Origin of the sequence: Deinococcus ficus (assembly GCF_003444775.1) — a bacterium.
Taxonomy (GTDB): domain Bacteria; phylum Deinococcota; class Deinococci; order Deinococcales; family Deinococcaceae; genus Deinococcus; species Deinococcus ficus.
On sequence record NZ_CP021081.1, the window covers coordinates 1,863,324 to 1,919,283 of the forward strand.

The window sequence follows — 55,960 nt, forward strand, 5'->3', positions numbered from 1 at the left end:
AATGGCCGCCCAGATCACGCCCCCCGGGAAGCCCCGGCGGGCCAGGAACGCGTACGCGCTGGCACGGGGGTCCCGCTTGCGTGCGAACGCCGCCCAGCGCCGCGACAACAGGGCCGTGGCGGCCTCCTGCTCCGCGTCCGGGTCGCGGGCGTCCAGGGTGTCCGTGATCAACTCGGGCGCGATGCCGCGGGTCTTCAGGGTCTGCCGGACGCGGTGCACGCCCACCGTGCGGCGCTGGCCCTCGGCCCGGGCAACCTGCGCGTCGTTCTGATACCCCAGCTCCTGCACGCGGCGGATCACCAGTTCGGCCAGTTCCGCGTCCGGGGTGCGGCGCGCCAGCCGGGTGCGCAGTTCCGTTTCGGTGAGGGCCTTGCCGGCCAGCGCCCGGAAGGCGTAGGCGAGCAGCGCGTCGCGTTCCTCGTCCGGCGTGCGGGGCCGGCGGGGCGCGCGCTCCGCGGCGCCGTCCGGGCCCTCCCCCTCCGCGTTCCTGGTCTTCTTCCGGCGTCGCCCTTCCATGCCCCCAGTATTCCGCACCGCGCGGGCTTGCGCCGGCCGGGCCGGGCGGGTAGAGTTGGCAGGTTGCCCATCGGACCTGGTGGACAGCCCCGGAGCCCGAGTGGACCCGGGTGCGCCGCGCGGGCCGCCGCGCCGGACGCTCGCGTTCCCCGCCCAGGCGCGGGAACCGCCCCGGAGCCCGGGACACGGGAGCGGGAGAAAAGGAGTACGAACATGGCCCTTCGCCACAAATCCGCCCAGAAACGTCACCGTCAGAGCCTCAAGCGCCGCGCCCTGAACCGCAGCAAGAAGAGCACCATCAAGACCTTCACCAAGAAGGCCGTGGCCGCCGTGAGCGCCGGCGCTGACGTCGCCGCCGCCCAGAGCCTCGCCGAGAGCCTGATCGACAAGGCCGCCAAGGGCAGCACCCTGCACAAGAACGCCGCGGCCCGCAAGAAGAGCCGCCTGGCCAAGGCCATCAACAAGGCCCAGGCCGCGCAGCAGGGCTAAACCCCAGAAACGCGGAGGCGGGGCACCCTGAATCAGGGTGCCCCGCCTTCCTGTGGCCCGCAAGGTCACTTCTCGGCGTACGCCTGGTTCACCTCGATGTTTCCGGTGAACTTGCTGAAGTCGATTTTCAGGTGATACGCGCCGGCCTTCCCGCCGCCGGTCATGTTCAGGCTCCAGTTGCCCTTGCGGCAGGCCTGACCGCTGATCAGGCTGCCGTCCGGGGCGTACAGGCCGAGGGTGGCGCTGCCGCTTTTCACGTTGCATTTGCCGGTGAAGGTGACCTGCTGCCTGTCCTCCAGGGTGCGGTAGGCGTATTCGTTCAGGCCGGTGGCGTTCCACATGTAGGTGGGCATCAGGGTGACGTAGCCGACGCGCACGCCGACAGTGAAGTACATGATGGTCAGGGCGATGACCAGTGCTCCGAGGATGTAACGCATTGACGGCAGTGTAATGCTTCCCCCAATGCCCGGACCGTGCCGAACCCGGCATGGGGGTCGGGTCAGCGGCGGCCTTTCACCGCCCACTGCTCCTCCGCCATGCTGGCCGCGTGGTTGGCGGCGCGGGCCATGGCGAACAGCAGGTCCGACACGCGGTTCAGGTACACCTGCACGTGCGTGTTCGCCTCCTCTTCCTGCAGCAGGCGGATCACGTCCCGCTCGGCGCGGCGGGCGACGGTGCGGGCCACGTGCAGCGCGGCGGCGGCCGGGGTGCCGCCCGGGTGAACGAAGTTCCGCAGGGGGGGCGCGGCCTCGGCGTGCCGGTCGATCAGCGCCTCGATGAACTGCACGTCCTGCGCGTCGATGCGGCTGACGTTCTTCTCGTACGGCGAGCCGCTGCGCGTGGCGAGGTCGGCGCCGACGTCGAACAGGGCGTTCTGGAGGTATTCCAGGTCGGCGTCCAGGGGGCCGGCGCCGTGTGCGCGGGCGAGGCCGATGGCGCTGTTGAGTTCGTCCACGGTGCCGTAGGCGTCCACGCGGGCGCTGGCCTTGCTGACGCGGTCGGCGCCGTACAGGCCGGTCTGGCCGCCGTCCCCGGTTCGGGTGTAGAGCTTCATGCCCCCAGCCTAGTTCACGGCCGGGGGCATGGCGAGGGCGTGGGGCTCAGAGCGGCGCGAGGCGGCCGGTGCGCTCGGTCAGGGCCCGCAGGCCGGCGGCGAGGTCCGGGCGCAGGTCGGCGGCCGGCATGCGCCACGTCCAGTTGTGGTCGCCGGTGCTGCCGGGCAGGTTCATGCGCGCCCCCGTGCCCAGGTTCAGGACGTCCTGCAGGGGGGCCACGGCGAGGTTCGCGCGGCTTTCCCAGGCGAGGCGCAGCAGGTCCTGGGCGAAGGTGTCCTCCTGCGGGTCGCTGCTGGTGAAGGTGCGGTAGTTGTGGCGCTCGTCCTCGCTGGCGGCCGCCCACCAGCCGCGGGAGGTGTCGTTGTCGTGCGTGCCGGTGTACACCACCTGGTTGACCTTCAGGTTGGTGGGCAGGAAGGCGTTCACGCTGAAGTCGCCGCCGCCGAACGCGAACTGGAGCACGGCCATGCCGGGCAGGGCGAAGTCGTCGCGCAGCTGTTCGACGTCCGGGGTGATGACGCCCAGGTCCTCGGCGATGATGGGCAGGTCGCCCAGCGCGGCGCGGACCGCGCGGAACAGGGCGTCCCCGGGGGCCGGCACCCAGCGGCCGTGCATGGCGGTCTCCGCCGGGAAGGGAATCTCCCAGTACGCCGCGAAGCCCCGGAAGTGGTCGATGCGGATCACGTCGAAGAGTTTCAGGCTGCCGCGGAAGCGTTCGATCCACCAGCAGAAGCCGTCGTGTTCCATGACGTCCCAGCGGTACAGGGGGTTGCCCCACAGCTGCCCGGTCTCGCTGAAGTAGTCCGGGGGCACGCCGGCCACCACGGTCGGCTGGCCGCGGTCGTCGAAGTGGAACTGCTCGCGGTTCGCCCAGGCGTCGCTGGAGTCCAGCGCCACGAAGATGGGAATGTCGCCGATCACCTCGATGCCGCGTTCGCGGGCGTAGGCGCGCAGCTCGGCCCACTGGCCGAAGAACAGGAACTGGATGAACTTTACGCGTTCCACGGCCGGCGCGAGCCGGGCAGCGTACTCGGCGAGCACGGCCGGGTCGCGGTCGCGGGCGCCGGGCTGCCAGGCGTTCCAGGGCAGGCCGCCGTGGGCGTCCTTGAGGGCCATGAACAGGGCGTAGTCGTCCAGCCAGCCGGCCTCCTCGGTCTTGAAGGCGGCGAAGGCCGGGGCGAGGTGCGCGGCGTGCCCGCCGATGAAGGCGGCGTAGGCGCGTTCCAGCATCTGGGTGCGCCACACGTACTGCACGCCGAAGTCCACGCGGGCCGCGTCGAAGGCCGGCATGGCCGCGAAGTCCGCGTCGGTGAGGAGCCCGCCTTCTTTCAGGGTGGTCAGGTCGATCAGGTAGGGGTTGCCGGCGAAGGCGGAGAAGGCCTGGTAGGGGCTGTCGCCGTACCCGGTGGGGCCGAGCGGCATGACCTGCCAGTAGCGCTGGCCGGCCTGCGCCATCCAGTCCAGGAAGGTGCGGGCCTGCGCGCCGAGTTCACCGATGCCGTAGGGGCCGGGCAGGCTGGTCGGGTGGAGGAGGATGCCGCTGGAACGGGGAATACTCACGTCGTGAACCTCCGGGGAGGGGAGCTGGCGGCGGGGTGCAGGGGCGGGCCGGGGGTCATCCGGCAGCATGGAAGTGATTCCATTGGGGGTGATGATAGGTCAGGCCGGGCAGAGGAGCGCCCCACCGGACCTACTTGGTGTTCAGGAAATCCAGAATGGCGCGCGCCAGCCCCTGCGCCAGCTTCTCCCGGTACTCCGGGGTCGCCAGACGGGGCCCCTCCACCGGGTGACTGCCGAAGCCCACCTCCACCAGGATGGCCGGCGTGGTCGGGTTGCGGATCACGTAGAAGGCGTCGGTCTGCACGCCGCGGTTCACGGCGCCGGTCGCGCTGATCAGCCGGGATTGCACCTTCTGCGCCAGCTGCCGGCTGAACGCCAGCTTCGCCTGCGCGAGAATGTCCCCCAGCAGCCCCTGGGCGCTGTTCAGAGCCCTGCGGGTCAGGGCCTCCCCCACGCTGCTGCCGCCGTTTTCCTGCACCGCCAGGCTGCGGGAGCGGCCCGCCAGCGGCTGCCCGAAGTAGTACGTCTCGATGCCCTGCGCGGCCGGCGACGCGGAATTCACGTGAATGCTGATGTACGCGCTCACCCGGTCGTTCGTGGCGAGCCGCGCCCGGGCGTCCAGGTCGGCGGTCTTGTCGGCGCTGAGGTGCCGGTCGGTCTCGCGGACCATCACGACGTCCACGCCGTGCTTGACCAGCTCCGCGCGGGTGCGCAGCGCGATGTCCAGGGTCACGACCTCCTCCACCACCCAGCGGCTCACCATGCCCGGATCGATGCCGCCGTGCCCGGCGTCCAGCACGATCACCGGCCGCACGGCCGAGCGGGTGCTGGCCGGCCGGGCGACCACCGGAGCCGGAGCTGCCGGTTTCGCCGCGGCGGGTTGGGCGGGCACCGTCGCTGCCTTCGCGGGGGCGGCGGCGGGTACGCCCGCGGCGCCTTTCGGCACGTCGATGACCAGCCGGGCGGGCGTGCCGGCCGCGGCGGGCAGCAGGCTGACCTTCGGCGTGCCCGTGCCAGCCGCGAGGCCCAGCGTGACCTGCCCCCCCTTCACGGCGTAGCCGGTCACGCCGGGCACGTTCAGCGGGCCCTGCTCGGCTTTCAGGGTGGCCTGCAGGGTCACCGTGAACTTGCGGCCCACGAAGCCCACCTGCGGCGCGGCCGGTGTGGCGCTGCCCAGGTCGAACACCAGCCGCGTGAACCCGTCGTGCTGCCCCACCCGCGGGGCGGCCTCGGCGGCCGGCAGCAGCAGCAGGGCCAGCAGGGCCCAGCCGGCCGGGCGGCGACGAAGAAGCGGGCCGGTGGGGGTGGGCCGCCGTGGAGACAATGAGGGTGCGCGGTTCACTTCCGCGAGTGTACTGTCCCCGCCCTGAGGCGACCATGAAAACGCCGGCCCAGGCTGAACCGGACCTGACCGCCGTCCTCACGCGGCGCCCAGCCCGGCCCGCTAGGCTCCAGAGTCATGAAGTCCTCCACCTTTTTCCGCGCCCTGCTGCTCGGCGGCCTGCTGACCGCGGGCGCCGTGGCCGTGCCGTTCGGCGCGCTGAACGTCACGCCGCGCGGCCCGCAGAACCTGAACCTGGAAACCGGCGTGACCGAACTCCCGCAGGGCGGCACCGCCACCGACAGCAAGGCCGGCCTGACCCTGAGTGCCGCGCGCATGCAGCTCAAGGCCGGCGAGCAGCTCAGCGCGCAGAACGCCACCCTGAAATTCCGGGGCGGCGGCACCCTGAGCGCCGCGCAGGTCACCTACAACGTCAAGGCGCAGACCGTCACCGCGACCGGAAGTGTCCGCTACAGCGACGCCCGCTTCCGGAACCTCACGGCCGGGACGGTGCGCATGTCGCTCGGCAGCGGCTTCATCACCGCGACCGGCGGCGTGAAGGCCGAGAACCCGGCTCTGAGTGCGCCCACTGTGGTCTTCGACCCGCACACCGTGCAGGCGCTCGTCATGGGCCCCGCGCAACTGAGCCAGGGCACCCTGAAAACGGGCATGACGCCCGGCGGGAAACTGCTGGTGCTGTTCAGCGGACCGCGCATCTCGCGCGTGACGTCCAAGGTGGACGCCGGCACCCTCGCCCGCTTCACCCCCTACCTGCCCTGATGAGGAACCGAAACGGCCGCCCCTTGACCTCCAGGGGCGGCCGTTTCCCGTTCCGGTTACGCGTTCGGTTTCAGCAGGTGGCCCAGGCAGTGCCCGTAACTCACGCCCTGCTGCGCGTCCACCACGAGGTCCTGCACGCTGAACTCCTGCAGCACGCCCAGCATCGCGTCACGCATGCGGGTGTAGATGGTGTTCCGGGCGTGGCAGCGCGCCTCCTCCACGCACGGCTCGTGCCAGTTCAGGCTGATGCACGACAGCGGCGCCACCGGCCCGTCGATGGCACGGACCACCTCGCACAGGCTGATCAGGCGCGGCACGCGCGACAGGGCGTACCCGCCGCCGATGCCCTTCTTGCTCTTCACGATGCCCTTGGCGCTCAGGGCCGCCAGGATGCGCACCAGGTACGGGCGGTGCACGCCGGTCGCCTCGCTGATCTCCTCGCTCGCCACCCACCGCCCCGGGTCCTGCGTGCCCAGGTACCCCAGGGCCTGGAAGGCGTACACGTCGGTGGCTGAAAGCCGCATGGCGCGAGTCTAGTGCAGGCACGCGAAATCCGTCACGTGTGCCCCAGCTGCGCCTCAGGTTCCGAACTGGCGGCGCAGGTAGGCCAGCGCCACCGGGTCCACCTGTCCGCCCGGCACCCAGCGTTCCTCCAGGTTCTCCGTGCCGTACAGCGCCCAGGCGGCCGCCTCGGTCGCCGGCTCCCACGGGCCGTCCGGCAGGGCGGGCGCATAGCCCTGCTTCACCAGCGTCCGCCGCAGCCACCCCAGTTCCTCCACGGTGAACTCCCGGGTCGTCTCCGGCCGGCCGAACAGCAGATCGAACACGCCCAGCAGCCGCTCCAGTTCCCCGCACGGGTCGGCGTGGTCATCCGCGCGCAGGTTTACCCAGTCGTCCGTGAGCCCGCCGTACCCCCGCCCGGGACCCGCGCACAGTAGCGCCGCCGACTGCCGGCCCCGCCGGTCCCCGCCCGCCGCGTCGCCGGCCTGCAGGGCCCGCAGCAGCCGCCACGGCAGCGCTGCCCCCACCTCCGCCTCCCAGGCGGCCAGCATGGCGTCCACGACCTCCGGGCCGGTCAGGATGTTGCCCTGGATCGCCACGTTCTCCGCCGCCACCCCGCCCGCCCAGGCGTGACAGCCGGGCCCGGTGAAGGTCGCGCTGCGGCCCGAGGCGTCCACCAGTCCGAACTGCCGCTGCACGATTCCGGCGTCCTCCGCCTCGAACTGCGCCCGCACCTGCGCCGGCGCGTGCCCCTGCGCCAGCCGGTCCAGGCCCACCGGCCCGAACGTGGGGTTCACGAAACTCTGCGTGGCGACCGCCCCCACCCCGCCCCGCACGAACGGCACCAGCGCCCCCACCGCCAGGAACTTGCTCGCCACGGCCACGCCCACGTCCCCGGTCCGGGGATCGCGGCCCACGATGGAAAAGGTCATGCCGGCAGGCTAACGCGCGCCCGGTGCTACGCTGAACGCCCGATGACATTCGCTGCCGCTGTCACGGACCGCACCCTGAGCCTTCACACCCGCCTGTGCGTGGGCCTGGACCCCCGCCTGGACGCCTACCGGGACGCGGACCACCTGCGGCAGCACACCCTGGACGTGCTGGAGGCCACCGCCCCGCACGCCGCGTGCGTCAAACCCCAGCTGGCGTTCTACGAGGCGCTCGGCCTGGACGGCCTGCGCATCCTGGAAGAGGTCTGCGCCGCCGCCCGCACCCTGGGCCTGCCGGTGCTGCTGGACGGCAAACGCGGCGACATCGGCAGCACCGCCGCCGCCTACGCCCAGGGCTGGCTCACCGGCCCTCACGCCGGCAGCGCCCTGACCGTGAACCCCTTCCTGGGCTTCGAGACCCTCACGCCCTTCCTGGACGCCGCCCGGCGCGAGGGCGGCGCGATCTTCGTGCTCGTGAAGACCAGCAACCCCGGCCAGGCCGACCTGCAGGGCGGCGGCGTGAGCGAACGCGTCGCCGCCGAGGTCACCCGCCTGAACGACCAGGAGGACAGCCGGTACGGCAGCGTCGGCGCGGTCGTGGGCGCCACGCACCCGCAGGACCTCGCCCTGTACCGCCGCCTGATGCCCCGCGCGCTGCTGCTCCTGCCCGGCCTGGGCGCCCAGGGCGCCACCGCCGGCGAACTCGCCGCCGCCTTCCACCCCGACGGCACGGGGGCCCTCGCCAGCGCCAGCCGCGGCGTGCAGTACGCGCAGGGCCTGGACGTGCACGCCAGCATCGGGGCCGCGAGAGCGTTCCAGGCCGAACTGAACGGCGCCTTCGCCTGATCCGAGGAAAGGATGACGCGCGGGCTGGACATCGAATTCATCATCGGCAAGCTCGTCTGGTACAACCGCGATTACTCCGGTGCGCTGCCGGTCAACTTTGAGGCCGAGCCGCTCACGATCCGGGTTGGTGGCGCAAACTGGTTTTCAGATTTTGTCGCCGTCGGAGAGCTTATGGTCACGTTGGAACACTGGCTCGACAGTGAGATCGCAATCCAGCAACAGGGGTTCGCCTTTCACTCAATCGATACGGAGGACAATCCCGTTCTGCTGCTGGCCCCGACGGGCCGGGGTACGGAATGGACCCTTCGCCAGTTTGACCCCGATGCTCCGGTCATGCATCTCCCTGCCGGCGACGTGGAACAGCTCCTGCGCAACTGGCATGACACGATTGCGGCGAAGATCCGGCGGCAGTTCGGGGAGGTTCACGTCACCTGGTAAAGCTCAGAGCCCCCGGGCGGCCATTTCCACGGCGCGTTTCAGGGCGGCGGCCTTGTTGCGGGTTTCCTGTTCCTCGCTGTGGGGGTCGCTGTCGGCGACGATGCCCGCGCCGGCCTGGATGTGCAGCTGCCCGCCGGTGATGACCATGGTGCGCAGGGTGAGGGCCATGTCCATGCTGCCGTCCAGGGCGACGTACCCGAAGCAGCCGCCGTAGGGGCCGCGGCGGGTGGGTTCGAGTTCGTTGATGATTTCCATGGCGCGGATCTTGGGCGCGCCGCTGACGGTGCCCATGGGCAGGACGCTGGCGAGGGCGTGCAGAGGCGTGCGGTCGCCCTTCAGTTCGCCGGTGACGGTGCTGACGAGGTGCATGACGTGGCTGTAGCGTTCGATCTGGAAAGCGCTCTGCACGCGGACGGTGCCGTAGCGGCTGACGCGGCCCAGGTCGTTGCGGCCCAGGTCCACCAGCATGAGGTGCTCGGCGCGTTCCTTGTCGTCCTGGAGGAGGTCCTGGGCGTTCGCGTCGTCTTCCTGGGGGGTGCGGCCGCGGATGCGGGTGCCGGCGATGGGGCGGGTGGTGACGGTGCGGCCGTCGCTGGCGAGCAGGCTTTCGGGGCTGCTGGCGACCAGGGTGACGTCCCCGAGGTGCAGGTAGCCGAGGTACGGGCTGGGGTTCACGCGGCGCAGCGCGCGGTACACCGCGAAGGGGTGAAGGTCGCCCAGGGGGGCGCTGAAGCGCTGGCTGGGCACGACCTGGAACACGTCCCCGGCGCGGATGTACGCCAGGGCCTTTTCCACGGCGGCGTGGAAGGCCTCGGGCGTGAAGTTGCTGGTGAAGGTGGGGGGCGTGGTGGGCGTGCGGCCGGGCACGTCCGGAAGGGGACCGCGCAGGGCGGTGACGAGCCGGGCGGTGACGGCGTCCGCCTGCGCCTGGGTGGGGGCGGTGGCGACCGCGATCAGGCGGTGTTTAAGGTGGTCGAAGATCACCATGCCTTCGGGCATGACGTACAGCGCGTCCGGGATGTTCAGCTCGTCGGGGGTGGTGTCGGGGAGCGTCTCGTAGGCGCGGATGATGTCGTAGCTGGCGTACCCGACCGCTCCGCCGATCAATGCGGGCAGGCCGTCCGGGACGGGGGCGGGGCGGGTGGTGGTGCGGTACAGCCGCGCCAGGGGGTCGGCGTCCGGGCCGTCATAGTCGCCGAAGGCGCCGCTGGACTGCACCCGGCCGTGGCGGTAGGTGAATCTTCCCTGTTCGCCCACGCCGATGAAGGAGTAGCGGCCCAGTTTCTCGCCGGCCTCCACGCTTTCGAGCAGGAAGGACACGGCGTGGCCCTGCGCGACTTTCAGGTACGCGGTGACGGGGGTGTCCAGGTCGGCGTTGAGTTCCTGCACGGCCAAGCAGGGCTGCGGGAGGGTGGGGGGGGCGTCGGTCATGGGGCTCCTCGGGGGGTGGGCAGGCACGAAAAAGCGCCCGGTGGGGGTTCCACCTGGGCGCGGTCTGGACGGCACGCGGTTACTCCCAGGCGCTGCTGGGCCACCACCACATGCCGGTCACGGTCATGCCGGGACGATACCCGCCTGCCGGGCGGGGCCGGGGCTCCTGTCTAGCGCAGCTCAGGGGCGGGCGGGGCCGTCATCGTCCGCGAGGGGCGCGAACAGGCGGTCGAGGTCCTGCGCGGAGAGCTGCGTGGCGTCGCTGAGCCCGCCGTCCAGGATGCCGCGGGCCAGCGCGGCCTTGCGGGCCTGGAGGTCCAGGATGCGTTCCTCGACGCTGCCGGCCGCGATGAGCTTGTACACGAACACCGGCTTGTCCTGCCCGATGCGGTAGGCGCGGTCGGTGGCCTGGTCCTCCGCGGCCGGGTTCCACCACGGGTCGTAGTGGATGACGGTGTCGGCCGCCGTGAGGTTCAGGCCCACCCCGCCGGCCTTCAGGGTGATCAGGAACACCTGCGTCTCGCCCTGCTGGAAGCGGTCGATCTGCGCCTGGCGGTCCTGGGTCTGCCCGGTGATCATGCTGTACGGGATGGCCTGCCCTTTCAGCCAGTCCTCCAGGTGCCCGAGCAGGGTGGCGAACCCGCTGAAGATCAGCACGCGCCGGCCTTCCTCAAGCATCTGAGGGAGGTTGCCCTGCAGCCAGTCGAACTTGGCGTTGCCTTCCACGCTGCGGGCGGCTTCCAGTTTCACCAGGCGGGGGTCCGTGACGGCCTGCCGCAGTTTGAGCAGCGCGTCCAGGATGGCGATGGTGCTGCGCGCCAGCCCGCGCGCCTGGAGTTCCTGCCGGACGCGGGATTCCATGGTGACGCGCACGGTCTCGTACAGGTCGCGCTGGTCGCCGTCCAGGGTGACGCGCACGGGGATCTCGGTCTTGGGGGGCAGTTCGCGGGCCACGTCGCGTTTCTCGCGCCGCAGGATGAAGGGGCGCACCCGGGCGGCCAGGGCGGCGCGGCGGTGCGGGTCGCCGCGTTTCTCGATGGGCGTGCGGTACAGGTCCCGGAAGGTCTTCTCGTCGTGCAGCAGGCCGGGCGACAGGAAGTTGAACTGCGACCACAGTTCCCCCAGGTGGTTTTCCAGCGGGGTGCCGGTCAGCGCCAGGCGGTGCCGGGCGTCCAGGGCGCCGGCAGCCTTGGCGGCGGCGGTCTTGCTGTTCTTGATGTTCTGCGCCTCGTCCAGGATCAGCAGGTGGTAGGCGTGCTCGCCGAGTTCGGCGATGTCGCGCGGCAGCAGCGGGTACGTGCTGAGGATCAGGTCGAAGTCCGGGATGCGGTGGAAGTGCTCGCGGCGGTCCTTGCCATGCAGGGTCAGGACCCGCAGGTCCGGCGTGAACTTGGCGGCCTCGGCCTGCCAGTTGCCGATCACGCTGGTCGGCGCGACCACCAGGCTGGGCCGGTCGGCGCGGCCGGACTGCTTCTCGGTCAGGAGGTGCGCGAGGGTCTGGAGGGTCTTGCCCAGGCCCATGTCGTCGGCAAGGATGCCGCCCATGTCGGTCTCGCGCAGGAACTGCAGCCAGCTCAGGCCCTGCACCTGGTAGGGGCGCATCTCGGCGTTCAGGCCGGGCGGCGGGGAGACCGGGGTGACGCCCTCGAAGTTCTGGAGTTTGTGGCCCAGTTCCAGCAGGCGTTCGGCGCCCACCCAGCGCGCCTGCACGGCGCCTTCGAGCTGCGCGAGCCGGGCGGCGTCCAAGAGGGGAAGGCGCAGCGGGCCGCTGGGCAGGTCCCGCAGGTTGAGTTCCACCAGCACGCCCAGGATGGCCTTGACGCGCCCGGCGGGCAGGGCGACGCGGCGGCCGTCGCCGAGGGCGGCGTACAGCGTCTCGTCGTCGGACAGTTCGGCCAGGGCCTCGGGCGTGAACAGTTCCGGGCTGCGGGCGATCAGGTCGGCCAGCACCGGGATCAGGCTGATGCGGCTGCCGTCCACCACGATGCCCAGGTCCAGCGTGAACCAGCCGCCGAAGCTGTCGTCGGTCTCGCCGTACCAGTCCTGAATCTCGGCGTAGTTCAGGGGGAAGTCCGGGTGGATGTGCAGGCTGAAGCCCTCGGCGGCGAGGCGCTCGCGGCCGCGCTGCATGAAGTCCATCCAGGCGTCCTCGTCCGGCTGCGCCAGGAAGTCCAGCAGCTCGGGCGGGTAGGTCAGGTCCTCGCCCTGCAGTTCCGCGAGGCGCGCGAAGCCCGCCAGGTGCAGCGCCCGCACCGCTTCGCGCTCCTGTTCCGGATCGCGCCGCACGCGGGTGAGCACCCCGCCGCGGTACACGGTGGGGGCCGGGCCGTCGCGGCCGGCGGTATCAGGTAGGGTCAGGCCGCCGTACGCGTGGCGGAGTTCCGCGACCGGCAGGGTGCGGGTCTCGCCGCGCACCATCCAGCGGTCCCGGACCTGCACGGTGGCCGTGCGGCCCGTCAGGTGCAGCTGTGGGGTGTACGGCAGGTGTTCTTCCTGCACCTGCACGGTGTGCGGCAGCGGCAGCGGCAGGCCCGACGCGGTGATGGCGTGCGCCAGGGCGGTGGCCTGCCCGGTGGTCAGCGCCGGCCCGCCCAAGAACTGCGCGACCTGGGCGGCCGGCACGTCCGGCGTGACCCGCGAGATGGTCTGCGTGCCCAGCTGCACCGCCCAGGGCCGCGTGCCCACCGGCAGCACCTGGGCGTCCGGGGCGTCCGGGAGCAGCAGCGTGGGGTATTGCAGGCCCTTGGCGTCCACGCCCCAGCCCAGCGTGCCGGGCAGGTCCGGGCCGCGCCGCAGGGGCGTCTCCACCCGCTCCCAGCACAGGCGGCCCGTGTCGGCCAGGGAGTCCAGCAGCAGGTCGGCGGCCGGGTGGTCACCGATGACGTGCACCGCCTCCTGCCAGCGGCCGGGGGCGTGCGCCGCCGAGGTGGTCATCTCCAGGAGTTTGAGCAGGTTCGCGTCCCGGCGGGCAAAGGCGGGCGCGGTGCTCAGGCTGCGCGGCACGGCGTAGTGCTCGGCGGCCTGCACGTCCGGCACGTCCCCCCGCACCGGCAGGCGCAGCAGCGCGATGGCGGCCCGCCCGGCGCCGCTCCCCCCGCCGGCCGCGGCGGGCGGCAGCAGCCGCAGCACGTACCGCAGCTCGAACTGCCGGCCGCGGGACGTGGTGGGCGCGGCCGCGAAGCCCTCCAGCCACTGCTGCACGCGGGCGTCCAGGGGTTCCTCGGCCGGGCGGGCCGGGGCGGCCTGCGCGGGCGGGGAGCCCTCGGGCGGGTCGGTCGCCAGGACCAGCGCGGCCACGTGCCGGCAGCGGTACCGGCCGCAGGTGCAGGCGCTCGACAGCAGCTGCGGGTCCGGGGCGGGCGAGAGTTCCACGCTGGCGTGGTAGCTGCGCCCGCCGTCCATCACGGACCCCTCGGCCCGCCAGCCGCCGGGCGTCCAGTCGCGGGTCACGTCCTGCACCGCTTCCTGGCGCAGCGCGAGGCCCTGGGCAGCGGTGTCCAGCGCGAAGCCGTGAGGCAGCCGGCTGAGTTTCACGCGCTCACCCCGGGCGTACCGGTCCCGCTGGGCCGGTGGTCATGGCAGGCAGCAATGACAAACACGCCCCTGAGCATACCGCGCTTCGGCTAATCCTGCCGCGCGGCGGCCCCGGGGGCGTGCCGGAACGGGGGTCAGCGGGTCCAGGTGGTGGGCACCTGCCCGGCGCGGATCAGCAGCACCGGCACCGGCGAGTGGTGCGCCACGGCCTCCGCCACGCTGCCCAGCAGGGCCCGCCCGAGGCCGCTGCGGCCGTGCGTGCTCATCACGATCATGCTGGCCTGCTCCTGCGCGGCCACGTCCAGGATCACGCGGGGAATGGTACGCCCCCCAGCCCGCTCGACGCGCAGGGTGCCGCCCGGCAGCTGACGCTCGACGCCGGCCCGCAGTTCCTCCTCGGCCGCGCGGTCCTCCTCTGGGGTGGGGGCGGGCACGTACGCGAACTCCCCGACCAGCGGGGCCGGGTCCGGGTGGACGGTCAGGGCGGTCAGGCGCGCACCGAGCGCCTGGGCGAGGTTGTGCGCGTGGGCGAGGGCCTGCTGGCCGAGGTCACTGCCGTCCGTGGTGACGAGGATCGTGGTCATACGCGTGCCTCCTGTACGCCCAGTACAGCACGCCGGGCGGGGGCCGGTGGTCCCGGCGCCGCGGGCACCCGGGCGGGATAGTGTGGGCGCATGTTGCGGGTGCTTTTCGTGGGGGACGTGTTCGGTCAGCCGGGGCGGCGGGTGCTGTCCGCGCGCCTGCCGGAATTAAGAAAAGGTGTGGATTTCGCGGTGGTGAACATGGAGAACTCCGCCGGCGGGTTCGGCATGCACCGCGAGGCCGCCGACGCGGCCCTGAAGGCCGGCGCGGACTGCTTCACGCTCGGCAACCACGCCTGGCACCACCGCGACGTCTTCACCATGATGAACGACGAGGTGACCTACCCCATCGTCCGCCCGCTGAACTACAGCGACCCCGGCGCGCCCGGCGTGGGCTGGCGCACCTTCGACGTGCAGGGCGAGGGCGGCAGCCGGGAACGACTGACGGTCGTGCAGGTCCTCGGACGGGTGTTCATGGAGGCGCTCGCCAACCCCTTCCGCGCGCTGGACGACCTGCTGGACCGCGGCGAGGACCTGGGCAACATCCTGGTGGACGTGCACGCCGAGGCCACCAGCGAGAAACAGGCGCTCGCGTGGCACCTCGACGGCCGGGTGGCGGCCGTGATCGGCACGCACACGCACGTGCCCACCGCCGACACCCGCATCCTGCCCGGCGGCACCGCCTACCAGACCGACGCGGGCTTCACCGGGCCGCACGACAGCGTGATCGGCAGCGACCCGGCCGCGCCCATCCAGCGCTTTCTCACCGAACGGCACGACCGGTACCGCGTCGCGGACGGCCGCGCCGAACTGAACGGCGTGCGCCTGGAGCTCGAATGGAACCGCGCCGTGAAGATCGAACGGGTGCGGATCGTCGAAGGCGAGTAAGGGGCGTCGCAGGTTGGGCAGGCACGGACCCACGTTCCCGGCGGCAGCAGGCAGACGAAGCTGACCGGAAGCGGGCCAGGCAGAGGGCGAGCAGCACGCCCAGGAGCAGCCTCCTGCCCCGAAAACACTGAGCGCCCGGAACAGGCGTGTCAGCGGCCGACCGGAAGTTGTCCTCACGCCTGACCGCTTCGTGTCTTTTCTACGTTTATGCTGCCGACATGGGCATTCGCAGTGACGTGAATCTGTTGGGCCGGACGCTGGGCCAGGTCATCCGGGAGCAGGAGGGCGAGGCGTTCTTCGACCTGGTGGAACGCACGCGCGCGCTGGTGCGGGAAGCCCGCGCGGGCGAGGGCGACGTGGAACTCCGCGCCATGATCGGCGGACTGTCCGGCGCGGAGGCGGGGCGGCTGGCGCGGGCGTTCACGTGGTACTTCCAGCTGGTGAACCTGGCCGAGGAGTACGAGCGGGTGCGGGTGCTGCGCGCGGCCGGCGGCGTGCGGTCGCAGAGCCTGGAGGGCGCCCTGACCGAACTGAAGGCCCAGGGCCTGGAGGCTGCGGAGGTGGAGGCGCTGATCGAGCGGCTGGATCTGGGCCTGACCTTCACAGCTCACCCCACGGAGATGCGGCGCCGTACGGTGCGGGCGCACCTGGTGGCGGTGGCGCGCGCCATTCCGGAACTGGAGTCCGAGTCGCTGCGCGAGGAGGCGCTGGAGCGCGTGGCGGCGCACGTGGAGGCGATGTGGACCACGCCGGAGCTGCGGCACCTGAAGCCCACCGTGCTGGATGAGGTGAAGGGCGGCCTGAGTTACATCCCGAACATTGCGCGGGCCCTGCCGAGCCTGCAACGGGACCTGCAGCGCGCGTTCCGGCACGTGTACGGCGTGGAGTCGGAGGCGGCGCTGCCGCTGAGTTTCTCGTCGTGGATGGGCGGGGACCGGGACGGCAACCCGTTCGTGACGCCGCAGGCGACCCAAGAGGCGCTGGGCCTGCACCGGGACCGGGCGCGGGAGGTGCTGCTCGGGGCGATCACGCAGGCGTACGCGGACCTGAGTCAGGAAACGGCCGGGCAGACCGAGGTGGGGGATGGGAAGGAACCCTACCGACAGGAGCTGCGGGCCCTGCACGACGCCGTGCGGGACGGGGTGCCCGTAGAGCTGCTGCCGAGGCTGGAGGCCCTGCACGCCCGGCTGCACGCCGACGGGCAGCACCGCAGCGCGGATCAGCTGCTGATGCCGCTGCTGACGGTGGCGCGGGTGTTCGGGCAGCACCTGGTGAGCCTGGACATCCGCGAGCACAGCGCGCAGGTGGGCGCGGCGGTGGCGGAGTTGCTGCGCGCGGCAGGCGTGGAGGCGAACTACCAGGACCTGCCCGAGCACGCGAAACTGGACCTGCTGACCGGTGAACTGCGGTCCCGCCGCCCGCTGTGGCCGGCGGGCGAGGCGCTGCCGGACGCGCTGGAGGCGGCCATCGGTCCCGTCCGGGAGGTCCGGGCGGCGGTGCAGGCGGTGGGGCCGGGCGCGTTCGGGCGGTACGTGATCAGCATGGCCGAGAGCGTCAGTGACGTGCTGGAGCCGCTGCTGCTGGCGCGGGAGGTGGGGTTCCGGGTGCTGCCGGTGCCGCTGTTCGAGACGCTGGACGACCTGCGCCGCGCCCCGCAGGTGGTGTGGGAGCTGCTGAGCGTGCCCGAGTACCGCGCGGTGCTGGGCGACGACGTGCAGGAGATCATGCTGGGTTACAGCGACAGCAACAAGGACGCCGGGTTCCTCGCGGCGAACTGGGCGCTGCACGAGGCGCAGCGCAAGATCAGCGAGGTGTGCCGCCGCGCGGGCGTGCGCTGGCGCTTTTTCCACGGGCGCGGCACCAGCATCGGCCGGGGCGGCGGGCCGGCCGGCCGGGCGATCCTGGGGCAGCCGGCCGGCACCATCGACGCGGGCCTGCGCATCACGGAGCAGGGGGAGGCGCTGGCCGACAAGTACAGCCACCCCATGCTGGCCCGCCGGAACCTGGAGCAGGCGCTGTACGGCCTGCTGCTGGCCGCGGCCCGGCCGCCGGTGGACCCGCCGGCCGCGTGGCTGGCGGCGATGGACCGCGCGGCCGGCGCGAGCGCGGCGGCATACCGCGCGCTGGTGGACAACCCGGCGTTCCTGCCGTTTTTCGAGGCGGTCACGCCCATTCACGAGATCGCCCGACTGAACATCGCGTCCCGGCCGGTGCGGCGGCCCGGCGCGCCGACGCTGGGGAACCTGCGCGCGATTCCGTGGGTGATGTCCTGGACGCAGAACCGCGTGAACCTGCCTGGCTGGTACGGGCTGCGCGAGGGCCTGCGGGAGATCGGGTTGGACGCGGCCCGCGAGATGTACAGGGACTGGCCGTTCTTCCGGGCGGTGCTGGACAACGCGCAGATGAGCCTCGCCAAGAGCGACCCGCTGATCGTGGGCGAGTACCTGCGCCTGGGCACGGACGCCCACCCCACCGGGACGGCGCTGCTGGACGCGTACGCGGACACGGTGGCGCTGGTGCAGGACGTGGTGGGGGCGGAGCTGATGGCGAACGAGCCGCGCCTGAAGGAGAGCATCGCGCTGCGCAACCCGTACATCGATCCCCTTCACCGCATTCAGGCGGAACTGCTGCGCCGCAGCCGCGCGGAGCCGGGCGGCCTGGACGAGTTCGAGGTGCCGCTGCTGCTCAGCATTCAGGGTATCGCGGCGGGGGTGCGCAACACCGGGTAAAGCCGGGCTTCACGGCCTGGGCGGCGCGCAGGGGTACAGTCACTCCATGCGCGCCTCTCCCCTGCTCTCCCTGACGGTCCTGACCGCCCTGCTGGCCGGCCCGGCCGCGTCCGCCCAGACCGCCCCGCCCTCCTTCGAGGGGCAGGTGATCTATCAGGTGATGCCGGACCGCTTCTTCGACGGGGACGCGGCCAACAACGCCGGCGTGGACCGCGGGAACCTGCGCGCGTGGCACGGCGGGGACCTGCCGGGCCTCACGCAGAAGCTGCCGTACATCACGGACCTGGGCGCCACGGCGGTGTGGCTCACGCCGGTGTACCGGCAGCAGGCCGGGAACAGCTTCGACACGTCCGCGTACCACGGCTACTGGCCGGAGGACTTCCGGGACGTGGACCCCCACTTCGGCACGCTGGCGCAGTTCGACGCGTTCGTGAAGGCCGCGCAGGCCGCGAACGTGCGGGTGGTGCTGGATCAGGTGGTCAACCACTACGGGTACGGCGCCACGGCCGTGACCGCCCAACGCGACTGGTTCACGCCCCAGGCGCAGTGCGACGCTTCCCAGAACAAGGACGTGGACTGTCCCCTGTCGGGCCTGCCGGACCTGAACCAGGGCAACCCGCAGGTGCGGGAGCTGCTGCTGGGCAACGCGGAGTTCTGGCGGGCGCGGGGCGTGAGCGCCTTCCGGTACGACGCGATCCGGCACGTGCCGCAGGCGTTCCTGAAAGACCTCCTGGCCCGCGACCGCGCGGCCGGCACCTGGACGCTCGGGGAGTGGTACGACGCCGACACCGGCACCGTCGCCGAGTGGCAGAAGGCAGGTTTCGACAGCCTGTTCCTGTTCAGCCTGCAGAAGGCCATGAAGGCCAGCCTGATGTCCGGGCAGAGCCTCACGCAGGTGCGGGGCGTGCTGGAACGCCAGGATGAGCTGCCCCGGCCCGGGGAGGTGACGCTGTTCCTGGACAACCACGACATCCCCCGGTTCGCGCAGGGCAGCCTGTTCGCGGACGAGGGCCAGATGAACACCCGTTACGGCCTGCGCGCCCTGATGACCCTCAAGGGCGTGCCCGTGCTGTACCAGGGCATCGAGATCGCGCAGCGCGGCGGTCCGGATCCGGACAACCGCCAGGACATGCGCTTCGAGGCGCAGTGGACGCCCGGCGAGAAGGCCGTGCATGCCGCCGCCCGGAGTGCCATCGCGGCAAGGAAGGCCAGCCCGGCCCTGAGCCTGGGCTCGCAGACGCTGCTGCCCATGCCCGCCGCCGTGCAGGACGACCTGCTGCTGCTGCTGCGCGAGCAGGGCGGACAGCGCGTCCTGGCCGCCTGGAGCGGCGCCCGGCAGCGCCGCACGTACAGCCTGCCCCTCAACAAGCTCGGGCTCAGCGTCGGCGGGCAGGACCTCACGAAATCCCTGTTCGCCGACCAGAACGCCGGGCTCAGCGTGAAGGGCGGGTACCTGCACGTCAGCATCGACGGCCGGGACGCCGCCGCCTTCACGCTGAAGTGAGGCCCCGCCCCTGAACACGCCGCAGACCACGGTCGCCCTGTGGTTCCCGGAGCTGGAGGGGGTGCTGGGACCCTGGCGGCCGCGGGTGCCGGCCGCGAAGTACGGCGTGGCCCCGCACCTCACCCTTCTGTACCCCTGGGTGCCTGCCCCGGCGACCGATGCTCAGGTAGAGCGGCTGCGAACCGCGTGGCGCGGCGCCGCGCCCTTCGAGCTGACATTCCGGCAGGTCGGACGCGTCCCGGGGGTGCTGTGGCTGGCGCCGGAACCTCGGGACACCGTGCTGCGGCTGATGCACGCGGTCGCGGCGGCCTTCCCGGAGACGCCTGCGTACGGTGGGCAGTTCACGCATCCGGAACCGCACCTCACCGTGGCGAAAGGCTCCGCCCCTGTGCTCGACGGTATTCAGGCCGAGGTGCAGGCCCTGCTGGACCGCACCGGCGGCCTGAAGGTTCCCGTGCGCGGCGCGGTCGTCGCCAGCCAGGACGCGGCGGGCTTCTGGCACGTCACCCACCACCTGCCGTTCGCTGGGCCGGACTGAAGCGAGCCCGCCTGGAATGGTCCGGGTGGCCCTCCCCCTCTCGTCTTCAGCTGTCGAATGCACGAAGAAACGCACCGAGATGGTCGCGCCACCCCCGCCCGAGGACGAGGGTGCCCAGTTGAGCCGCCGCCTGTCTGTTCTCCGGGAACTCGCGGCTGGCCCCCACCGCCCAGGGCGGCCCGTCACCGTAGGGCTCCGTGAGCAGCGAGAGGACGATCCGCTGCCCCTGGCGGACGAAGCTCTGCTGGTACAGGCTCCACCAGTCGGTGGGCACGTCACCCGCCTCTTCCCGCCAGCCTTTCGCCTGCAGGGCCTCCACCAGAACGAACCATTGCTGCGGCAGATCCAGGGGCACAGGTCAAGGATAGGGCGCCATTCAGCCCTGGCGGCCTCCGTGCCTGGGGCTAGGCGGGTTCACCTTCCTGCCGGATGCTCAGCACGCGGCTGGCGCCGGTCTGGTCGGTGGTCACGCCCCAGAGGGCCTGGGCGACCTCCATGGTGGCCTTCTGGTGCGTGACGAGCAGGAACTGCGCGCCGCGTTCGCTGAAGCGTTTCAGGAAGGCGGTGAAGCGGCGGATGTTCGCCTCGTCCAGTGGAGCGTCCACCTCGTCCAGCACGGCCAGGGGCAGGCCGCCGGCGCCGCCCTCGCCGCCGGCGTGGTTCAGGGCGAACAGGAAGGCGAGGCCGGCCATGGTGCGTTCCCCGGCGGAGAGCAGGGTCATGCTGCGGGTGCGTTTGCCGCGCGGCTGCACGGCGAGGCGCAGGCCGGTGAGGCGGCCGGTGTCGGCAGTTTCCTCTTCCAGGTCGCCGCTGCCGCCGAGCAGTTCGGTGCTGTACTCGCGGAAGGCGGTGTTCACGCGGGTAAAGGCGGCGCGGGTGGCGCTCGTCTCGGCCGTTTCCAGTTCGGTGAGGTGGGTGCGGAGTTCGTCGGCGGCGCCCTGCGCGTCGTTCAGTTCGGCCTGCTGGGCCTGCAAGGCGGCGAGTTCCTCGGCGTGGTCGGTTTCGGCGCGGGCGTTGATGGGTCCGAAGGCGTCCAGGGTGCTGCGGGCGCGGGCGAGTTCCTGCGTCCATTCGCGGGGGGTGCCGGGCGGGGTGCAGCCGGGCGGGACGTCCTCCAGGCTGCCCTCGCGCCGGGCGATCAGGACGCGCAGTTCGTCCAGGCGGGCGCGGGTCTTGTTCTGCGTGCCGATCAGGCTGGCGTAGGTCTGGGCGGCCTGCTCGCGGGCGTACTCGGCGCGGGGGTACTCGTTCTCGTCCAGGGTGCCCAGTTCGGCCTCGCGGCGCTGAACCTCGGCGGCGGCGGCGTGCAGGTGGGCGTCCTGGGTGGCGGCGGCCTGGGCGTTGGCATCCAGCCGGGCGCGCAGTTCGGCGGCGCGGGCGCGGGCGGTGCGGTAGGCCTTCCAGACGGCGTCCAGTTCGCGGGCCAGGGCGAGGCGTTCGGCGGCGGCGCGTTCCTCGGCGCGGTGCGTCTCGGCGCTGTGGCGGGCGGCGGCCAGTTCGGCCTCCAGCGCGGTCACGTCCACGCCTTCCAGCAGGGGACCAGCGGGGGGCGTCTCGTCCGGGCCGAGGCGGTCTCTAAGCCGGTCGCGGTGCGTGGTGAGGCTGCGCACCTGGGCGTCCAGTTCGGTCACGCGGCGTTCGGCGCTGCGTTCCTCGCGGGCGGCGGCCTCGCGGGCGCCGAGCAGGCCGTCGTGCCCCTCGGCGCTGCCGGCCAGGGTGGCCTGCACCTTCTTCAGTTCAGCGTTCAGGCGGGCGGCGGTCCGGTCGGCGTCCTCCAGTTCGGCGTCCAGGTCCTGGAAGCGGCGCTGGTCGGCAAGCACGCCCGTGCCCGCGTCGCGCAGGCGGCCGCCGGTGATCGCCCCGCCGGGCTCCACGAGTTCGCCGTCCAGGGTGACGAGGCGCGGGCGCTGGGCGTGCGTGCGGGCGATGCGGTTGGCGGCCCTGAGGTCCCGGACGATCAGGGTGTCGGCCAGGATGCTCTCCCCCACCAGCGGGGGGTCGGTGGGGCACAGGTCGGCGAGGTTGCCGATCACGCCGTCCTCGCGCAGCAGCGCGGCGTCCCGGCGGGCGCGGGGGCGGATCAGGTCCAGCGGCAGGAAGGTGGCGCGTCCGCCCGTGCGGCGGAGTTCCTCGATGATTTCGCGGGCGTCGTCGGCCCGCGCCACCACGACCTGTTCCAGCCGCCGGCCCAGGGCGGCGCCCACGGCGACCTCGTACTCGGCGGGCACGGTGAGCAGGTCGGCGACGCTGCCCACGATTCCGGGGTGGTTCAGCCGCAGGGCGTTGCGGGCGCCCTCGCCGTAGCGGGCGTAACTGTTCAGGGCGGCTTCCAGGCGTTCGCGTTCGCGGCGCAGCGGGGCCACGCTGGCGTTCACGCGGGCCAGTTCCGCGGTCAGGTGCCGTTCGTGCTGCGTGGCGGCCTCGCGGCCGGCGGCCAGGGTGGCGTACTGCGTCTCGGCGTGCTCGCGGGCGGCGCGGGCGTGCTCCAGTGTCTGCCCGGCGGCGGTCAGGGCGTCCAGGGCCTGGTCCAGGTTGCCCTCGGCGCGGTCCAGTTCGGCGCGCAGGGTCTCGCGGCTGGCGTCAGCGCGGGCGTGCGCCTCGGCGGCCCGGGCGGCCTGCGTGCGGGCGCGGCTGAGGCCCGCGTCCAGGGTGCGCGCGCGGGTCTCGGCGCGTTCGGCGTCCGCGCGGGCGGCGTGCAGCGCGGCGTCCAGGGCGCCCAGGTCCGGCGCGGCCTGCGCGGGCATCTGGGTGGGCAGGGCCGCGAGTTCCGCGGTGAGGGTGTCCTGCTCGGCGTTCAGGTGCGCGCGGTACCGCCCGGCCTGCGCGTGCGCGTCGCGGGCGGCGGTCAGGGCGTCCAGGGCGCCGCGGAACGCCTCCCGGCGGGCGCGGGCCTCCTGGGCGTGCTCGCGGGCGGCCTCCACGGCGGCGGCAGCGGCCTGCACCTCGGCGCCCAGCGCGGCGCTGCGGGCCTCCAGCCCGGCCGCTTCGGCGGCGGCCTGCGTGATCTCACGGTGCAGGGCGGCTTGCCGCTCGCGTTTCAGGGCGTCGTCCAGGGTCAGCACGCGGGCGCTCAGGGCGCGGTGCTCGCGCGCCTCGCGGGCGGCGCGTTCGAGGCGTGCGGCGGCCGCCTCGCGTTCCTGAAGGATCAGCCGCAGCTGGTCCAGGTGCGTGTCGGCTTCCCTCAGCCGGGCCTCGGTTTCCTGGCGGGCGGTCACGGCCCGGGAGAGCCCGGCAGCCTCCTGCACGTACCCGAGCAGCGTCCTGCCTTCGGCCTGCACCACGCCGCTCACCTCGCCCTGCCCGATCACGGCCAGCCCGCCGGGGCCCAGGCCGGTGCCGCGCAGGGCGCCCTGCACGTCCCGGGCGCGCACGGCGCGGCCGTTCAGGTCCTGTTCGCCGGTGCCGTCGCGGTACACGCGCCGCGCCAGGTTCACGCGGCCGTCCGGGGTGAGCAGTTCGAGCTGCACTTCCGCGAGGCCCAGGGGGGCCTTGCCGCCGCTGCCGTGGAAGATCAGTTCGGTGCCGCGCCCGGCGCGCAGTTCGCGGGCGCGGGCCTGGTGCGTCGCCCAGCGGATCGCCTCGACGACGTTGCTCTTCCCGGACCCGTTCGGGCCGATCACGGCGCTGACGCCGGGCCCGAAGTCCAGGCGGGTCTTGTCGGCGAAACTCTTGAAGCCTTGCAGGGTGATGCTCTGAAGCATGAATCTCCGGGAGAGGGGCGGGTGGGCAGGGGCACGGAGCCCACGGGGGCGCGGGGCCGGCCGTGGGCGGTTCAGGGGATGGGGTTAGGGCACCGCGTTACTGATCTGCGCAGTCCTGGCCCGTGAAGGGTTCGCGGAGGTCCAGGTGGCCGAGGGTGTCGGTGTTCTTGCCGGCCAGCAGGAAGGTGACGTCCTGGCCGCGCAGGTCCAGCAGGGTGCGGGTGATGGTGCACAGCAGCATGCGCTCGCCGCTGCTGCCGTACTTCAGCTTGCCGTACTCGGCGCCGAGGTCCACGAAGTAATGCCCGCCGCGGTAGTACACGCGCGGGGCGGGCGTGCCGGCCGGCACCACGCCGATCAGGGCCTTGTCGTTGGGGCCCTGCGCCCAGACGTTCAGCGCGGCCTGCGCGATGGTCCCGACGTCCTTCTGCGTGACCTGCAGGGTCCGCACCTCCATCTTCAGCGCGCGGACCTGCGGGTCGGTGAAGTACACGTTACCTTTCACGGCCTCGCGGTCGGTGAGTTCCAGCTTGGGCGGCTCGGGCGTTTCCGGGGGGCGCTGCACGGCCTGCAGGGCCAGCACGGACGCGCCGAGCAGCAGCAGGGTGATCACGTTGAACAGGGAGAAGAGGCGTTTCATGGCGTGCCTCCGGCGCTGAGGTTGGCGTTGTTGTTCGCGCGGGCGGTGAGGTACGTGGCGACGCTGCGCGCGAGCGAGACCGCCATGACGTCCAGGCGGTCGTCCACGCCGAGCTTGGCGAGGTCCTCGGCGTTGTTCGCCCAGCCGAGCTCCATCAGCAGGGCGGCCTGCGGGGCCTCCCGCAGGGTGAGGATGCGGGTGGTGTTCTCGGCGCTGGCGGTCACGCCGCCGCCCTTGAGTTCCCCGCGCAGCAGTTCGCTGAGCTTGCGGCTGTTCCCGCCGTTGCCGACCGCCAGGACCGCGTACGGGGGTTTGGCGCTGCCGGTGCGCACGGCGTTCACGAGCTGCGCGCTGGACCGGCCGGCCTGTTCGTACACGGTGACGCCCGAGCGTTTCGCGCCGGGCAGGCGGCCCAGGTCCAGGGCGATGTACACGTCGCTCTGGCGGGTGAGGACCAGCTTGTCGTCGAGTTTCATGGTGTTGGCCGAGTCGCGCGTGACCTTGACCTGCCAGCCGGCCTGGGTCATCAGCAGCGCGGCGCGGCGGGCGACTTCCAGGGTGATGTCGCGGCCCACGCCCTGCACCGTCAGGGGGTCGAGCAGCACCAGCGGCCGGGTGACCCGCCCGAGCAGTTCCGGGTTGGTGCGGGGCACGCCGGGGCCGGCGTCCACGACCACGCGCACGCTGCCGGGCCGCACGACCTTGAAGACTCGCAGGCCGCTCGCGGCGGTCAGCGGGAAGGTCAGGGTGAGGTCCTCGCCGCTGCGGGCCAGGGTCACGGACGGCACGAAGGCGCCGCGGGTGGTGTACTTGCGGGCCTCGCCTTTCAGGCCGCGCAGGGTGACCACGGCGTTCCCGCCGCGCTGTTCGTCCAGGACCTCCACGTCGCGGTTCAGGTCGAGGACGAGGCGGTCGGTGTCCTTGCCGGCACGGCTGCTCACGCCGACGAGGCTGGGGGCGGGCACCGTGAAGCTGCCCGCGCGGTACTGCGCGCCCAGGCCGCGGGCCAGGGTGTCCAGGGGCAGGTGCAGGGTGCCGTTCACGTACGTGGCGGTGCGGGCCTGCACGCGGGTGGTGTCCAGCTGCACGGTGTTGAAGTCGGTGGTGGCGCGCTGCTGGTCCTCGTCGATGGGGAGCAGCAGGGTGTGGCCCAGCCCGGTGACGCGCACGATCCCGCCGTCCTCGGTGACCGAGAGCAGCGAGCGGACGGCATCCACGCTGGCGTACTCGGCCCCGAACAGCGTCACACTCTGCACCGCCTGCCCCGCGAAGCTGAGCTTGCCGTAGGTGAGCTGCTCCGCGCTGAGGTTCCCCGGGCGCTCCGGGGCGGCGGTGCCCGGGGTGACGGGCGTGGGGCTGGCCGGGGTGGCGCCGGGCGGCAGGGCGGGAATCTCGGTCTGCTGGGCGTGCGCGAAGGTCGTCCAGAGCAGGCCGGTGCAGGCCAGGGCGGCGGTCAGCAGCACGCTGCCGCGCAGGATCAGGGTGCCGGCCTGGGGCCGGCGCAGGGGGGGGCGGGTCACAGTTCCCTCAGTTCGCGTTTCACGGTCTTCTCCGCCTCGGCGCGGCGTTTGTCATGCAGTTTCTTCCCGCGGGCCAGCGCGAGCTCCACCTTGAAGTAGCGGCCTTTCTGGTACAGCTTGGTGGGCACCAGGGTCAGGCCCTTCTGTTCCAGGCCGCGGCGGAGTTTCTGGATCTCCAGGCGGTTCAGCAGCAGGCGGCGGGGGCGGCGCGGCTCGTGGTTGTTGTAGGTGGCGTCCTTGTAGGGAGGAATGTAGAGCCCCTCGAGTTCGACGTTTCCGGCGCTCAGGCGGGCGAAGGCGTCGCGGAAGTCCACGCCGCCCGCGCGGATGCTCTTCACTTCACTGCCTGTCAGGCTGATGCCCGCCTCGAAGCGCTCCAGCAACTCGTACTCGTGATGAGCGCGGCGGTTGGTGTACACGCGGGGCATTCTAGCAGCCTGCCCCGCGGCGTCCCGGACGCAGGTACGCGTCTTCCGGGGGCCGGGGGCAGGCGGGCGCGCCGGGGCTCAGGGCAGTTTCTTCGAGAGGCTGTCGAACACGAAGTTCGCCGCGTCCGCCTGATGCTGGTACACGGTCAGCACGGAGTGCGACTCGCTGAGAATCACGCGCCGACCCTCGGGGAAGTCCAGCTGCAGCTGCGCGCCCATACTCAGCCAGGGCAGCAGGGCGCCCGGCGTGATCAGGATGGGCGTGACCCGGATGGCGTTCGGGGCCGTCTCGTCGGTGGTGACGGTCGCCTGCGGGTAGCGGCGTTTGATGGCGGCGCCCGAGTCGGTTTTCATGGCGCGCAGGATCGTCTCGCGCTGCTCGCCGTTCAGGAGGTTGGGGTTGCCGCGGATTTCCGGCGCCTGGATGACGTAGGTGGCCTGCGCCAGCCGCGCGCGGGTCATCAGGTCGGCGGCCGCGCTGGCGGGCGGCGCGGCAGGCGCCGCGGCCCCGGCACCCGGCAGGGCGGCAGGGACGCTCAGGGCCAGGGCGGTCAGCAAGGCAGTGGGAGGAAGAAGGCGGGTCATGCGCGCAGTCCACCATAGCGGTCCTGACCGCCCGTGAACCGGGCGTGAGGGACCCGGGCGGCCGGACCGGGCCCGGCCCTCATGTGGGGCGGGCGGCCCAGGGCCTTTTGGGCGTGCAGGGCGGTACAGTCTGCGCATGAATGAACTGCTGGGCGTGATGCGCCGCCTGCGTGGCCCAGGCGGGTGCCCCTGGGATCAGGAGCAGACGCACGAATCCCTGCGGCCCTACCTGCTGGAAGAGGCCGCCGAGGCCGCCGACGCCGTGACGGCCGGCGACCCGGCCGAGCTGGCCGGGGAGCTGGGGGACGTGCTGCTGCAGGTGGCCTTTCACAGCGTGATCGCCGAGGAGACCGGCACCTTTTCTTACGCGGAGGTGGAGCGCGGCATCGTGGACAAGCTCGTGCGGCGCCACCCGCACGTGTTCGGGGAGACGCAGGTGGCCGGCAGTGACGAGGTCGTGGCGAACTGGCAGGCGATCAAGGCCGCCGAGCAGGGCGGCCGGGTGCGCCCGCCGTCGGCGAAGGTGCCCTCCGGCCTGGGGGCGCTGGCCCGGGAGGCCGCCGCGCAGAAACTCGCCGGGGCGCGTCCTGATGCCCGCGCGGCGCGGGAGGCGCTGGAACAGGCGCTGGCCGGAGCGGACGGGGACGCGCACGCGGTGGCGGACGTGCTGGGCGCGGCCGTGGCGTGGGCGCGGGCGCTGGGCGTGGACGCCGAACTGGCGCTGCGCGACCACACCAGCTGCACCCTGGCCGAACTGGACCGGGCGGCCGGGCCGGAGGGGACGGGCGGGCGTGGCTGACCCGCTGACCGCAGGCACGGACGCCTGGGCCGCGTGGCTGGCCGGGCGGCCGCGCCGGGCGCTGCACCTGCCGGAGTTCCGGCGGGCGGCGGTGCTGGTCACGCTGTCCCGCGACGACGACCCGCGGCTGCTGCTGACCGTGCGGGCCTCGCACCTGCCCACGCACCAGGGGCAGATCAGCTTTCCGGGCGGCAGCCTGGAACCCGGCGAGACGGTGGTGGAGGCCGCGCTGCGCGAGGCGGTGGAGGAAGTGGGGCTGGACCTGGGCACCGTGGAGGTGCTGGGCGAACTCGATGACGTGTTCACCCCGGTGGGGTTCCACGTGACGCCGGTGCTGGCCCGGGTGACCGAGCCGCTCACCCTGACCCTGACCGGGGAGGTCGCGGAGTTGCTGCGGCCGTCCCTGGCGGAACTGCGGGCCGCGCCGCGCCGGTACGAGGACCGGGTGCTGCCGGACGGCACGCCGGTGCGTATGGTGCGGTACGACTGGCACGGGCACGACATCTGGGGCATGACGGCGCGGGTGCTGGAGGACCTGATCGACCACGGCCCCGCGTGAGGGCCGGGCGGACCCTGAGTGTCACCTCTGCGAAGCGTCAATGAAGCCGGAAGGCGCCGGCCGGCCGCTCCGGCGCAGACTTGACGGCATGAGCGACGACAAGGTGAAACTGATCGGCGAGACCGGGGCCGTGACCGGCTTCGACACGCCCGACGAGAAGGACAGCCACGCCACGCGCTACACCACCACTCCCGAGTCCAGCCGGGTGGGCAGCTCGGACCAGATGCTCGGCGCGCCGCCCGAAGTGCCGGACCCTTCCAGCGTGACGGCGCAGTTCGATCACCTCGCCACCCGCGACCCGAAGGAGATGGAGCACGCCCTGCAACGCCCCGAGTACGAGGGCGCCGAGTCCAGCGCGCCGCTGGGTGTGGACCCGGGTGCGCTGGCGGCCGTCCCGCCGGCCGGGGACCTGGACCTGACGAACGGGCCACTGATCGCCATGGAGCGCCGGGAGCGGGCCATCGACCCGAACCCCGGGTACACGCCGCCCAGCGAGAAGACCCGGCCGCACGTGCCGGAGCCCGGTCCCCTGGACCCGGACGAGCGCTGAAGACCGGACGGTCAAAGAAAGAGAAGGGGGAGTCGCATCACGCGCGCTCCCTTTTTCCTGTGCTGCCTTTTTACAGTTCGGAGACGTACACCTGTCCGTCCTCGACCTCGGCGCGGTACAGCTTCACCGCTTTCACGGCGGGGAGGGCGCGGGCCTTGCCGGTTTCCAGTTCGAACTTCCCGCCGTGTTTCTCGCAGGTGATCTTGCCGGCCTCCACGCTGCCGCCCAGCAGGGGGTGGTCCTTGTGGGTGCAGTTGTTGCGCAGGGCATAGAAGGTGCCCTCGAACCGCACGACGACCACGCTGGTGCCGTTCACGGTCACCTCGGTCTGGTCGGGCAGGTCGGCGGCCGAGCCCACGCAGACGCGCTCCGGGGTGCTCACAGGCCGAACCGGGCGTAGATGCTGTCCACGTGCCGCAGGTACCAGTTCAGGTCGAACGCGGCGTCCATGTCGGCGTCGGACAGGGGGTTTTCGGGGTCGGCCTTCAGCAGTTCGCGCAGGCCCTCGCCGGTCTCCCAGCTGCGCAGGGCGTTGCGCTGCACCAGGGTGTAGGCGTCCTCGCGCATCATGCCCTTCTCGTCGATCAGGGCGTGCAGGACGCGCTGACTGAACACCAGGCCGCCCAGGTCGTTCAGGTTTTTCAGCATGCGTTCGGGGAACACCACGAGGTCTTTCAGCACGCCGGTCAGGCGGCGGGTGGCGTAGCTGGCGCCGGCGGTGGCGTCGGGCAGGATGACGCGCTCGTTGCTGCTGTGGCTGATGTCCCGCTCGTGCCACAGGGCCACGTTTTCCAGGCCGGTGATCAGGAAGCCGCGCAGCAGGCGCGCAAAGCCCGTCACGTTTTCGGTCAGGATGGGGTTTTTCTTGTGGGGCATGGAGGACGAGCCGGTCTGGCCCTTCCCGAAGGGTTCCATCGCCTCGCGCACCTCGCTGCGCTGCAGGTGGCGGACTTCCACCGCGATCTTCTCCAGGGTGGCGCCCAGCGAGGCCAGGGCGTACAGCACCTCGGCGTGGCGGTCGCGGGAGAGGGTCTGGTTGGTGACTGGCGCAGCCTGCCAGCCCCAGGCGGCGGCGACCTCCTCCTCCACGTTGGGGCTGACGTGCGCGTAGGTGCCGACGGACCCGGAGAGCATCACGACCTGCACGCGCTTCCTGGCATTCGCCAGGCGTTCCAGGTCGCGGTTCAGGGCCTCCATCCAGTTCAGGAACTTCAGGCCGAAGGTCATGGGCTCGGCGTGAATGCCGTGGGTGCGGCCCACGGTGGGGGTGTGCTTGTGCGCCACGGCCTGCGTGCGGCACACGTCGCGCAGCGCGGTGACGTCCTGAGTGATCAGGCCGAGCGCCTCGTCCAGCAGGAGGTTCTGGGCGGTGTCCACGACGTCGGTGCTGGTCAGGCCGTGGTGGATGAAGCGGGCTTCCTCGCCGTAGCGGTCGGTGAGGGCGCGGGTGAAGGCGACGATGTCGTGCCGGGTGACCGCCTCGATCTCCGCGACTTTCTGGGCGAAGGCGTCATCCAGGGGATCCTGTTCGCTTTTGCGGGTCAGGGTGGTGTGGGCGTCGCGGGGCACCTCGCCGTGGGTGGCCTGGGCGTCCATGGCGGCCAGTTCCACCTTCAGCCAGGCGCGGTACTTGCTGGCCTCGCTCCAGAGGGCCTTCATCTCGGGCGTCAGGTAACGGTCGATCACGGGCCTGAGCCTAGCACCCACCATCAACACCCCCATCCGGGGGTATTTTTCTGCCGTCTGGGACGCGAATCCACACAAATCAGTCAGCTTGATGGTTTTTCACAGCGCCCTCTTAGGAATACCCCCTAAGGTCGGGGCCATCCCACCTGAGGAGGTGCTTCTCCATGACCAAACGCATTCTGACCGTCCTGCTCGCCTGCACCCTCGGGGCCACGAGCGCCCAGACCACCACCGCGCCTGCCCCCACCACGCTGCCCGGCACCATCCCTGCGTCCGTGAAGACGGAACTCGCCAAGCTGACCGAGTTCCTCGCCGCCGGCGGGAAGCTGGAACTCACGAAGGCCGACGGCACCGTCGTCGGGACCGTGAACGCCGACGGGACCGTCACCCTGGTCGAGGGCGCCACGCTCAGCGACGTCAAGAGCGTCCTGGTGACCGCGCCGGACGGCGTGACCAGCACCTACGCGGTCACCCGTGACCTGAGCAAGCCCGGCGCCATCAAGATCGGTGTGACGCTCGCAAACGGCAAGGTGCTGTCGCTGCCACTGGCCGCGATCGCCAACCGCAGCGCGAACGCGAACGCCGGCGGCACCGACAAGGCCGAGAAGGCCGCCAAGCCGGAAAAGCCGGCCAAGCCCGAGAAGCCCGCGAAAGGCAAGTAAGCCCCATCGCGAGCCTGACCCTCCCTCCGGGGAGGGTTTTTTCGTGGGGCAGGCCGGGGTGTCCTGCCGTTCCAGCCGGTCCCTTGTGCACCCTTAATCCCGAGTTACATACTCGGGTATGCCCGCTTTTCCTCTCACCCTCCTTCAGCCGGGCGAAACGGCCCACATCGTCGCACTGGACCCCACTCACCCCCTGCGGCGGCGCCTGCTGGAACTGGGTTTCGTGCGCGGCGCCCGCGTGGACGCCGTGCGCCGCGCCCCCATGGGCGACCCGGTGCAGCTGCACCTGAACGGCACCCACCTCGCCCTGCGCGCCGCGGACCTGCACGGCATCCAGGTCGTGCGCCCGGCGGCCGAGCGCGCCGGGGAGACGGACGCGTGACCGTTCCCCACCCGCCGGCGCCCCCCGAGCTGCCCCTCACCCCGCCTGACGAGGCCGCCTGTCAGGCCACCGTCGCGCGCCTCCAGGCGGCCGCGCAGCCGCGTGTGGTCGTGGTCGGCAACCCCAACACCGGCAAGACCACCCTGATCAACGCGGTGGCCGGCACGAACCTGAAGGTCGGGAACTGGGCGGGCGTGACCGTGGAGAAACGCGAGGCGACCCTGCGGGTGGGTGACCGCACCGTCCAGTTGCTGGACCTGCCCGGCGCGTACTCCCTGAGCCCGCACACCCCGGAGGAACTGGTCACCCGCACCGCGCTGCTGGACGAGAACCCGGACGTCATCCTGAACGTGCTGGACGCCGGGAACCTGGAACGCAACCTGTACCTGACGCTGCAGCTCCTGGACTTCCGGGTGCCGCTGGTCCTGACCCTGAACCTGATTGACGAGGCGCGCGACAAGGGCCTGACCGTGGACGCCGCCGCGCTCTCACGCACGCTGGGCGTGCCGGTGCTGGAAACCGTCGCCAGCCGCGCCGTGGGCACCGCCGGGCTGCTACCCGCCGCGCTGGGCGGCGCGACCCTGGGGTCCGGCGTGCGCTACCCGGACGCCATTGAGCACGCCGTGGGCGCCCTGACCGGCCGCATGGCGGGCCTGCCGACCCTGCCCGCGCACGCGCACCGCTCCCTGGCCCTGAGCCTGCTGGAAGGCGACCCCAGCCTGCGCGGGCGCCTGAATGCCACCGGGCACGCCGACCTGGTCCGCGAGGCCGACGCGGTGGTGGCCGCCCTGAACGCGCAGGGCCTGGACCCCCTGATCGAGATCGCCGAGGCCCGGTACGCCCGCGCGTCCGATCTGGCGCGGGTGGCGGTGCCACAGGTGCACGCCCGCCGGACCTTCAGTGAGCGGCTGGACGCCCTGACCCTGCACCCGGTGTGGGGCGTGCCGATCTTCCTGGCGCTGGTGCTGCTGGTGTTCCGCCTGACCTTCAGCGTGGCCGCGCCGTTCGTGGACCTGATCGGCGGTCCCCTTCAGGAAACCGTGGCGGGGTGGGCGGCGGCGCTGCTGGCCGGGGTGCCGCTGGCGCGGGACATCGTGGTGAACGCCATCGTGCCCGGCGTGGGCACCGTGCTGAGCTTCGTGCCCACCCTGCTGGTGCTGTACCTCGCCATGAGTTTCCTGGAGGACAGCGGCTACATGGCCCGCGCCGCGTTTCTCGCCGACCGGCTGATGCGCGCCCTGGGCCTGGACGGCCGGGCGTTCATTCCGCTGATCCTGGGGTTCGGGTGCAACGTGCCCGCCGTGAGTGCCACCCGCACGCTGGAGCACCACAGCGACCGGGTGCTGGTCAGCATGATCATGCCGTTCATGAGCTGCTCGGCGCGCCTGCCGGTGTACGTGATCTTCGCCGCGGCGCTGTTCCCGCACGCCGGGTCGTGGATCGTGTGGAGCATGTACCTGCTGGGCATGGCCGTGGCGTTCGTGTTCGCGTGGCTGCTGCGCCGCACCGCCCTGAAGCCCGGCGGGAGCGGCGTGCTGCTGGAACTCCCGCCGTACCGCTTCCCGGCGTGGCGGGTGCTGTGGAAGCACGGCTGGCGCCGCACCGCCAGTTTCGCGAAGCGGGCCCGCACGACCGTGCTGGTCACGGTGGCGGCCGTGTGGTTCCTGCTGGCGATCCCGGCGGTGGGCGGGCAGCCGTTCGCGCAGGTCGCGCCGAAAGACAGCGTGTTCGGCGTGGCCGCGCAGGCCGTCTCGCCGCTGTTCGCGCCGTTGGGCTTCGGGAACTGGCAGGCGACCGGGGCGCTGGTGCCGGGGTTCGTGGCGAAGGAGGTCGTGGTGGGCACGCTGGGGCAGATCTACCTGGGCGAGCAGGCCGCCCCGCCCGCCCCGCTGGGCCTGCTGGACGGCGTGGTGCAGGCCGGCGCGGCCACCTGGGCCGCCGTGAAGGCCAGCCTGGTGGCCCTGCCGACCGTGGTGGCGCTGCCCAGCCTGGGCGCCGACACCAGCGCCGACGTGAAAAGCCCGCTGGCCTCGGCGCTGGCGCAGGCGTTCACGCCCGCGTCCGGGCTGGCGTACCTGGTGTTCGTGCTGCTGTACACGCCGTGCATCGTGACGGTGGGCGCCATCGCGCAGGAGCACGGCCGGAAGGTCGCGTGGATCACGGTGGCGTACCAGCTGGTGACCGCCTGGGCGCTGGCGTTCCTGACGTATCAGGTCGCGCGGGCCCTGCTGTGAGGGCGCCGTGACGGGCTCTCCCCTGGCGGCGATCCTGCGCAGCGTGGCGCTCCGGCCGCGCACGCCGGCGGAACTGGCCCGGGAACTGGGCAGCACGCCGGAGGCACTGGGCGGCATGCTGGGCACCCTGCACGCCGGCGGGTACGTGCAGGCTGCCGCGAGTGGCGAGGGGGCCTGCGCGTGCGGGCCGTGTTCCCTGAAAAGCCTGTGCCGGAACGCCGCGCAGGACGTGCCGCCCCTGCACCTGCTGCGCCTGACGCCGCGCGGCGAGGCGTACCTGCGGCGGCTGGGGCAGCTGACCTGAGAGAATCCTGGGAAGGGCGTGAGCAGGGAAGGAACCGGGAAACCCAGCTATGGGTGTGGCCCAGAAAAGTCCTGCATTGCTTCCACCACGTTATGCACGGCCAATTCAGGCCATTCTGTACGCGGTCGAGAGTTGCTCCGGGTCCGCACAGGTGCTTGCAGCGGGGTCCGCCGGTCCTCATACTCACCGTACGAAACTTCACTGGCCCAGGTGAGGGGCCGTGCCTCGCGGCCAGCGGCCCCTTCCCGGTTTCCTCGCGGGAGCGACTATGAAACGAACGGCGTCTCTTCTTCTCTCGGTCCTCTCGCTCACGGTGCCCAGCTTCGCGGCGGCGCAGACGCTGCCGCAGGCGGTGCGCGAACGCATCATCAAGGCCACGGTCATGCTGCTCCCCGCCACCGAGGACGGCAAGCTGGACGGCTCACGCGGGTCCGGCACGATCATCAGCCCCGAGGGTTTCATCCTCACGAACTACCATGTCGTCGGCGACAACGAGGCCCGCCGGCTGGCCCCATGGGTGCAGGTCCGCACCGTGCGCTTCGTGGACGAGGAACCCCAGCCGACCTACTGGGGCAAGGTGATCGCCGGGGACCCCTTCCTGGACCTGGCGGTCGTGCAGATCGTGGAGGACAAGGACGAGAAACCCGTCGGGAAGCTGAACCTGCCGTTCATGCAGATCGGCGACAGCAACCGCCTCACCATCGGGGACCCCATCTACGTGTTCGGGTTCCAGGGCACCGGCGGCATGACCCTCAGCTACTCCGCCGGGTCGGTGGCGGGCTTCACCGGTGAAGACCTCAGCAGCGGTGGCCGACAGTGGATCAAGCACGACGCCCAGACCGGGCCCGGGAACTCCGGCGGCGGGGCGTACAACACCGACGGCGACCTGATCGGCGTGCACAGCGCCGGCATTGCCGGGCAGAACAACTCCCGGACGTCGTTCATGCGGCCCCTGTCGGTCGCGTGGGGCCTGATCACGCCGAACGTCCCGAAATTCGCGGTGCGGTCCGGCACCAGCACCGCCAGCACGGCCACGAACACGGGAGGCGCGCAGGCGCAGACGCGCGGCACCACGGCCGGTACGGGCCCGGCCCCCACGCCCCGCAGCGACGCGACCGGCACGCTCTCCTGGCCCCTGCGCGGCCAGTCCGGGCAGACCTGGACCATGCAGTACCCGGAAGTCGGGCGGATCAGCGTGACCCTGACCGGCACGAACGCCGAGGGCACCCCCACCGGCACGGCCACCCTGCCCAACGGCGCGAAGTGGAGCGCCCTGTTCTTCGCCGGGACCAGCAGCGCCGCCGCGAAACTCGCCGTGTCGGACGGGAAGGCGGCGCTGTTCTGCGCGGTGGACCGGGCCGGCCTGTCGGGCCTGAACGCCCGCGGCACCGCGCTGTACATCGAGGACCTGAATCGCAGCAACGGCGGCGACGAGGTGGGCGACTGCACCCTGCAACTCCAGAGCGGTCCCGGCACCACGGGCAGCACCACCGGCACGTCCGGGAGCCTGGGCAGCCTGCTCGGCCAGGGCGGGACCGCGCCCAGCAGTGCCGGGCTCGCATGGCCGCTCAAGGGCGCGGTGGGCCAGAGCTGGAGCGTGCAGCTGCCGCAACTGGGCCGGCTCACCGTGAAACTGGACGGCACCACCAGCACCGGCAACCCGAAAGGCACCGCCACCCTGCCCGACGGCACGAAGTGGACGGCCGTGCTCTCGTACGACACGAAGGCCGACGACACCGCCATGATGGTCTCGGACGGGGACAGCCTGATCTACTGCCTGGTGACCCGCAGCGGCCTGAGCGGCACCACCGCCAGGGGCACCGCGTACTACCTGAAGGACCTGGACAGCGAGGACGACCCGGACAAACTCGGGGACTGCTCCTTCCAGCTGCAGGGCGCGGCGGGCGCTGGCACCTCGGGCACTGGCACGGCCGGAACGGGCACGAGCACCCCCACGCGCCTGGCCTGGCCGCTGAAACCGCAGGTCGGGCAGGCGTGGCAGGTGCAGATCCCGGAGCTGGGGCTGGTCACGGTCAGCCTGACGGGCCGGGACGACCAGGGGGACCCGAAAGGCACCGCCACCCTGCCGGACGGCACGAAATGGACGGCGTACTTCTACCATGAGGCCGCGAAGAACACCACGTGGCTGGACATCCTGGATGGCCGGGGCAGCATGGTGTACTGCGCCTTCACCGCGCAGGGCCTGAGCGGCACGGGCGCGCGCGGCAGCGCGTACTACGTGAAGGACGTGAATGCCAAGGAAGACCCCGCGAAGATCGGGGAGTGCAGCGCCCAGCTGAAGTAAAGGCACGGGGGGAGGGCCGGAGGGGTTAAGCTCCTCCGGCCCTCTGCCTGTGTTCAGGTCACGGGACTCCGGTCCGGCCAGCCCACGCTCTGCGCGGCCATGACCTCCCGCAGGACCGGCTCACGTTTCTCCATGCCGCCGCCCGCGCCGAAGTACGCGTTCAGGAGCCGCGCCCAGTCGCCGGGCCGGTCACCGCGCGCCGCGATGGGATTCATGATTTCCGTCGCCTCGCGGATCTCGTCGTCGGTGCCGACGTGGTAGGTGTCGGTGTGCACGACCAGGGGGCGCGGCACCCGCGGGCGGTACGGGGTGTCCTCGGCGGGCCGGCCGATGGTGAGGGCCGCGAAGGGCAGCACGCCCTCGGGCAGCGCCAGCAGCTCCACGATGCCCGGCAGGCCGTTCAGCACGCCGCCGATCCAGCAGCCCTGGTACCCGAGCATCTCGGCGGCGGTGAGCAGGTTCGTGCCGGCCATCACGGCGTCCCCAATGCCGAAGTGCACGGCGATGGCGGGCCACTCGCCGGGCGCGTATCCGGCGACCTCCAGCACGCGGCGCACGCGGTGCACGTCGGCGCACACCACGAAGGCCTCGCTGGCGGTGGCGATGTGCGCGTTCGTGGTGAGTTCCGCCACGCGGGCGCGCACGGCGGGGTCGGTGAGGCGCACGAAGGAGTACAGCTGCGCGGTCGCGTCGGTCGGGGCGCGCTGCGCGGCGTGCAGGATCACGTCCAGATGCTCGGGCGGCAGGGGGATCGGCTGGCCGTCCGCCGTGACGTACTGGCGGACGGTGCGGTGGGCGTCGAAGAACGCGCGAACCTGTTCGGGGGACTGGACGGGGCGGGTCATCCGCGCAGGATAGACGCTGCGGGGCGGCCGGTCAGGCGGCGGGGCGGTTACTCGCCACGTACAGCAGCAGGCCGATCAGGAGCAGGTCCAGCGCCCAGCTCGCGGGGCGTTTCAGGCGCGGGTCGCTCTGCGCGCGGTACACCTGCACGCCCAGCCTCACCAGCAGCAGGCCCGCGATCAGGAAGGGGCTGGGAGGCGGGCTGCCCAGCACCAGCGGCGCCAGCAGCAGCAGTGCCAGCACGGCCAGCAGCACGAAGCTGACCATGGTGGCGGGGGACGGCCCGGGCCGCTCCGGGGGCGGGGTCATGCGGTCCCGCCGGGCTGAGCCGGGGCGGCGCCCTCCTCAGGGACGGCTTCCAGCACCAGGGCGCTGTTCGGCGGCAGGTTCAGGCACAGGTGGTGCGTCTGGTTATGCCAGCCGGGCTCATGGGCGCGCAGGTCCGGCTGCTGCGTGCCGAACCCCCCGTACTGCCCGTCGTCGGTGGAGAGCAGCATGCGGTAGGTGCCGCCCTGCGGCACGCCGACGCGGTAGCCCTCGCGGTACACCGGGGTCAGGTTCGCCACGATCAGGCTCCACGCGCCGCTCGCCTCGTCACGGCGGGCGTAGGCGTACACGCTGTGGTCCGCGTCGTCCGCGCTGAGCCACAGCAGGCTGGTGTCCTGCCGGTCCCCGGCGTACCAGTCGCGCCGGGAGCGGTACAGGGCGTTCAGGTCCCGCACCAGGGTCATCACGCCGCGGTGGTCCGGGTGGTCCGCCAGGTGCCAGGGCAGGGCCTGGTCGTGGTTCCACTCGGTGGGCTGGGCGAAATCCTGGCCCATGAACAGCAGCTTCTTGCCGGGCGTGCTCCACATCATGGTCAGGAAGGCGCGGTACCCGGCGCGCTGCGCGTACCAGTCGCCGGGCTGCTTGGCGACCAGGGATTTTTTCAGGTGCACGACCTCGTCGTGGCTGAGGGCCAGCACGTAGTGTTCGCCCAGGCGGTACATGTTGTAGAAGGTCAGGTTGTGGTGCACGTGCCGGCGGTAGATGGGGTCTTTCTCGAAGTACGCCAGGGTGTCGTTCATCCAGCCCATCGCCCACTTGTAGTCGAAGCCCAGCCCGAACGGGGCGGGCGTGGTCACGCCGGGGAAGGCGCTGCTTTCCTCCGCGACGATCATGCAGCCGGGCGCCATGTGATGCACCACCTCGTTCAGGCGCTTGAGGAACGCGATGGCTTCCAGGTTCTCCCGGCCGCCGTGAATGTTCGGCACCCACTCCGTGCGGGAGAAGTCCAGGTACAGCATGCTCGCCACAGCGTCCACGCGCAGGCCGTCCAGGTGGTAGTCCTGCAGCCACTTCAGGGCGCTGCCGATCAGGAACATCACGACCTCGTTGCGGCCGTAGTCGAAGATGAAGGTGTTCCAGTCGTGATGGAAGCCCTTGCGCGGGTCGGCGTACTCATACAGGGGCGTGCCGTCGAACCGGGCGAGGCCGGCCGGGTCGGTCGGAAAGTGCCCGGGCACCCAGTCCAGGATCACGCCGATGCCCAGCCCATGCAGGTGGTTGATCAGGTACTTGAAGTCCTCGGGGCTGCCCATGCGGCTGGTGGGCGCGTAGTACCCGGTCACCTGATACCCCCAGGAGCCGTCGAAGGGGTGTTCCATCACGCCCAGCAGTTCCACGTGCGTGTACCCCATGAACACCACGTACTCCCCCAGCCGGTGCGCGAGGTCGCGGTAGTTCAGGAACCAGCCGTCGTCCGTGCGCATCCAGCTGGGCGCGTGGCACTCGTAGATGCTGACCGGTTCGTCCAGGCCGGAGGTGCGGGCCTGCATCCATTCCTGGTCGGTCCAGTCGAAGGGCTCGGTCCAGATGATGCTGCCGGTCGCGGGGCGGACCTCGAAGAAGGTGCCGTAGGGGTCCATCTTGTCCTCGGTCTGGCCCTGCGCGGACGTGATCCGGTACTTGTACCGCTGCCCGCGCCGCGCCGACGGCACGAACACGCCCCAGTACCCGAAGTCCAGGCGCTGCATGGCGTTGTCGAACCCGTTCCAGCCGTTGAAGTCCCCGACCACGCTCACGTGGTGCGCATGCGGAGCCCAGACCGCGAACCGCACGCCCTCCACGCCGCCTTCCGTGGTGGGGTGGGCGCCCAGCAGGTGATCGGGGCGCACCAGATCGGCGGTCACCAGCTTCTGTAGGTGCCCGTGGTCCAGCGGCAGGGGAACGGCAGAACTCATGAGTGGAGTCTAGCGGCGCCAGGGTGAGCGGGCATTCAGCAGTTCCAGACGTAACCGCGGCATATGCGCAGGCCCGCGGGGGCGTGGCAGGGCATCATGCCAGGACATGCGGCGCCTCCTGAGTCCGGGCGACTGGCGGCCCTGCTCGTGCTGCTGGCGGTGCTGGGGTGGGCGTGGCCTCTGGTGCAGCTGTGGGGAAGTTCGAGCCTTGGCGAGGCCGCACTGGACCGGCAAGAGCCGGATGCCGCACACCTGCGTCGGGTGGCGCCACTGGCACTGCTGTCCCCGCAAAGCGTCCCGGTTCAGGATGTGGACACAGAGCGGCGTTTCCTGGCACGGGTAGGAGAACGCGGGAAGGGCCTGGCCGGGAACGCCTGCGAGGGCGGGCTGATCGCCGACGGCTGACGCTGCTGGAGCGCTCGCGCCGGAGGAGTCGGTGGCAGGCTGCGACAGTCAACCGAGTTGGTGACCTGCTCGTGCTCGACTGCCGCTGGTTCTCACGGGCGTTCGAGGGGTGTGACGCCGGTCTCCGACCGTTCTAACCTCTTCCCTTACCCTGACGCGGCGGCCTGCATGGGGACCAGCTGCGTCCAGCTGTGCACCCCGCCGATCTGCACGGTCACGAAGCGTTCCAGCGCGCGCCACAGCGCCGGGCGCTGCTCGACTGGACCGGCAAGAGCCGGATGCCGCACACCTGCGTCGGGTGGCGCCACTGGCACTGCTGTCCCCGCAAAGCGTCCCGGTTCAGGATGTGGACACAGAGCGGCGTTTCCTGGCACGGGTAGGAGAACGCGGGAAGGGCCTGGCCGGGAACGCCTGCGAGGGCGGGCTGATCGCCGACGGCTGACGCTGCTGGAGCGCTCGCGCCGGAGGAGTCGGTGGCAGGCTGCGACAGTCAACCGAGTTGGTGACCTGCTCGTGCTCGACTGCCGCTGGTTCTCACGGGCGTTCGAGGGGTGTGACGCCGGTCTCCGACCGTTCTAACCTCTTCCCTTACCCTGACGCGGCGGCCTGCATGGGGACCAGCTGCGTCCAGCTGTGCACCCCGCCGATCTGCACGGTCACGAAGCGTTCCAGCGCGCGCCACAGCGCCGGGCGCTGCTCGGGCGGGACGGGGGTGTCCATGCTGGCCCGCACGGTGCGGCGCACCACGCCCTGCAGGAAGTCCAGGGCGGCGTCCGGGTAGGGGGGCAGGGCGGCGCAGTTGCCGCACAGCAGCTGCCCGCCCAGCGGGTCCGGGTGCGCGGGGTCGGGGGTGCCGCAGCGGGCGCAGCGAGCGGTCTGGGGCACGATGCCGGCCAGGCCCAGCAGTTTGTAGCTCATGACCAGCGCCACCCATTCCGGGTCCGGCTGGCGGGAGATGCCGCGCAGCGCGCCGCTGAACAGGTCGAAGGCCTGCTCGCTGAATTCGCCTTCCTGGAAGAGGGCGTCGGCGAATTCGGCCATCAGGTGCGCGTAGGCGTAGCGGCCCGGTTCGGCCAGGGTGGGCAGGGCACCTTCCAGCACGGCCTGTTTCACGCTGGCGAGGTCGTTGTGGGGGCCCTGGTACACCTGCACGGCGACGTGGTGAAAGAGGTTCAGGCTGCTGGTGAGGGGGCCTTTCACGCCGCCGCGGGCCACGGCCTTGAGTTTGCCCTGCGGGGTGAGCAGAGTGACGATGATGTCGCCGGCCGGCGTGACGCGTCGGCGGATCACGATGCCGCTGCGGTTCGCGGTTCGGGCCCTCATGGCCGGCTGGTCCTTTCGTGGTGGCCCTGGCGCTTCACCCGGGAAGTGTAGTGCGCGGGCGCTGGGCGGGCCGTGCCGCGTCCCACCTTCGGGCGGGCCGCTGGGCGGAAGGGGCGGCAGGTCACGGCCGGGGTGGGCGGGGAGCCTCTAGACTTGCCTTCATGAGTGACCCGCGACCCAAGGAGCACAGTGCCCGCGACCTGCTGCGGGAACTCTTCCCGGAGACGCACCGTGAGCTGTTCGGCGAGGCGCAGGGCGGGCCGGCGCTGCCGCCCACGCTGGGGCTGTACCCGGTGGCGGACGGCCGGCTGGCGCTGGTGCACGGGGACCAGCTGGCCGAGTTCACGCCCATTCCCCCGAAGGGCAGTTCGGCGCTGCACTGCGACCTGTGCCATCACACGCGCAGCCGCAGCGAGGCGCACGTGTACCGCGTGCAGGTGGGGGCGCGGCGCACGCGGTACGTGACGCTGTGCACGCCCACGCACGGCTGCCAGTCCCGGGCGGGCGCGCGGGGGCTGGAGGCGCTGGCCTGGCGGATCTTTCCCATCGAGAACCTGCACGCCGACTAACGCAGGGGCTGCATGAAGTCCGTTGGTGCCCCTCCCATCACAGCCGGTGGGGCGCTGGGTAGGCTGCGGGCGTGGAGAGTGTCCTGACCGAGCTGAACCTGATGCAGGGCCTGGTGGCGGCGTTCGTTCTGAGCGGCCTGATCGGCTGGGAGCGCGAGTCCCGCAACCGCAGCGCGGGGCTGCGCACGCACATTCTGGTCGGGGTGAGTGCGGCCCTGTTTATCGTGCTGGGCGAGAATCTGGTCACGAATTTCGCGAAACAGGACGATCAGGTGCGGTTCGACATGATCGGCATCCTGGGCGCGGTGGTCAGCGGCGTGAGCTTCCTGGGGGCCGGCGCGATCTTCTCCAGTCAGCGAGGGGAGGGCGCCAAGGGCCTGACGACCGCCGCGAGTCTGCTGGCGGTGGCGGCGGTGGGGATGACCTGCGGGCTGCACCTTTACGTGCTGGCGACGGGGGCCACGCTGCTGTATCTGGTGACGCTGGGGCCGCTGGGGCTGCTCATGGGCGCGAAGAAGGGCAGCGGCCCGACCGAGGAGGACTGAGACGTGTGGACCAGGGAGTCCTGGCGACCATCGGGTGACCTCCACATTTCCTCATCGGCCACCCAGATAAAATTGTATACAATATCCACATGAGCCGTTTCGAGCGCCCCAGCCTGATCCGCGAGGGCGTCTACCACCACCTGCACCGCGCCATCCTGGACGGTGACTTCATGCCCGGCGAACGCCTGGGCGAGGTGGAACTCGGCGAGAAACTGGGCGTGTCCCGCACCCCCATCCGCGAGGCCCTGCTGCGCCTCACGCAGGAAGGGCTCCTGACCGCCGAGGCGAACAAGGGCGTGCGCGTGCGCACCGTCAGCGCAGACGAGGCCCGCGACACCTACACCGTCCGCGCCGAACTGGACGCCCTGGCCGCCGCCCTGGCCGCCACGCACCACACCCCCGACGACGCCCGCGCCCTGCACGCCGCCCTGCACGACCTGAACCGCAGCGGCAGCGACGACTACCGCGACCAGACCCGCCTGGACCTCGCCTTCCACCGCCGCATCGCCCAGGCCGCCCACAACGCGCCCCTCACTGACCTCTCCCGCGACCTAGAACACCGCATCGCGCTCATCAAGCACCAGACCCGTACCTACAACGCCCACCCGGACACCCAGGCGCAGCACGAGGCGATCCTTCAGGCCGTGCTGAACCGCGACCCGGACGCCGCCCGCGCCGCCGCGCGGGAACACGTGCAGACCTTCGCCGCCCTGGTCCTGAGTGACCTGGACCGCGCCGAGCCCCACGCCACCAGCCCACCCGGGGCGCCGCCCCCCGCCCGCCCCGTTCCCGCCCCCACTCCAGGAGAGACAGAATGTTAGATCAGGTGTACCGCAAGGCCGTGCTGACCGTCACCGGCAACCCGAACGTGGAAAAGATCGTCCGCGCGCGCGGCAAGGGCCTCGTGAAACGCTTCGTCGCCAGCGAGGACATTCCCGGCGTGCTGCGCGCCGCCAAGGAACTCGAACAGGACGGCATCGGCGCCATCCTTGATCAGCTCGGCGAGTTCATCGACTCCCCCGAACAGTGCAACGAGTTTGCCCAGCAGGTCCTGGACCTGATCGAGCAGGCGCACGCGCAGGGCGTCGAACCGTACGTGAGCATCAAGCTCTCCAGCGTCGGTCAGGGCAAGACCGTGAACGGCGAGGACCTCGGCCTCACCAACGCCCGCCGCATCATCCGCAAGGCGAGCGAGTACGGCGGGTTCGTGTGCCTGGACATGGAAGACCACCCCCTCGTGGACCTCACCCTCGCGCAGTTCCGCACCCTGGTCGGCGAGTTCGGCAACAAGGCCGTGGGCACCGTGCTGCAGTCCTACCTGTTCCGCAGCCTGAAAGACCGCGACAGCCTGGACGACCTGCAACCCAACATCCGCATGGTGAAGGGCGCCTACCTGGAACCCGAAACCGTCGCCTACAAGGACAAGGCCGACGTGGACGCCAACTACCGCCGCCTCGTGTACCAGCACATGAAAGCCGGGAACTACACGAACGTCGCCACGCATGACGAGAAGATCATCGACGACGTCAAGCACTTCGCCCTCATTCACGACATTCCCCGCGACCAGTTCGAGTTCCAGATGCTGTACGGCATCCGCCGCGACCTGCAGAAGGACCTCGCCCTGCAGGGCTACCGCGTGCGCACGTACATCGCCTACGGCCCCGCGTGGTACCCGTACTTCACCCGCCGCATCGCCGAAACGCCCCGCAACGCCCTGTTCATCGTCAAGGGCATGCTCAAGGGCTGAGCCGATTTGAGCGGAGCAGTTCCACCCATGACCTCAAGTGGCCGCGTTGCCATGCGGCCTTTTCAAGGAGATCAACCATGATTCGAGTTCAGGAATACCGTCCGCAGGCGTTTACCAATTTCACGAAGGAGGAGAACGTCAAGGCGTACCAGGAGGCGCTGGCGAAGGTCCGGCAGGAGATCGTCGGGAAGCATTACCCGCTGATCATCGATGGGCAGAAGGTGGACACGGCCGAGCGCATGGTGTCGCTGAACCCGTGTGATACGGACGAGGTGGTGGGCACCACGGCCGCCGCGACGAAGGAGCACGTGGATCAGGCGATCGCGGGCGCTTGGAAGGCGTTCGAGAGCTGGAAGAAGTGGGACATGGACGCCCGGGCCCGCATCCTGCTGAAGGCCAGCGCGATCCTGAAGCGCCGCCGTCTGGAGGCGTGCGCGATCATGAGCATCGAGGCCGGGAAGAACTACGCGGAAGCGGACGTGGAGGTGGCGGAAGCCATCGACTTCCTGGAGTACTACGCCCGGAGCGCGATGAAGTACGCGCACTTCGGCAGCGCGGAAACCACGTGGTTCGAGGGTGAGGAAAACGGCCTGATGTGGATTCCGCTGGGCGTGGGCGTGAGCATCAGCCCGTGGAACTTCCCGGCGGCGATCTTCCTGGGCATGCTGGCCGCGCCGATCGTGGTGGGCAACTGTATGGTGGTCAAGCCGGCGGACAACGCGGGCGTGATCGCCGGGTTCATCGCGGACATCATGCTGGAGGCGGGTCTGCCGGCGGGCGTGCTGCAGTTCCTGCCGGGGCACGGCAGTGAGATCGGGGATGCCATGACCGGGCACCCGAAGACGCGGTTCATCACGTTCACGGGGAGCGTGCCGGTGGGCCTGCGCATTCACGAGGTGGCGGCGAAGGTGCAGCCCGGGCAGAAGTGGATCAAGCGCACGGTGATGGAACTGGGCGGCAAGGACGCCCTGATCGTGGACGAGACGGCCGACATCGAGAACGCGGTGACGAGCGCGGTGCAGAGTGCGTTCGGGTTCAACGGGCAGAAGTGCAGCGCGATGAGCCGCCTGATCGTGGTGGACGACGTGTACGACGAGGTGGTCGGGAAGGTCGTGGAGCGCGCGGGCAAGCTGACCATGGGCACCGGTGAGGAGAACGCGAACGTCACGGCCGTGATCAGCCAGAAGGCGTTCAAGTCCATCAGCGAGTACCAGAAGGTCGGTGCTGGCGAGGGCAAGGTGCTGCTGGGCGGCGAGGCTCCCGGCGAGCACAACGGGAAGAAGGGCAACTACATCCAGCCGACCATCATCGGGGATGTGGACCGGAACGCGCGCATCTCGCAGGAGGAGATTTTCGGGCCGGTGGTGGCGGTGTTCCGCGCCAAGGACTGGCAGGACGCGCTGGACATCGCCAACAGCACCGTGTACGGCCTGACGGGCGGGGTGTGCAGTAACAGCCGGGAGCGTCTGGAGGAGGCGCGGGAGAAGTTCGAGGTGGGGAACCTGTACTTCAACCGCAAGATCACCGGGGCGATCGTGGGTGTGCAGCCGTTCGGCGGGTACAACATGAGCGGCACGGACAGCAAGGCGGGCGGCCCGGACTACCTGTCGAACTTCATGCAGCTGAAGACGGTCACTGAGCGCTGGTAAGCGGCCGCACGTCGCAGAAGGCCAGGGTGGCGCACCCTGGCTTTTTTCGTGACGCAGATTGGCAGAAGATTGAAAAAGGCAATCAGTTTAGCGTGGGGTGGTGGGGCATGCACGCGAATGTGACCAGGACAAAATGTGCAAATCATTGCCTTTTGCAGCCCAGACGCAGAAACAGGGGATTTTCAACAATTTTTACATCTGTCTAGACAAGAAGGCGAGAAGCCCTTCTGTAGCGCCCTAGGATTCGCCACAGCTTCCAACCCGAACGGATCGCCTCTCCCCTCCCCGACACCCTCCCCGGGGCGTTCCTGGCCGCATTGTCCCCAGCCCTGACCGGCCGGGCGACGTCCCTTCCTGCACCCCCGCTTTCCCTGGCCCAGCGCCGCCCACCCGGAGGATTCATGAAGCACACCCGCACCCTGATCGCCGCCACCCTGGCCCTCACCCTCGCGTCCTGCGGTCAGCAGCCCACCGCGCCCGTCGCCGCGCTGCCCACCCCCGGCGCAGACAGCCAGGCCGAGGTGATCCCCGGCGCGTACCTGGTCGGCTTCAAGCAGGACGCCCTGAGCGCCCAGAACCTCACCGAGCAGGCCGCCATGCAGGCCCAGGCGATCACTGCCGCCGGCGGCATCATGACCAGCCAGTGGGCGGACATCAGCGCCGCCGCCGTCAAACTGGACGCCAGCGCCCTGGCGAAACTGCAGGGCAACCCCATGGTCGAGTACGTGGAACCCGACCTCGTCCGCCACGCGCTGGGCTTCAAGAGCGGCGTGACCGACGCGGCCGCCAGCCGCCCCGCCCTGAGCAGCCAGGGCCTCAGCGCCCAGGCGCTGTACACCGCCAGCGGTGAGACCACCTGGGGCGACAACGCCCTGCGCGTGCCTGAACTTCAGGCGAAAAACTACACGGGTGCGGGCGTGGCCGTGTGCATCGGCGACACCGGCATCGACGGCAACCATCCTGAGTTCCAGCGCAAGCTCAAGGGCTTCAAGAACTTCACCGGTGAGCTCAACCGTGACAGCGCCTACGCCCTGAACGACCTGTCCCACCACGGCACGCACGTAGCCGGCACCGTCTTCGCGCAGTACGGCTCGGGCACCGGCGCGAGCGGCCTGCAGAGCGGCATGGACCCCAACGGCGTGGGCGGCGTGGCGACGGGCGCGAACCTGTACATGGCCCGCGTGCTGGGCGACACCGGCTCCGGCAGCAGCAGCGCCATCATCAACGGCGTGAACTGGTGCGCCGCGCAGCTCCAGAGCCAGGGCGGCACCGAAGCGAAGGTCGTCATCAGCCTGAGCCTCGGCGGCGGCCGGGCCAGCAAGACCGAGCAGCGCGCCTACACCAGCGTCTGGCAGAAGGGCGCCCTGACCATCGCCGCCACCGGCAACGACGGCGCGGCCGTGTCCTACCCCGCCGCGTACACCGAAGTGGTCGGGATCGGCGCCGTGGACAGCAACCTCACCAAGGCGGACTTCAGTAACTTCGGCACGCAGGTGGACCTCGTCGGCCCCGGCGTGGACGTGATCAGCAGCGTGCCGCTGGGCCAGGGCACCCGCGCGCTGGCCTCCGGCGGCGGCGTGAACTTCAGTGACGTGCAGGCGGCCGACCTGACCGGCAAGGGCACCGTGAACGGCACCATCGTCGCGGGCGGCGGCACGAACAACGAGTTCTGCGGCGTGGGTGCCCGCAACAGCGCCCTGAGCGGCAACATCGCCCTGATCAGCCGCGGCACCTGCTCCTTCGAGGAGAAGGTCGCCAACGCTGTCGGCAGCGGCGCCACGGCCGTCATGATCTACAACAACGCGGCCGGCTCCCTCGGCATGAGCCTCACCAACCAGTACAACGTGCCGGTCGTGGGTCTCCTCCAGGCCGACGGGCAGGCCCTGCTGGGCAAACTCCCCACCACCGGGAGCGTCACCGTGGGCGCCGCCGACTACGAGTCCTACAACGGCACCAGCATGGCCACCCCGCACGTGAGCGCCGCCGCAGCCGTGGTGTGGGCCGCCAAGCCCACCCTGACCAACACCCAGTTGCTGAACCTGCTGACGAACACCGCCAAGGACCTGGGCACCGCCGGCAAGGACAACAACTTCGGCTACGGCCTGGTGGACCCCTACAAGGCCATCACCGGACTGTAAGCCCTGACTCCCGGCTGAACTGAAGCGCGCCGCCTCCGGCTGGGGGCGGCGTTCTCATGTATCCGGGCTGTGACAGGCAAAGGGGAAGGGCCGCCCGGTAGAAATGGGCGGCCCTTGATGATCTGAATTCAGCTGTTCTTGAAGAGGGGAAGGTGGCCAAGCGCGGTGACCTCGGGGCGTTCGTCGCCCTCGGTGAACACGGCGAGAATCGCGGCGACTTCCCCGCCGACTTCCTCGATGATCTGGCGCAGGGAGTGCAGGGTACCGCCGCTGGACACGACGTCGTCCACGATGGCGACCTTGTGGCCCTTGACCTTGCTGACATCGAAGCCGTCGAGGACGAGCAGCTGCGGTTTGCCGGTGGTGATGCTGACCACCTCGCGCATGACCGGCTCGACCATGTAGGGCTTCTGGGTCTTGCGGATCACGATGTACGGCTTGCCGCTTTCCCGGCTGATGACGTGCGCCAGGGACAGGGCCTTGACCTCGGGGGTGACGAGCACGTTGACGTCGGCGGGGAGCCGGGCGGCGAGGGCCTTGCCGGCAGCCTCGGTGACTTCGGTGTCGCCCAGCATGTTGAACAGGGCGACGCTGACGGTGTCGGAGACGGGGACGATGGGCAGGTCGCGGGTGACACCGCCCACCTGAACTTGATGCGTGTTCACGGCGCCCATGGTAGCCCCTGCGCGGCCCGGTCGGTGGGGTGTGGGTAGGGGGAGGTGGGTGGACCGGGCGCACGTAGACAAGTTGAGTTGTTTTATCCACTTTAGGCCGCTAGCCTGTTCCCCATGACTGCCCTGCCCTCCTCCCCGCGGGTGGCGCCCCGCACCGACCAGAGCGCCCTGCGTTTCAACGCCATCACCGTGGTGTTCGTGACCCTGCTGGCCGTGATCCTCACGCTTCCCGCCCTGAGCCTCGCCCTCGGCGCGGCCATGCTGCTGGGCGCCGTGGTGCCTGAATTCTCTCCCCTGCGCGCCGCGTACCGCCGCCTGGGCCCGGCGCTCGGCCTGCACCCGGACGTGGTGGACGAGGACCCCCGCGCGCACCACTTCGCGCAGGGCGTGGGCGGCAGCTTCCTGCTGGCCTCAGGCCTTGCGACGCTGGGCGGCCTGACCGTCCTGGGCGCCGCGCTGGGCCTGATCGTGATCGCGCTGGCCGCCCTGAACCTCACGCAACGCATCTGCGTGGGCTGCCTGATGTACTTCCAGTTCCGCCGCCTGCGCTACGTCCTGCTGCACCGCTGAGCGGCGCCGCCTGCCCTGCCGGGCTCCCCTCTCAGACCGTTTAACGTCAAAGGGATGGGGGTAGACTCGGCCCATGACGCCCTCCCCCACCCCGCACTTTGAGCTGGGCATCGCCAGCTTCGGCGACTTCACCCCCGACCCCGCCACCGGCGCGCAGGTCAGCCCACAACAGCGCATGAAGGACCTGCTGGAGGAGATCGAACTGGCCGACCAGGTGGGCCTGGACGTGTTCGCGTTGGGCGAGCACCACCGCCCGGACTACCTGATCTCCAGCCCCGCCACCGTGCTGGCCGCCGCCGCTACCCTCACGAAGAATGTCCGCCTCAGCAGTGCCGTGACGGTCCTGAGCACCGACGACCCGGTCCGGGTGTTCCAGCAGTTCGCCACGCTGGACCTGATCAGCGGCGGCCGCGCCGAGATCATGGCCGGGCGGGGGTCGTTCAGCGAATCCTTCCCGCTGTTCATGGGGGATGCCCCCATTGATTACGACGGCCTGTTCCGGGAGCGGCTGGACCTGCTGCTGACCCTGCGGGAGCACACGCACGTCACCTGGAAAGGCCAGACCCGCCCGTCCCTGCACGGCGAGGGCGTGTATCCCCGGCCCCTGCAGGACCCGCTGCCGGTATGGCTCGCCATCGGCGGCACGCCCAACAGCGCCCGGCGCGCCGGCACGCTGGGCCTGCCACTGGCCCTGGCGATCATCGGCGGGCTGCCCGAACAGTTCCGCGGGCTGATCGACCTGTACCGCGCGTCCGGGCAGGCGGCCGGGTTCGGCCCGGACCGCCTGAAGGTCAGCATCAACAGCCACGGCCTGATCGCCGACGATTCCCGCGTGGCTGCCGACACCATGTTCCCGGTCCACAAGGCGGTGTTCGAGAAGCTGGGCCAGGAGCGCGGCTGGCGCAACGCCGTGACGCGCGACGCGTTCGAACGGGACCGCAGCCTGCGCGGCGCGTACTTCACCGGCGACCCGCAGGAAGTCGCCGACAAGATCCTCTACCAGCACGAGGTGTTCGGGCACGACCGCTTCACCCTTCAGAACGGCGGGGGCACGCTGCCGCACGCGGTCGTGATGCGGTCCATCGAGCTGCTGGGCACGCAGGTCGCCCCGGTCGTCCGGGCGGAAATCGCGCGGAGAACCGGGGCGGCGGAGTAACCCCTGGTCAGTGCGCCGCGACGGTGACCGGCTGGCCCTGCTGTTCCTGGGCCAGCCGCTCCCAGTTCACGCGGCGGCGGCGCCACTCGAACACGAGCACCTTGGCGATCTCCTCCAGGATGCGGGCCAGGAACACGCCCCACACGCCCAGCGGCGTGTACAGGCCCAGCCAGATCGCCAGCGGCAGCCCCACGATCAGTGCGCCGATCACGTCGCCGATGATGACGCCCTGCGCGTCCCCGGCGCTGGGGAGAATGCCGCCGCCCACGATCATGTTCCGGACCTTGAAGATCTGCGCGGCCGCGGTGATCAGCACGCCCAGCACGGCGATGTGCTGCACCTCCGGGCCAACCTTCGGGAACACCAGGGGAATGACCAGGCTGCTCAGGGCGAACAGCGCGCCGAAGAGCAGCGCCGTGAGCAGCCCCGCGCGCGTCAGGCGGTCAATCCAGGTACGGGCCGCCTGGGCGTCCCCCGCGCCGAGGCTCTGACCGATGAACACGGTGGCCGCGCTCATCAGGCCGAAGCTGCCGACGATGAAGATGCCCTCCAGCGTGCCCACGATCTGGCTGGCGGCGAGCGCCTCGGTGCCCACGCGGGCGTACACGGCGGCGTACAGGAAGCCGCCCAGCGTCCACACGAACTCCGTGAAGGCCAGCGGGGCGCTGAGGGTGACGAGCGGCCCGGTCAGGGCACCCCACTCGTCGCCGCGGGGCAGTTCGAAGTGCACCAGCCGCCGCGCGCCGTATAGCTGCCAGGCCAGGTGCACGGCCTTGTACACGTTGGCGGCCACGACCGCCCAGGCCGCGCCGATCAGGCCCAGTTCCGGGAAGGGACCGGCGCCGAACACCAGGCCGTACGCGAGGATCGCCTCCAGCACCACGCTGATCACGGTGGCGACCAGAGGCGTGCGGGCGTGCCCGAGGCTGCGCAGCGCGCCGCTGAACACCCACCCGAGCAGGCCGGGCACCAGGGCCAGCATGAACACCTGCATGTAGGGCGTGGCGGCCGCAGTGACGTCCGGGGCGCCGCCCGCGAGGCGCAGCAGGGTGCCGGCGCCGGTCACGATGGGCACGGTGAGGACCGCGCCGAGCAGCGTGGCGAGCAGGGCCGCGGCGGCCAGGGCGTGATTGATACCGCGCCGGTCGTTCGCGCCGGAGCGGCGGGCGATGAGGATGCTGGTGCCAGACCCGATGGCGCCCAGCGTGACGAAGAACATGAAGCTCAGGCTGCCGCTGAGGCCCACGGCGGCGACCGACACGGCGCCCAGGGTGCCGACGATGATCTGGTTGATGAAGCTGAGCAGCAGCTGGATGACCATTTCCAGGCTGACGGGCACGGCTATCTTCGCGATTTCCCGGTTAGGGTTGAGGGGGGCGCCTGGCATACGGCGTCAGAGTAGTGGAGGCGCGGGGGCGGGACGTCCGCCATGTGGCGCATGCCTGGGCAGGTCCGCGCGCGGGTGACAGGTGCCGGCAGGGAACCGCAGGACATTGAATCGACCACTTGAGTTTTCAATTGCAAAATATCCAGACTTCTTTCTTGACATTCAATAAGTCGGGCGCAGAGAATGCAGGCAGGTACTTCCCCATGACCCAGGACGCCACGCCCGCCCCCCTGATCCCCGCCACCAGCTGGGCGATCATCGACTCCACCCTCCGCGAGGGCGAACAGTTCGCCCGGGGCAACTTCAAACGCGACGACAAGATCGAGATCGCCCGGGCCCTCGACGCGTTCGGCGTGGAATTCATCGAAGTGACCACCCCCATGGTCAGCCAGCAGACCCACGACGACATCCGCCGCCTGACCAGCCTGGGCCTGCGCAGCAGGTTCCTCACCCACGTCCGCTGCACCATGGAAGACGTGCAGCGCGCCGCGGACACCGGCGTGCACGGCCTGGACCTGCTGTTCGGCACCAGCAGCTTCCTGCGCGAATTCAGCCACGGCAAGAGCATCCCGCAGATCATCACCGCCGCCGAAAAGGTCATCGGGTGGCTGCGCCACCACCACCCGGGGCTACAACTGCGCTTCAGCGCCGAGGACACCTTCCGCAGCGAGGAAACCGACCTGATGGCCGTGTACCGCGCCGTGTCCGACATGGGCGTGCACCGCGTCGGCCTGGCCGACACGGTGGGCGTCGCCACGCCCCGGCAGGTGTACGCCCTGGTCCGCGAGGTCCGCAAGGTGATCGCGCCCGACTGCGGCATCGAATTCCACGGGCACAACGACACCGGCTGCGCGGTGAGCAATGCCTACGAGGCCGTGGAGGCCGGCGCCACCCACATCGACACCACCATTCTCGGCATCGGCGAACGCAACGGCATCACGCCCCTGGGCGGCTTCCTGGCGCGCATGTTCACCTTCGACCCGCAGGGTCTGATGGACAAGTACCAGCTGCCCCTGCTGCCCGAACTGGACAACATGATCGCCCGGATGGTCGGCCTGCCCATCCCCTGGAACAACTACCTGACCGGCGAGTTCGCGTACAACCACAAGGCCGGCATGCACCTCAAGGCCATCTACCTCAACCCCGGCGCGTACGAGGTGATCCCCCCGGAACTGTTCGGCGTGGGCCGCAGCATCCAGGCGGCCAGCAAGATCACCGGCAAGCACGCCATCGCCTTCCGCGCCCGCGAACTGGGCCTGCACTACGGCGAGGACGCCCTCCGGCGCGTCACCGACCACATCAAGGCCCTGGCCGAGGACGGCGACCTGGACGACGCGCACCTGGAACAGGTCCTGCGCGAATGGGTCAGCGCTTAACCCGGCAGTCAGGCAGGGGGACGCCCGGTCCGGGCTGAGCGTGTTGAAATGGCGGGCATGACGTCCGACGCGCCGCCCGCCGTGTTCATGACCTTCTCCCCCGCGGGCGGGGGCGGGGGGAAACCGGTGGCGGTGTTCGCAGGCGGCCACGGGGACCCTGCAGCGCGGGCCGCATCGGCCGGGGCGCCGCTGTCGGTGTTCGTGACCGCGCAGGACGACCTGAACGTGCACCTGGAGCTGTTCACGCCGCAGGGGCGCCGGGGCAGTTCGGATTCCGGGGCGCTGGCGGCCCTGGTCTTCCTGCAGGAGCGCGGCGGCATGGGGGACGCGCTGAGCGTGCACATGGGCGGCGAGGAGTTCAGCGCGCAGTGGTGCACGGGGGAATGGTCACTGCTGCAGGGCACCGCGACGGTGCACGAGGTTGAGGCCGACCTGTCCCCGCTGGGGCTGCTGGCGCGTCCGGCGTGGGTGGCGTCGGCCGGCCGGCCGAACCTGGTGGTTCAGCTGCCGGACCTGGAGGCCCTGACGGCCTTCCGGCCGGATGCGGAGGCGATCAGGGCCGTGAACCGGGCCACCGGCACGACCGGCCTGGTGCTGTTCACGCCGGGCGGCACGGGCCGCGCGGACGTGAGCCTGCGGTGTTTCGGGCCGTTGAAGGGCTTTCTGGAGGACGCGGCGAGCAGCAACATGTTCGCGTGCCTGACCGGGGTGCTGTGTGCGGGCGCCTTCCTGGAGGCCGGCGTGCAGATCATCCGGGGCGCGCAGGTGATGCCCGGGCGGCCGGCGCGGCTGACGGCGCAGTTCACGCCCGTGCCGGGCGGGGCGGAGGCGGTGTGGGTGGGCGGCCCGGTCGCGCGGGTCGGCGGGTGACCGCGCCGGCGGGGGCGGCGCCCGCGTCCCTGGCGGTCCTGCGGCGGGACGTGTCGGTGTCGGCGGTGCTGGCGGGCGTGATCGCGATTGTGGTGAGCGTGGCGAGCAGCATCGGGCTGCTGGTGCAGGCTGCGCAGGACTTTGACCTCACACCGGTGCAGGCGGCGAGCTGGCTGACGGCGTCGTACCTGGCGATCGGGGTGGGCACGCTGGCGCTGTCGTGGCGGTTCCGGGCGCCGGTGCTGCTGGCGTGGAGCACGCCGGGGCTGGCGGTGATCGCGGGCGTGGCCGCAAGCGGGCAGGCGAGTTTCCCGGAGGTGCTGGGCGCGTGCGTCGTGAGTGCGGCGGTGATGACGGTGCTCGGCGTGACCGGCGCGTTCGGGGCGGTCACGGCCCGCATTCCGCCGGCGCTGGCGAACGCTCTGCTGGCCGGGGTGCTGCTGCCATTCGTGCTGGGTGCCTTCCGGGCGCTGCCGGTGGCCCCGGTGGCGGTGGGCGGGATGATCGTGGTGTTCCTGCTGGGGCGGCTTTTCTTTCCGCGCTGGGCGGTGCCGGCGGTGCTGCTGGTGGGTGCGCTGCTGTCCGTCCTGACCGGGCAGGTGGGCGGCCTGACGGGCGGCGGGCCGGGCACGCTGGCGTTTCAGGACGTGTCGCTGAACCTGGGGCGGGTGCTGGCCCTGGCGCTGCCGCTGACGGTGCTCACGCTGGCGTCGCAGCAGCTGCCGGGCGTGGCGGTGTTGCGGGCGTGCGGGTTCGGGCGGGTGCCGACCAGTCCGCTGATCACCTGGACGGGCGTGCTGAGCCTGCTGTCCGCGCCGTTCGGGGCGCACACCACGAACCTCGCGGCGATCACGGCCGCCATCGCCGCGAACGCCGAGGCGCACCCGGACGAGGACCGGCGCTGGGTGGCGTGCGTGAGTGCGGGCGTGCTGTACCTGCTGCTGGCGGCGGGGGCGGGGTGGGTGCTGGGCGCGGTGGGGGCCATTCCGGCGCCGGTGATCGCGGCGCTGGCGGGCCTGTCGCTGGTCGGCACGACCCTGAGCAGCCTCACGGCCGCCCTGCACGACGAGCGCACCCGGGAGGCCGCGCTGCTGACCCTGGCGGTGACGGCGAGTGGCGTGACGTTCCTCGGTGTAGGGAGCGCCGTGTGGGGCCTCGCGGCGGGCGGGGTGCTGGCCTGGGCGGCGCGCACGCGGGCGTAAGCGCCCGGGCTGTGACGCGGATTCCCACGGCGTGCGTGCCGAGCCCCTAGACTGCCGGGCATGGAGCTTTTGCTTGACCTTCACCCCGACGCGTACCCCCTGGACGGCTTCCGCCGCCGTCAGCTGCTGGACTGGGTGTACGGGCAGGGCGTGGGGGAGTTCGCGGCCATGACGAACCTGCCGGCCGCCGCCCGCGCCGATCTGAGCGGGCAGTACACCCTGAACCCCTTCCGGGACATCGAGACGGTCCGCAGCGCGGACGGCAGCGTGAAGTACCTGTTCACGCTGATGGACGGCCGGCAGATGGAAGCGGTGTACATGCCGTACCTGGACCGCAAGACGATCTGCGTGAGCACCATGGTGGGCTGCCCGGCCCGCTGCGCCTTCTGCGCCACCGGGAAGATGGGCTTCGGCCGGAACCTGACGCCGGGCGAGATCGTGGGGCAGGTGCTGGCCGTCGCGGGCGGCGAGGACATCGCCCCGCGCGAGATCCGCAACCTGGTGTTCATGGGCATGGGGGAAGCCATGCTGAACTACGACAACACCATGCAGGCCGCCCGGATCCTGCTGCACCCGGAGGCGCTGGGCATGAGCAGGCGCCGCGTGACGCTCTCCACGGTGGGCATCGCCAAGGGCATCCGCCGCCTGGCGGAGGAGGACGACCTGGGCATCAAGCTGGCCATCAGCCTGCACGCCCCGGACGAGGAGACCCGCCAGCGGATCATCCCGACCGGCGCGGCGAACAGCATCGAGGAGATCATGCAGGCCGCCCGCGAGTACCAGGCGGTCACCGGCCGGCGCATCACCATGGAGTACACCATGCTGCGCGGCCTGAACGACGCGCTGTGGCAGGCGGACCTGCTGGCCGAGCGGCTGCGCGGGCTGGTGAGTCACGTGAACCTGATTCCCATGAACCCCTGGGACGGCTCGGGGTTCGAGAGCAGCACCGAGGCGCAGATCCAGGCGTTCTACGACCGGCTGGAGGCGCGCGGGGTCGACGTCAGCGTGCGGCGGTCCCGCGGGAAGGATGCTGGCGCGGCGTGCGGGCAGCTAGCGCTGAAGCGCCCGCAGGCGGTGAGCGGCGTCGCCTGAACTGAGAAGCTGAATGGCCGTGGTGGCCGCGTCCTTTCGGGGAACGCGGCCACGTTCATGAGTGAGAGATTCGGCAGACATGAATGGTAGGCTGAGAGCGGTTCCGCACCCCCCAGGAGGCCCAACGTGATTCACTCCAGTCGCACACTCTTTCTCGGCCTGATGCTCGGCCTGAGCGCCGCGTCCGGGCAGACCAT

Annotated in this window: 55 protein-coding genes (2 of these 55 only partly in view); 30 read left to right on the plus strand and 25 right to left on the minus strand. The window is 71.2% G+C overall.

What is annotated here, in order from left to right; all coding sequences use genetic code 11:
- Positions 1-516, minus strand: partial view of a regulatory protein RecX gene (locus DFI_RS09080; RefSeq protein ID WP_027461861.1) — the 5' portion only. It extends 66 nt beyond the left edge of the window; 516 of the gene's 582 nt are visible here — the first part of the coding sequence; its start codon is at positions 514-516; its stop codon lies beyond the left edge, outside the window.
- A gap of 213 nt (positions 517-729) precedes the next feature.
- Here DFI_RS09080 and rpsT point away from each other — a divergent pair, with 213 nt between their 5' ends.
- Positions 730-1,005 (plus strand): 30S ribosomal protein S20, encoded by a 276-nt coding sequence (rpsT, locus tag DFI_RS09085; RefSeq protein ID WP_022801614.1) that lies wholly within the window; start codon positions 730-732, stop codon positions 1,003-1,005.
- A gap of 65 nt (positions 1,006-1,070) precedes the next feature.
- Here the strand turns inward: rpsT and DFI_RS09090 are convergent, their stop codons facing one another.
- The 4 genes from DFI_RS09090 to DFI_RS09105 form a co-directional block, all read right to left on the minus strand.
- Positions 1,071-1,442, minus strand: coding sequence for a hypothetical protein (locus DFI_RS09090; protein ID WP_027461862.1), 372 nt, complete (start codon positions 1,440-1,442; stop codon positions 1,071-1,073).
- Positions 1,443-1,504: 62 nt separating this feature from the next.
- Complete coding sequence (locus DFI_RS09095) at positions 1,505-2,059, minus strand: cob(I)yrinic acid a,c-diamide adenosyltransferase (RefSeq protein WP_027461863.1); 555 nt, start codon at positions 2,057-2,059, stop codon at positions 1,505-1,507.
- Between the two features lie 46 nt (positions 2,060-2,105).
- Entirely contained in the window at positions 2,106-3,620 is a 1,515-nt protein-coding gene (malQ, locus tag DFI_RS09100; RefSeq protein WP_027461864.1) for a 4-alpha-glucanotransferase, read from the minus strand.
- Positions 3,621-3,750: 130 nt separating this feature from the next.
- Complete coding sequence (locus DFI_RS09105) at positions 3,751-4,962, minus strand: N-acetylmuramoyl-L-alanine amidase (protein ID WP_244940256.1); 1,212 nt, start codon at positions 4,960-4,962, stop codon at positions 3,751-3,753.
- A 117-nt stretch (positions 4,963-5,079) separates the two neighbouring features.
- Here DFI_RS09105 and DFI_RS09110 point away from each other — a divergent pair, with 117 nt between their 5' ends.
- Entirely contained in the window at positions 5,080-5,721 is a 642-nt protein-coding gene (locus DFI_RS09110; protein WP_022801609.1) for a hypothetical protein, read from the plus strand.
- 56 nt (positions 5,722-5,777) lie between these two features.
- Here the strand turns inward: DFI_RS09110 and DFI_RS09115 are convergent, their stop codons facing one another.
- Positions 5,778-6,245, minus strand: coding sequence for an Rrf2 family transcriptional regulator (locus DFI_RS09115; RefSeq protein WP_022801608.1), 468 nt, complete (start codon positions 6,243-6,245; stop codon positions 5,778-5,780).
- A gap of 54 nt (positions 6,246-6,299) precedes the next feature.
- Positions 6,300-7,154 carry a DUF1028 domain-containing protein gene (locus DFI_RS09120; protein WP_027461866.1) on the minus strand — a complete coding sequence of 285 codons (855 nt, stop codon included), beginning with the start codon at positions 7,152-7,154 and terminating at the stop codon, positions 6,300-6,302.
- Between the two features lie 42 nt (positions 7,155-7,196).
- Here DFI_RS09120 and pyrF point away from each other — a divergent pair, with 42 nt between their 5' ends.
- A complete protein-coding gene (gene pyrF / locus DFI_RS09125) occupies positions 7,197-7,997 on the plus strand; it encodes an orotidine-5'-phosphate decarboxylase (RefSeq protein WP_027461867.1) in 801 nt (266 codons plus the stop codon).
- 12 nt (positions 7,998-8,009) lie between these two features.
- Entirely contained in the window at positions 8,010-8,435 is a 426-nt protein-coding gene (locus DFI_RS09130) for a DUF7878 domain-containing protein (protein WP_027461868.1), read from the plus strand.
- A gap of 3 nt (positions 8,436-8,438) precedes the next feature.
- Here DFI_RS09130 and trpE read toward each other — a convergent pair whose 3' ends face one another.
- From trpE to DFI_RS09145, 3 genes are all read right to left on the minus strand, one after another.
- Positions 8,439-9,866, minus strand: a complete 1,428-nt coding sequence (gene trpE, locus DFI_RS09135; RefSeq protein WP_027461869.1) for an anthranilate synthase component I — start codon at positions 9,864-9,866, stop codon at positions 8,439-8,441.
- A gap of 180 nt (positions 9,867-10,046) precedes the next feature.
- Positions 10,047-13,400: a DEAD/DEAH box helicase gene (locus tag DFI_RS09140; protein ID WP_027461870.1), complete on the minus strand. Its 3,354-nt coding sequence runs from the start codon at positions 13,398-13,400 to the stop codon at positions 10,047-10,049.
- 134 nt (positions 13,401-13,534) lie between these two features.
- The gene (locus tag DFI_RS09145; RefSeq protein WP_022801603.1) at positions 13,535-13,984 is read right to left on the minus strand and encodes a universal stress protein; all 450 of its coding nucleotides are present in this window, start codon (positions 13,982-13,984) and stop codon (positions 13,535-13,537) included.
- Between the two features lie 90 nt (positions 13,985-14,074).
- On the opposite strand from DFI_RS09145, the gene DFI_RS09150 reads away from it, so the two are divergent.
- From DFI_RS09150 to DFI_RS09165, 4 genes are all read left to right on the plus strand, one after another.
- Positions 14,075-14,869 (plus strand): TIGR00282 family metallophosphoesterase, encoded by a 795-nt coding sequence (locus DFI_RS09150; RefSeq protein WP_022801602.1) that lies wholly within the window; start codon positions 14,075-14,077, stop codon positions 14,867-14,869.
- 218 nt (positions 14,870-15,087) lie between these two features.
- On the plus strand, positions 15,088-17,598 hold the full coding sequence (locus DFI_RS09155; protein WP_027461871.1) for a phosphoenolpyruvate carboxylase: 2,511 nt from the start codon (positions 15,088-15,090) through the stop codon (positions 17,596-17,598).
- Positions 17,599-17,644: 46 nt separating this feature from the next.
- Positions 17,645-19,102: an alpha-amylase family glycosyl hydrolase gene (locus DFI_RS09160; RefSeq protein WP_027461872.1), complete on the plus strand. Its 1,458-nt coding sequence runs from the start codon at positions 17,645-17,647 to the stop codon at positions 19,100-19,102.
- A 61-nt stretch (positions 19,103-19,163) separates the two neighbouring features.
- Positions 19,164-19,640, plus strand: a complete 477-nt coding sequence (locus tag DFI_RS09165; RefSeq protein ID WP_162145397.1) for a 2'-5' RNA ligase family protein — start codon at positions 19,164-19,166, stop codon at positions 19,638-19,640.
- Positions 19,641-19,686: 46 nt separating this feature from the next.
- On the opposite strand, the gene DFI_RS09170 is transcribed toward DFI_RS09165, so the two are convergent.
- From DFI_RS09170 to DFI_RS09195, 6 genes are all read right to left on the minus strand, one after another.
- The gene (locus DFI_RS09170; protein WP_027461873.1) at positions 19,687-19,995 is read right to left on the minus strand and encodes a hypothetical protein; all 309 of its coding nucleotides are present in this window, start codon (positions 19,993-19,995) and stop codon (positions 19,687-19,689) included.
- 49 nt (positions 19,996-20,044) lie between these two features.
- Positions 20,045-23,341 carry an AAA family ATPase gene (locus DFI_RS09175; RefSeq protein WP_027461874.1) on the minus strand — a complete coding sequence of 1,099 codons (3,297 nt, stop codon included), beginning with the start codon at positions 23,339-23,341 and terminating at the stop codon, positions 20,045-20,047.
- A gap of 97 nt (positions 23,342-23,438) precedes the next feature.
- Positions 23,439-23,981 (minus strand): GerMN domain-containing protein, encoded by a 543-nt coding sequence (locus tag DFI_RS09180; protein WP_027461875.1) that lies wholly within the window; start codon positions 23,979-23,981, stop codon positions 23,439-23,441.
- On the minus strand, positions 23,978-25,501 hold the full coding sequence (locus DFI_RS09185; RefSeq protein WP_244940257.1) for an N-acetylmuramoyl-L-alanine amidase: 1,524 nt from the start codon (positions 25,499-25,501) through the stop codon (positions 23,978-23,980). Before DFI_RS09185 ends, DFI_RS09180 begins: the two co-directional genes overlap by 4 nt.
- On the minus strand, positions 25,498-25,929 hold the full coding sequence (gene smpB / locus DFI_RS09190) for an SsrA-binding protein SmpB (protein ID WP_027461877.1): 432 nt from the start codon (positions 25,927-25,929) through the stop codon (positions 25,498-25,500). Before smpB ends, DFI_RS09185 begins: the two co-directional genes overlap by 4 nt.
- Before the next feature lie 78 nt (positions 25,930-26,007).
- Entirely contained in the window at positions 26,008-26,514 is a 507-nt protein-coding gene (locus DFI_RS09195) for a hypothetical protein (protein ID WP_027461878.1), read from the minus strand.
- A gap of 136 nt (positions 26,515-26,650) precedes the next feature.
- Here DFI_RS09195 and DFI_RS09200 point away from each other — a divergent pair, with 136 nt between their 5' ends.
- The 3 genes from DFI_RS09200 (at position 26,651) to DFI_RS09210 (ending at position 28,422) form a co-directional block, all read left to right on the plus strand.
- Positions 26,651-27,313 (plus strand): MazG family protein, encoded by a 663-nt coding sequence (locus DFI_RS09200; protein ID WP_043776729.1) that lies wholly within the window; start codon positions 26,651-26,653, stop codon positions 27,311-27,313.
- Entirely contained in the window at positions 27,306-27,872 is a 567-nt protein-coding gene (locus DFI_RS09205; protein ID WP_027461879.1) for an NUDIX hydrolase, read from the plus strand. The genes DFI_RS09200 and DFI_RS09205 overlap by 8 nt, the downstream gene beginning before the upstream one ends.
- A gap of 88 nt (positions 27,873-27,960) precedes the next feature.
- Positions 27,961-28,422 (plus strand): hypothetical protein, encoded by a 462-nt coding sequence (locus tag DFI_RS09210; protein WP_027461880.1) that lies wholly within the window; start codon positions 27,961-27,963, stop codon positions 28,420-28,422.
- A 70-nt stretch (positions 28,423-28,492) separates the two neighbouring features.
- Here DFI_RS09210 and DFI_RS09215 read toward each other — a convergent pair whose 3' ends face one another.
- On the minus strand, positions 28,493-28,804 hold the full coding sequence (locus DFI_RS09215) for a non-heme iron oxygenase ferredoxin subunit (RefSeq protein ID WP_043776731.1): 312 nt from the start codon (positions 28,802-28,804) through the stop codon (positions 28,493-28,495).
- Positions 28,801-30,108 (minus strand): adenylosuccinate lyase, encoded by a 1,308-nt coding sequence (gene purB / locus DFI_RS09220; protein ID WP_027461882.1) that lies wholly within the window; start codon positions 30,106-30,108, stop codon positions 28,801-28,803. Before purB ends, DFI_RS09215 begins: the two co-directional genes overlap by 4 nt.
- A 164-nt stretch (positions 30,109-30,272) precedes the next feature.
- Here purB and DFI_RS09225 point away from each other — a divergent pair, with 164 nt between their 5' ends.
- From DFI_RS09225 to DFI_RS09245, 5 genes are all read left to right on the plus strand, one after another.
- Entirely contained in the window at positions 30,273-30,770 is a 498-nt protein-coding gene (locus tag DFI_RS09225; protein WP_027461883.1) for a hypothetical protein, read from the plus strand.
- Between the two features lie 118 nt (positions 30,771-30,888).
- The gene (locus tag DFI_RS09230; RefSeq protein ID WP_022801586.1) at positions 30,889-31,152 is read left to right on the plus strand and encodes a FeoA family protein; all 264 of its coding nucleotides are present in this window, start codon (positions 30,889-30,891) and stop codon (positions 31,150-31,152) included.
- Complete coding sequence (gene feoB, locus DFI_RS09235; RefSeq protein WP_027461884.1) at positions 31,149-33,386, plus strand: ferrous iron transport protein B; 2,238 nt, start codon at positions 31,149-31,151, stop codon at positions 33,384-33,386. The genes DFI_RS09230 and feoB overlap by 4 nt, the downstream gene beginning before the upstream one ends.
- A 7-nt stretch (positions 33,387-33,393) precedes the next feature.
- Entirely contained in the window at positions 33,394-33,690 is a 297-nt protein-coding gene (locus DFI_RS09240) for a hypothetical protein (protein WP_022801584.1), read from the plus strand.
- A 268-nt stretch (positions 33,691-33,958) separates the two neighbouring features.
- Positions 33,959-35,995: a S1C family serine protease gene (locus tag DFI_RS09245; protein WP_081425675.1), complete on the plus strand. Its 2,037-nt coding sequence runs from the start codon at positions 33,959-33,961 to the stop codon at positions 35,993-35,995.
- Positions 35,996-36,048: 53 nt separating this feature from the next.
- Here DFI_RS09245 and DFI_RS09250 read toward each other — a convergent pair whose 3' ends face one another.
- The 3 genes from DFI_RS09250 to DFI_RS09260 are packed head-to-tail and all read right to left on the minus strand — an operon-like array spanning position 36,049 to position 39,060.
- Positions 36,049-36,840: a nitroreductase family protein gene (locus DFI_RS09250; protein WP_027461886.1), complete on the minus strand. Its 792-nt coding sequence runs from the start codon at positions 36,838-36,840 to the stop codon at positions 36,049-36,051.
- 31 nt (positions 36,841-36,871) lie between these two features.
- Positions 36,872-37,147 carry a hypothetical protein gene (locus DFI_RS09255; protein WP_022801581.1) on the minus strand — a complete coding sequence of 92 codons (276 nt, stop codon included), beginning with the start codon at positions 37,145-37,147 and terminating at the stop codon, positions 36,872-36,874.
- A complete protein-coding gene (locus DFI_RS09260; RefSeq protein WP_051307425.1) occupies positions 37,144-39,060 on the minus strand; it encodes a 1,4-alpha-glucan branching enzyme in 1,917 nt (638 codons plus the stop codon). Before DFI_RS09260 ends, DFI_RS09255 begins: the two co-directional genes overlap by 4 nt.
- A 63-nt stretch (positions 39,061-39,123) precedes the next feature.
- Between DFI_RS09260 and DFI_RS09265 the strand changes: the two genes are divergently transcribed.
- Positions 39,124-39,465, plus strand: coding sequence for a hypothetical protein (locus DFI_RS09265; protein WP_162899075.1), 342 nt, complete (start codon positions 39,124-39,126; stop codon positions 39,463-39,465).
- A 146-nt stretch (positions 39,466-39,611) separates the two neighbouring features.
- On the opposite strand, the gene DFI_RS09270 is transcribed toward DFI_RS09265, so the two are convergent.
- Both DFI_RS09270 and recO read right to left on the minus strand, forming a co-directional pair.
- The gene (locus tag DFI_RS09270) at positions 39,612-39,773 is read right to left on the minus strand and encodes a hypothetical protein (RefSeq protein ID WP_420810868.1); all 162 of its coding nucleotides are present in this window, start codon (positions 39,771-39,773) and stop codon (positions 39,612-39,614) included.
- Between the two features lie 280 nt (positions 39,774-40,053).
- Positions 40,054-40,788, minus strand: coding sequence for a DNA repair protein RecO (gene recO, locus DFI_RS09275; protein WP_118375867.1), 735 nt, complete (start codon positions 40,786-40,788; stop codon positions 40,054-40,056).
- A gap of 161 nt (positions 40,789-40,949) precedes the next feature.
- On the opposite strand from recO, the gene DFI_RS09280 reads away from it, so the two are divergent.
- The 6 genes from DFI_RS09280 (at position 40,950) to DFI_RS09305 (ending at position 47,436) form a co-directional block, all read left to right on the plus strand.
- Positions 40,950-41,357, plus strand: a complete 408-nt coding sequence (locus DFI_RS09280; protein ID WP_027462897.1) for a hypothetical protein — start codon at positions 40,950-40,952, stop codon at positions 41,355-41,357.
- A 71-nt stretch (positions 41,358-41,428) separates the two neighbouring features.
- Positions 41,429-41,902: an MgtC/SapB family protein gene (locus DFI_RS09285; RefSeq protein ID WP_027462898.1), complete on the plus strand. Its 474-nt coding sequence runs from the start codon at positions 41,429-41,431 to the stop codon at positions 41,900-41,902.
- Between the two features lie 89 nt (positions 41,903-41,991).
- The gene (locus tag DFI_RS09290) at positions 41,992-42,723 is read left to right on the plus strand and encodes a GntR family transcriptional regulator (RefSeq protein WP_043777996.1); all 732 of its coding nucleotides are present in this window, start codon (positions 41,992-41,994) and stop codon (positions 42,721-42,723) included.
- Positions 42,717-43,649, plus strand: a complete 933-nt coding sequence (locus DFI_RS09295; protein WP_027462899.1) for a proline dehydrogenase family protein — start codon at positions 42,717-42,719, stop codon at positions 43,647-43,649. Before DFI_RS09290 ends, DFI_RS09295 begins: the two co-directional genes overlap by 7 nt.
- 77 nt (positions 43,650-43,726) lie before the next feature.
- Positions 43,727-45,298: an L-glutamate gamma-semialdehyde dehydrogenase gene (gene pruA / locus DFI_RS09300; RefSeq protein WP_027462900.1), complete on the plus strand. Its 1,572-nt coding sequence runs from the start codon at positions 43,727-43,729 to the stop codon at positions 45,296-45,298.
- Between the two features lie 401 nt (positions 45,299-45,699).
- Complete coding sequence (locus tag DFI_RS09305) at positions 45,700-47,436, plus strand: S8 family serine peptidase (RefSeq protein WP_027462901.1); 1,737 nt, start codon at positions 45,700-45,702, stop codon at positions 47,434-47,436.
- Positions 47,437-47,564: 128 nt separating this feature from the next.
- Here DFI_RS09305 and DFI_RS09310 read toward each other — a convergent pair whose 3' ends face one another.
- Positions 47,565-48,101, minus strand: a complete 537-nt coding sequence (locus DFI_RS09310; RefSeq protein ID WP_022801570.1) for a phosphoribosyltransferase family protein — start codon at positions 48,099-48,101, stop codon at positions 47,565-47,567.
- 123 nt (positions 48,102-48,224) lie between these two features.
- Between DFI_RS09310 and DFI_RS09315 the strand changes: the two genes are divergently transcribed.
- Together DFI_RS09315 and DFI_RS09320 are read left to right on the plus strand one after the other, a co-directional pair.
- The gene (locus DFI_RS09315) at positions 48,225-48,680 is read left to right on the plus strand and encodes a DUF4395 domain-containing protein (protein WP_043778002.1); all 456 of its coding nucleotides are present in this window, start codon (positions 48,225-48,227) and stop codon (positions 48,678-48,680) included.
- A 73-nt stretch (positions 48,681-48,753) separates the two neighbouring features.
- On the plus strand, positions 48,754-49,836 hold the full coding sequence (locus DFI_RS09320) for an Atu2307/SP_0267 family LLM class monooxygenase (protein ID WP_027462903.1): 1,083 nt from the start codon (positions 48,754-48,756) through the stop codon (positions 49,834-49,836).
- A gap of 7 nt (positions 49,837-49,843) precedes the next feature.
- On the opposite strand, the gene DFI_RS09325 is transcribed toward DFI_RS09320, so the two are convergent.
- Positions 49,844-51,223: an MATE family efflux transporter gene (locus DFI_RS09325; protein ID WP_027462904.1), complete on the minus strand. Its 1,380-nt coding sequence runs from the start codon at positions 51,221-51,223 to the stop codon at positions 49,844-49,846.
- A 203-nt stretch (positions 51,224-51,426) separates the two neighbouring features.
- Here DFI_RS09325 and lysS point away from each other — a divergent pair, with 203 nt between their 5' ends.
- The 5 genes from lysS to DFI_RS09350 all read left to right on the plus strand — a co-directional run.
- Positions 51,427-52,599, plus strand: a complete 1,173-nt coding sequence (lysS, locus tag DFI_RS09330) for a homocitrate synthase (protein WP_043778004.1) — start codon at positions 51,427-51,429, stop codon at positions 52,597-52,599.
- Positions 52,600-52,656: 57 nt separating this feature from the next.
- Positions 52,657-53,469: a PhzF family phenazine biosynthesis protein gene (locus DFI_RS09335; protein WP_043778078.1), complete on the plus strand. Its 813-nt coding sequence runs from the start codon at positions 52,657-52,659 to the stop codon at positions 53,467-53,469.
- Complete coding sequence (locus DFI_RS09340; protein WP_051307735.1) at positions 53,466-54,671, plus strand: benzoate/H(+) symporter BenE family transporter; 1,206 nt, start codon at positions 53,466-53,468, stop codon at positions 54,669-54,671. The genes DFI_RS09335 and DFI_RS09340 overlap by 4 nt, the downstream gene beginning before the upstream one ends.
- A 60-nt stretch (positions 54,672-54,731) precedes the next feature.
- Positions 54,732-55,763, plus strand: coding sequence for a dual-specificity RNA methyltransferase RlmN (gene rlmN / locus DFI_RS09345; RefSeq protein WP_027462908.1), 1,032 nt, complete (start codon positions 54,732-54,734; stop codon positions 55,761-55,763).
- 126 nt (positions 55,764-55,889) lie between these two features.
- Positions 55,890-55,960, plus strand: partial view of a tetratricopeptide repeat protein gene (locus DFI_RS09350; RefSeq protein ID WP_027462909.1) — the 5' end (the start) only. The gene runs 1,585 nt beyond the window's last position; only the first 71 of its 1,656 coding nucleotides appear in the window; the start codon lies at positions 55,890-55,892; its stop codon lies beyond the right edge, outside the window.

Excerpts from the sequence above, each read along its gene's own strand:
- rpsT (WP_022801614.1), top strand. The coding sequence starts at position 730 with ATGGCCCTTCGCCACAAATCCGCCCAGAAACGTCACCGTCAGAGCCTC.
- DFI_RS09090 (WP_027461862.1), bottom strand. The coding sequence starts at position 1,442 with ATGCGTTACATCCTCGGAGCACTGGTCATCGCCCTGACCATCATGTAC.
- DFI_RS09095 (WP_027461863.1), bottom strand. The coding sequence starts at position 2,059 with ATGAAGCTCTACACCCGAACCGGGGACGGCGGCCAGACCGGCCTGTAC.
- DFI_RS09110 (WP_022801609.1), top strand. The coding sequence starts at position 5,080 with ATGAAGTCCTCCACCTTTTTCCGCGCCCTGCTGCTCGGCGGCCTGCTG.
- DFI_RS09115 (WP_022801608.1), bottom strand. The coding sequence starts at position 6,245 with ATGCGGCTTTCAGCCACCGACGTGTACGCCTTCCAGGCCCTGGGGTAC.
- DFI_RS09120 (WP_027461866.1), bottom strand. The coding sequence starts at position 7,154 with ATGACCTTTTCCATCGTGGGCCGCGATCCCCGGACCGGGGACGTGGGC.
- pyrF (WP_027461867.1), top strand. The coding sequence starts at position 7,197 with ATGACATTCGCTGCCGCTGTCACGGACCGCACCCTGAGCCTTCACACC.
- DFI_RS09130 (WP_027461868.1), top strand. The coding sequence starts at position 8,010 with ATGACGCGCGGGCTGGACATCGAATTCATCATCGGCAAGCTCGTCTGG.
- trpE (WP_027461869.1), bottom strand. The coding sequence starts at position 9,866 with ATGACCGACGCCCCCCCCACCCTCCCGCAGCCCTGCTTGGCCGTGCAG.
- DFI_RS09145 (WP_022801603.1), bottom strand. The coding sequence starts at position 13,984 with ATGACCACGATCCTCGTCACCACGGACGGCAGTGACCTCGGCCAGCAG.
- DFI_RS09150 (WP_022801602.1), top strand. The coding sequence starts at position 14,075 with ATGTTGCGGGTGCTTTTCGTGGGGGACGTGTTCGGTCAGCCGGGGCGG.
- DFI_RS09155 (WP_027461871.1), top strand. The coding sequence starts at position 15,088 with ATGGGCATTCGCAGTGACGTGAATCTGTTGGGCCGGACGCTGGGCCAG.
- DFI_RS09160 (WP_027461872.1), top strand. The coding sequence starts at position 17,645 with ATGCGCGCCTCTCCCCTGCTCTCCCTGACGGTCCTGACCGCCCTGCTG.
- DFI_RS09175 (WP_027461874.1), bottom strand. The coding sequence starts at position 23,341 with ATGCTTCAGAGCATCACCCTGCAAGGCTTCAAGAGTTTCGCCGACAAG.
- DFI_RS09180 (WP_027461875.1), bottom strand. The coding sequence starts at position 23,981 with ATGAAACGCCTCTTCTCCCTGTTCAACGTGATCACCCTGCTGCTGCTC.
- smpB (WP_027461877.1), bottom strand. The coding sequence starts at position 25,929 with ATGCCCCGCGTGTACACCAACCGCCGCGCTCATCACGAGTACGAGTTG.
- DFI_RS09195 (WP_027461878.1), bottom strand. The coding sequence starts at position 26,514 with ATGACCCGCCTTCTTCCTCCCACTGCCTTGCTGACCGCCCTGGCCCTG.
- DFI_RS09200 (WP_043776729.1), top strand. The coding sequence starts at position 26,651 with ATGAATGAACTGCTGGGCGTGATGCGCCGCCTGCGTGGCCCAGGCGGG.
- DFI_RS09210 (WP_027461880.1), top strand. The coding sequence starts at position 27,961 with ATGAGCGACGACAAGGTGAAACTGATCGGCGAGACCGGGGCCGTGACC.
- DFI_RS09225 (WP_027461883.1), top strand. The coding sequence starts at position 30,273 with ATGACCAAACGCATTCTGACCGTCCTGCTCGCCTGCACCCTCGGGGCC.
- DFI_RS09230 (WP_022801586.1), top strand. The coding sequence starts at position 30,889 with ATGCCCGCTTTTCCTCTCACCCTCCTTCAGCCGGGCGAAACGGCCCAC.
- DFI_RS09245 (WP_081425675.1), top strand. The coding sequence starts at position 33,959 with ATGAAACGAACGGCGTCTCTTCTTCTCTCGGTCCTCTCGCTCACGGTG.
- DFI_RS09250 (WP_027461886.1), bottom strand. The coding sequence starts at position 36,840 with ATGACCCGCCCCGTCCAGTCCCCCGAACAGGTTCGCGCGTTCTTCGAC.
- DFI_RS09255 (WP_022801581.1), bottom strand. The coding sequence starts at position 37,147 with ATGACCCCGCCCCCGGAGCGGCCCGGGCCGTCCCCCGCCACCATGGTC.
- DFI_RS09260 (WP_051307425.1), bottom strand. The coding sequence starts at position 39,060 with ATGAGTTCTGCCGTTCCCCTGCCGCTGGACCACGGGCACCTACAGAAG.
- DFI_RS09265 (WP_162899075.1), top strand. The coding sequence starts at position 39,124 with ATGCGCAGGCCCGCGGGGGCGTGGCAGGGCATCATGCCAGGACATGCG.
- recO (WP_118375867.1), bottom strand. The coding sequence starts at position 40,788 with ATGAGGGCCCGAACCGCGAACCGCAGCGGCATCGTGATCCGCCGACGC.
- DFI_RS09280 (WP_027462897.1), top strand. The coding sequence starts at position 40,950 with ATGAGTGACCCGCGACCCAAGGAGCACAGTGCCCGCGACCTGCTGCGG.
- DFI_RS09290 (WP_043777996.1), top strand. The coding sequence starts at position 41,992 with ATGAGCCGTTTCGAGCGCCCCAGCCTGATCCGCGAGGGCGTCTACCAC.
- DFI_RS09295 (WP_027462899.1), top strand. The coding sequence starts at position 42,717 with ATGTTAGATCAGGTGTACCGCAAGGCCGTGCTGACCGTCACCGGCAAC.
- pruA (WP_027462900.1), top strand. The coding sequence starts at position 43,727 with ATGATTCGAGTTCAGGAATACCGTCCGCAGGCGTTTACCAATTTCACG.
- DFI_RS09305 (WP_027462901.1), top strand. The coding sequence starts at position 45,700 with ATGAAGCACACCCGCACCCTGATCGCCGCCACCCTGGCCCTCACCCTC.
- DFI_RS09315 (WP_043778002.1), top strand. The coding sequence starts at position 48,225 with ATGACTGCCCTGCCCTCCTCCCCGCGGGTGGCGCCCCGCACCGACCAG.
- DFI_RS09320 (WP_027462903.1), top strand. The coding sequence starts at position 48,754 with ATGACGCCCTCCCCCACCCCGCACTTTGAGCTGGGCATCGCCAGCTTC.
- DFI_RS09325 (WP_027462904.1), bottom strand. The coding sequence starts at position 51,223 with ATGCCAGGCGCCCCCCTCAACCCTAACCGGGAAATCGCGAAGATAGCC.
- lysS (WP_043778004.1), top strand. The coding sequence starts at position 51,427 with ATGACCCAGGACGCCACGCCCGCCCCCCTGATCCCCGCCACCAGCTGG.
- DFI_RS09335 (WP_043778078.1), top strand. The coding sequence starts at position 52,657 with ATGACGTCCGACGCGCCGCCCGCCGTGTTCATGACCTTCTCCCCCGCG.
- rlmN (WP_027462908.1), top strand. The coding sequence starts at position 54,732 with ATGGAGCTTTTGCTTGACCTTCACCCCGACGCGTACCCCCTGGACGGC.